Consider the following 57,671-nt stretch of genomic DNA (forward strand, 5'->3'; position numbering starts at 1 on the left):
GGCGGGTCCTCGGCCGCGGCCGTCGCCGACCAGGTGCCGGCGCCCGCGAGGACGGCAAGCGCGGCGGCACCGGCGAGCAGGCGGTCGCGGCGGCGCCGGGGCAGTCGGAGCTTCATACGGGAACCCTACGGCGACGGACCCGGGACCCCCAGCAACCGCAGACGGAACTCCCGCACCTCCTCCAGGCGTACACCGGCCCGCCCCGCGTACCGCAGCTGCGGTACGCGCCCGGTCACGCCGTTCGCGGCCCGCACCGCGGGAGGCGCCCGGTCCCGCCGCGCGCCTCCGGTCGGCCGCGGGCGCCCGTTCTGCGTCCGCGGCGTCATGGCGGGACGATGGCGGCATGCTGCTGGCCGAGGTCGCCCGCGTGTCCCGGGCGGTCGCCGAAACCCCCGCCCGGTCGCGCAAGGTCGCCCTCCTCGCGCAGCTGTTCGCGGCCGCCCCCGCCGAGGAGGCCGCCCTGGTGGTCTCCTACCTCGCCGGCCGGCTCCCGCAGGGCCGGCCCGGCATCGGCTGGCGGGCCCTGGCCGGGGACGTGCCGCCGGCCGGCGGGCCGGCCCTGACCGTGTCCGAGGTCGACGCGGCCGTCACCGCCCTCACCGGGGTGGCCGGGCCGGGCGCGCAGGCCGAACGGCAGCGGATCGTGGACGCCCTGCTCGGCGCGGCCACCGCCGAGGAGCAGCGGTTCCTGCGCGGCCTGCTCTCCGGGGAGGTCAGGCAGGGCGCCCTGGACGCCGTCGCCCTCGAAGGCGCGGCCCGGGCGGCCGGGGTGCCGGCTGCCGACCTGCGGCGGGCGGTGATGCTGGAGGGCTCGCTGCCCCGGGTGGCCGCGGCCGTGCTGGCCGACGGCGCACGGGCCCTCACCCGGATCGGCCTCCACGTGGGCCGCCCGGTGCAGCCGATGCTGGCGAGCACCGCCGGGTCCGTGGCGGAGGCCGTCGCCGCGCTGGGGCCGTGCAGCGTGGAGGAGAAGCTCGACGGGATCCGGGTCCAGGTCCACCGCGACGGTGACACGGTCCGGGTGTACACGCGGTCCCTGGACGAGATCACCGACCGGCTGCCGGAGGTGACCGACCTGGCCCGGGAGTTCCCGGGGGCGTGCTTCGTCCTCGACGGGGAGGTGATCGCGCTCGGCGCGGACGGCCGCCCGGTGCCCTTCCAGGCGGTGGCGAGCCGGGTCGGCTCGCGCGTGGACGTGCCGGCCGCGCGGGCCGCGCTGCCCGTGCGGCCGTTCTTCTTCGACGTCCTGGCCACCGAGGACCGGGTGCTGCTGGACCTGCCGGTGCGGGAGCGGTACGCGGCCCTGGTCCGCCTGGTGCCGCCGGGGGCGCTGGTCCGCCGCCTGGTCGTCGAGGACCCGGTGGCCGGGCTGGCGAAGGCGGAGGCGTTCTGGGCCGAGACGCTGCGCCGGGGCCACGAGGGGGTGATGGTCAAGTCGCTGGACTCGGTGTACGCGGCGGGCCGGCGCGGCAGGCTCTGGCTCAAGGTGAAGCCGGTGCACACCCTGGACCTGGTGGTGCTGGCCGCCGAATGGGGACACGGGCGGCGCACCGGACTGCTGTCCAACCTGCACCTGGGCGCGCGGGCGGCGGACGGGACCTTCGTGATGCTCGGCAAGACCTTCAAGGGCCTGACCGACGCCATGCTGCGCTGGCAGACCGACCGGCTGCGCGAACTGGCCACCGGGGACGACGGGTTCACCGTGCGGGTGCGGCCCGAGCTGGTCGTGGAGATCGCCTACGACGGCCTGCAGCGCTCCCCGCGCTACCCGGCCGGGGTCGCGCTGCGGTTCGCCCGGGTGCTCCGGCACCGCCCGGACAAGCGGGCCGCCGAGGCGGACACCGTCGACACGGTGCTCGGCACGGGCCAGGCCTGACCCCGGGAGGCGCTCACCCCGAGCCGTTTTGCCTCAGAGGCAAAGTGAATTGCCTCAGGGGTAATTCTCTGGCTCAATCGGGTCATGAGCACCGCCCCCGGAGCCGACCGGCTGCCCGACGCGGCCCCGCTGCCCGACGTCGCCCCGCACCTGCGCGACCTGCGCCGCCGCGCCGGTCTGACCCTGGAGGCCGCGGCCTCCCGGGCCGGGCTCTCCCCGGCCCACCTGTCCCGCCTGGAGACCGGTCGGCGGCAGCCGTCGCTGCCGCTGCTGCTGGCACTCGCCCGCACCTACGGCACCACCGTGTCGGAGCTGCTGGGCGAGACCACCGCGGTCGCCGATCCCATCGTACGGGCCGGCGGTCCGGGCGCCCGGGAGGCCGACGGCTGGACGTACTGGCAGGCCGGCGGATCGGGCCGGGGCATGCAGGCGCTGCGGGTGCACGTCCCGCACACCCGCGGCCAGGGCGAGCTGGTCCGCGTACATCCGGGGGAGGAGTGGCTCCACGTGCTCAAGGGGCGGCTGCGGCTGCACCTGGGGGAGGCGGAGTACCTGCTGGAGCCGGGGGACAGCGCGCACTTCGACTCGCTCACCCCGCACCGGATCGCGGCCGCCACGGGCGGCGGCGCCGACCTGCTGTTCGTCCACACCTTGCTGCAGAGCAGCCTCGCCGGGCTCTGCCTCGGCGGCACCGGCGGCCACACCCGGTCCTGACACCCGTTCCCGTGAAGGAGTTCCTTTTGTCCGAGCACAGCGAGTCGAAGTTCCCGCGCGGTCTGGTGATCCGGCTGATCGCCTACCTGTTCGCCGGCCACCTCTTCGCGTTCTTCGTCTACCTGCTCTTCGTCCTCGGCGGCCAGAACCAGTAGGCCGTCAGTCGATCGGCTCCACGAGCGCCGCCCGCGAAGGCTCCGGCGGGAACGGCTGCCCGTAGTACCGGGTGTCCCGCACGATCCGCCCCTCCTGGTCGAGCTCCAGGACGACGGCCGCGTGCCAGATCTCGCCCGCGTAGTCGTTGACGGTCTCCAGCACCCACACCCGGCCGGAGCCCGTCAGCCGGCGGACGGTGACCGAGGGCGGTACCGGATAGGCCTCCTGCATGCGCCGCATCGCCTCGCGCCCGCGGATCCGCTCGTTCGACTGCGGCATCTCCATCACGTAGTCCGGGTGGCGGAGCTCGTACTCCGCCTCCGCCGAAAGCCCCTCCGGCGCGTGCCCGTAGAGCCGGTCCACGGCCTCCCGCATGGCGGCCGTGTCATTGCGGGTCACCGCCCGGCGCATCAGTTCACGGACCTCGACGGTCCCCCGGTCGGTCATGGCCACCTCCGCGGACAGCGCCTCCGTAGGGCCCCTTCCCACCGTACGGGCATGATCAGCGTTCCGCCTGCGGCGGCTCCAGGGAGGGCGCGCCCACCCCGCACTGGGTGTGGCACTGGGGATGGACCGCCCCCGGATCGGGCCGCCGTACGGTCGTCCAGGCCAGCACCGCACCCAGCACCATCAGCCCGGCGCACCAGACCATGGCCCGCGCGAAGGCGGCGTTGAACTCGACGGGGGAGAGGTACGCCTCCGGGCCCATCCCGGACAGCAGGGGCAGCGCCGCGACCGCCAGCAGGCCGGCGGCCCGGGCGGCCGCGTTGTTGATGCCGCTGGCCAGCCCGGCCCGCCCGGGGTCCACCGAGGCCAGCACGGCGGAGGTCAGCGGAGCCACCAGGGCCGCCAGGCCCAGGCCCAGCACCGTCATCGCCGGCAGTACGTCGGAGACGTACGAGGCCTCCGGCCCGGCGCGGATCATCAGCAGGACGCCCACGGCGCACAGCAGCGGCCCCACGGTGAGCGGGATCCGCGGACCGATCCGCTCCCCGAGCTCGCCGGACCGGGCCGACAGCAGCAGCATGATCACGGTGACCGGCAGCAGGGCCGCCCCGGAGGCCAGCGCCGAGTACCCGGAGACCACCTGCAGCTGGAGCACCGACAGGAAGAAGAACCCGCCCAGGGCCGCGTAGACGGCCAGCGTGACCAGGTTCACGGCGGTGAACTGCCGGGAACGGAAGACCGCCGGCGGGAGCATGGGCTCCGCCCGCCGCCGCTCGACGACCACGAACAGCACGCCGAGCAGCACCCCGGCCACCGCCGCGGCGATCACCGGGGCGGACGCCGCGTTCGCCTCGATCAGCGCGTACGTCACCAGACCGAGGGAGGCCGCCCCGAGCACCGCCCCGGTCACGTCGAACCGCCCGGTGGCCCGCGGATCGCGGGTCTCCGGCACGGACCGCAACGCGACCGGCACGCACACCGCGGCCAGCGGCACGTTCAGCAGGAACACCCAGCGCCAGCCCGGACCGTCCACCAGCCACCCGCCCAGGAACGGGCCCACGGCCGCGCCCACCCCGCCGAGACCGGACCACAGGCCCACCGCGCGGGCCCGGTCGTCCGGGTGCAACGAGGCCTGGATGATCGCCAGTGAGCCCGGGGTCAGCAGCGCCCCGCCGATGCCCTGCAGTGCCCGGGCGGCGATCAGCACGCCGGTGTTCGGGGCGAGTCCGCACAGCAGGGATCCGGCCGCGAACCACACCACCCCGAGCACGAAGATCCGTCGCCGCCCGTACCGGTCGCCCAGCGCCCCGCCGACGAGGATCAGTGCGGCCAGGGTGAGCAGGTAGGCGTTGACGGTCCACTGCAGGGCGGCCATGTCCGCGCCCAGGTCCTCGCCGATGCGGGGCAGAGCCACGTTGACCACGGTCGAGTCGAGCAGGGCCATGGTCGAGCCGAGCACGGTGGTGAGCAGGATCCACCGCCCGCGCGCGGTGGCCAGCCGGACACCGGGCCCGGGCAGACCCGCCGCGTGGGCGGCGTCTCCCGGGTCCGCCGGCGGCGGCGGGGGCCGGTCCGGGGTGCCGGGAGCAGCCGGGGTACCGGGAGGTTCCGGGGCGCCTGGAGGGTCCGGGGTGCCCGGAGCGGATGGGGCCATGCCTCCAGGCTCCCCGTCCCGCCCCGGGCGGGCCACCCGGTGGCCGGAAAGCGGCTGTGTCCGGCCGTTCGCACCGGGGGCGGTCTTGTCCCGGCCTCGGCCCATGGCTGAGCATGGCGCGCACACGTCACCCACGTGTCATGCACATGCCGCTCACATCCCGGCACAGCCGCCCCTGTGCCCGCGACCGCACCCGCCCCCGAGCTCTCGACTTCGCTCGAGCAGGGGGGACCCCCATCCGCCACCCGGCTCCGCACCTCCCAGAGGAGACCACGTGACCCAACGGAACGGACCGTTACGCACGGCGCTCACCCTCATCGCCTCCCTGCTGCTGATCCCCGCGGGCACGGTCGCGGCCACCGCCGCACCGCCGCCCGATCCCGCCGCGGCCGCCGAACGCAAGATCGAACCGGAACTCCGGGAGCAACTCGACGACTCCGGCAAGGCCGTGTTCTGGGTCTACCTCGACAGCGCCGCCGACCTCGGCGCCGCCGCCCGCCAGACCACCCGGGCCGCCAAGGCCGAGACCGTGTACAAGGCGAAGAAGGCCCACGCCGACCGCACCCAGGCCGGACTGGTCAAGGCCCTGGACGGAGCCCGCGCCGAGTACACCTCGTACTGGATCGTCAACGCCGTCCGGGTGGTCGGCGACCGCAAGCTCGCCGGAAGCCTGGCCGAGCGGCCCGAGGTGGCCCGCATCGACGCCGACGACAAGGTCAGCCTGCCCAAGCCCGTGGAGGGGAAGCGGGAACCGGCCGCCGACGCGGTGGAATGGAACATCGACCGGATCAACGCCCCCAAGGTGTGGGAGGAGCTCGGCGTCCGCGGCGAGGGCATCGTCGTCGCCAACATCGACAGCGGCGTCGACTACCAGCACCCGGCGGTGGCCGGTTCGTACCGGGGCCGGGCCGCCGACGGCTCGGTGAACCACGCCTACAACTGGTTCGACCCGGCCGGCATCTGCGCCGGCGGCGCCCCCTGCGACAACAACGACCACGGCACCCACACCATGGGCACCATGGTCGGCGACGACGGCGGAGCCAACAAGATCGGCGTGGCCCCCGGAGCCAAGTGGATCGCCGCCAAGGGCTGCGAGACCAACTCCTGCTCCGAGGCCTCCCTGCTCGCCTCCGGCCAGTGGATCGTCGCCCCGACCGACGCAGCCGGCCAGAACCCGCGGCCCGACCTCGCCCCGCACATCGTCAACAACTCCTGGGGCGGACCCGGCGGCGACAGCTGGTACCAGCAGGTCGTCGACACCTGGCGGGCGGCCGGCATCTTCCCGGCCTTCTCCAACGGCAACTCCGGCCCCGGCTGCGCCACCAGCGGCTCGCCCGGCGACTACGCCTCCTCCTACAGCTCCGGCGCCTTCGACATCAACAACGCCATCGCCCCGTTCTCCTCGCGCGGCGCACCCCAGGGCGGCGGCGTCAAACCGAACATCGCCGCCCCCGGCGTCAACGTGCGCTCCTCCGTGCCCGGCGGCTACGAGGCCTTCTCCGGCACCTCCATGGCCTCCCCGCACACCGCCGCCACCGTGGCCCTGATCTGGTCCGCCGCGCCCGCCCTCGAAGGCGACGTCGCGCAGACCGAGGCGCTGCTCGACGGCACCGCGGTGGACACCGACAACACCAGCTGCGGAGGCACCGCCGCCGACAACAACGTCTTCGGCGAAGGCCGCCTCGACGCCCTCGCGGCCGTCCGCGCCGCCCCGCGCGGCGCCATCGGCTCCCTCGCCGGCACCGTCCGCTCCGGCGGCGAGCCGGTGGCCGGCGCCAAGGTCACCGCCGACGGGCCCATCGACCGTACGACGACCACCGCGGCCGACGGCAGCTACCGCTTCCCGTCCCTGTCGACCGGGGAGTACGCCCTGACCGCCGGCAAGTTCGGCTACGCCCAGCAGGGTGCCACCGCCACCGTCACCGAGGGAGCCACCGCCACCACGGACTTCACCCTCACCCAGGCGCCCTCCGGGAAGCTCACCGGCACCGTCACCTCGGCCGCCGGCCCCGCCCCCGGAGCCACCGTCACCATCGCCGACACCCCGGTCACCGCCACCGCGGACGCACAGGGCCGCTTCGAGGTCACCCTCCCGCACGGCACCTACGAGGTACGGGCCGGCCACACCTCCCGCTGTCTGACCGGCGGCAGCAGCCGGGTCACCGTGGCCGGGGACACCGCCGTCGAGGTCACCCTCCCCGAGCGCACCGACGGCTACGGCCACGCCTGCGCCACCGCGGGCGACCGCCCGTACCAGGCCGGCGACCGCAGGCTCGCCCTCACCGGCGACAACAACACCGAACGCGTCGACCTGCCCTTCCCGCTGCCGCTGTACGGCAAGACGTACGGCCAGGCGTGGATCAGCACCAACGGCACCGTCAGCTTCGGCGGCGCCCACGGCGGCGACTTCAACGGCGCCATCCCCAGCACGGCCACGCCCAACGCGGCCCTGTACCCGTTCTGGGACGACCTCGTCGTCGGCACCGCCGACAGCGGCTCGGGCGTCTTCACCTCCGTCACCGGAACCGCCCCGCACCGCGCGTACGTCGTCGAATGGCGGAACGTCGCCCACTACTCCGCGCAGGCCGACCTGTTCTCCTTCTCCGCCGTGATCGGCGAGGACGGCCGGGTCACGTACCACTACCGCGGCACCACCGGCAGCGGCACCAAGGGCGGCTCCACGGCCACCGTCGGCGTGGAGAACCAGACCGGCACCGATGCCTTCGCGTACTCCTACAACGCCCCGGCGATCACCGACGGCCTGTCCGTCGCCTTCCGCACCACCCGCAGCGGTGTGGTCTCCGGCCGGGTCCTGGACGCCAACGACGGCGGCGGCATCGCCGGCGCCACCGTCACCCTCGGCAGTGGCGACTCCGCCGTCTCCGCCACCACCGCGGCCGACGGCGGCTACGTGGTCCAGGCGCCCTCCGGCGCCGTGACCGCCTCCGTCACCGCGCCCTCCTACGAAACCGCCCAGCTGCCCGTCGAGGTCAAGGCGGCCGACGTCACCACGCTCAGCCGGTCGCTGCGCACCGCCAAGGTGACCGCCTCCAGGACGTCGGTCGAACTGGTCGTCACCCCGGACCAGAAGCGCACCCGCACCCTCGACCTCACCAACCCGGGCCTCGGCACCGCCTTCACGGTCTCCGAGGACGCGCCCTGGCTGACCGCCACCCCGGCCTCCGGCGACCTGCCGACGAACGGGAAGGCCACCGTCGGCCTCGCCGTGGACACCGCGGGCGTGGCCCCCGGCACCGTCCTGACCGCCGACCTGAAGATCACCTCGGCGAGCGGACGGACCCCCGTCCTCACCGTTCCCGTCAAGGTCGTCGTCCCCCGCTACCAGGCCGCCCTGGACGCGGGCGCCGACCACAGCGGCACCGACGCCCTCGGTGACACCTGGAACCCGGACCGCAAGTACACCCCCGGCTCCTACGGCTACCAGGGCAGCTCCACCGTGAAGTCCACCGGGCGCACCATCGCCGGCACGGACGACCAGCGGCTGTTCCGCACCGCCCGCGAGGGCATGTACGAGTACCGCTTCGACAACGTGCCGAACGGCACCTACACGGTGGAACTCGGCTTCGCCGAACTCTCCTCCACCCGGCCGAACAAGCGGGTGTTCGACGTCCTCGCCGAGGGCACCCAGGTGCTCCCGTCGCTGGACATCGCGCTGGAGGCCGGCAGCTACACGGCCCTCACCCGCGGCTACACGGTCACCGTGACGGACGGGACGCTCAACCTCCGCTTCGTCACCCACACCGGTTTCGGCAAGCCGCTGCTCAACACGCTGCGGGTCACCGAACGCCCCGACCGGGGCTGACGGAGCCGGCCCGCACGGCGGGCGGTGCGGGACGGGCCCGCGCCGGTGGCCGCTCGGACATCCGGGTGGTCACCGGCCCCGCCCCCGGGCGGTGCGCGCGCGGACCCGGTGCCGCCGTGCTGAGCTGGTGGCGATGACCAGTGACGCAGTGACGACCCCTCGGACCCCGCTGCCGCCCGGCGCGGCCTGGGCCACCGGCGACGCCGACGGACTCCGCGCGAGCGGGACCCACGACGGCGGGGCCGCGGCCCCGGCCGCCGCCGGGCTCGGCGGGGCCCTCGCGCTCTGGCCCGTCCTCGGCACCCTCGTCGAGGAGGGCGCCCTGCGGCTGCACACCCCGATCGCCGCCTACGGACTCCCCGGCCGGGCCACCGCCCACCAGCTGCTGACCTCGGGGCGCGGCCCGGACCGCACGCCGGACGGACCGCCCGGTGGCCCGCGCGGTGGCGCGTCCGCCGGATCGTTCGGCGGACCGTCCGGCCGGGACGAGATGCTCACCCGGCTCGCCGAGGAGGTCACCGGCACCCCGCTGGAGGAACTCGCCGCCACCCGGATCTGGGCACCCCTCGGCATGGCGCGCACGACGCTCGCACCCGAGCTGCGGACCACCCTCGACGACGCCGCGGTCTTCCTCCGGAACGTGCTGGCACCCGGTCAGGGCCCGCTCACCGCGGCCTGGATCGCGGACTCGCTCCGCATCCGCACCGGTGAGCTCTTCCCGGCCCGCGGCCTGATGTGGCGCCCCGCCCCGGGCAGCCACCCCCGCCAGGACCTGTGGGTCCACCACGCCGAACGGGGCCCGTCCGCGCTCTGGGCCTCCCCGCGGCACCGCCGCTGGGCGGTCCTGCTGGCCCCACCGACGGCGCCGCAGGCGCTCCGGGACGACGTACGGGACCTGGTGCTGGCCTGATCCCCCTCCGGGGCGGGCCGGGCTACGACCCGCGGCGGACCCGGGCCGCGCGGCGGGCCTCCGCCACCTTCCGGGCCTCGGACGTACGGCGGTTCTCCTTCGGCGCCGGACGGGTGCCCCGGCCGCGGAAGCCCAGCTCCGACTGGCCCTTGGCGCCGCCTCCGCTGCCGCCCTTGCCACCCGCGGCGGTGGCCGGGGCCGGCCGGGCGCCGGTCAGCCGCGCCAGCTCCGGGTCCCCCGGCGCGACCTGGGCCGTCCGGGCCCGGATCCCGGCCTCGGACAGCATCCTGGACAGGTCGCGGCGCTGCTTGGGGGCGGCCAGGGTGACCACCGTGCCCGAGCCGCCGGCGCGGGCGGTCCGCCCGGCCCGGTGCACATAGTCCTTGGCGTCCGCCGGGGGGTCCAGGTTGACGACCAGGTCCAGGTCCTCGATGTGGATGCCCCGGGCGGCCACGTCGGTGGCCACCAGCGCCGTGACCTCGCCGTTCCTGAACTGCTCCAGGGTGTGGGTGCGCTGCGGCTGCGATTTGCCGCCGTGCAGGGCGGCGGCCCGGATCCCGCTGTCCTTCAGGTGCCGGGTGAACCGGTCCACCGACACCTTGGTGTCGAGGAACAGCAGCACCCGCCCGTCCCGTGCGGCGATCTCCGTCGCCGTCGCGAACCGGTCGGCCGGCTGCACGTGGAGCACCAGGTGCTCCATCGTGGTGACCGCGCCCGCCGACTCGTCGACCCGGTGCACGGCCGGGTCGTCGAGGAACCGGTGCACCAGCCCGTCGACGTCGCCGTCCAGGGTCGCGGAGAACAGCAGCCGCTGGCCGTCCGGCCGCACCCGCTCCAGCGCGTCGGTGACCTGCGGGAGGAACCCCAGGTCGCACATCCGGTCGGCCTCGTCCAGCACGGTGACGGCCACCCGGTCCAGCCGGCAGTACTTCCGCTCCAGCAGGTCCGTCAGCCGGCCCGGCGTCGCCACCAGCACCTCGGCGCCCGCCTTCAGCGCGGCCGCCTGCTGGTTGATCGCCAGCCCGCCGACCGCCGTGGCGATCCGCAGCCCCACCGCGCGGGCCAGCGGCTCGAGCGCGTCGGTGACCTGCTGCGCCAGCTCGCGGGTCGGGACCAGCACCAGGGCCAGTGGCTGCTTGGGCTCGGACCGCCGGCCCGCCGTACGGGCCAGCAGGGCCAGACCGAAGGCGAGCGTCTTGCCGGACCCGGTGCGGGCCCGGGCCAGGACGTCGCGTCCGGCGAGGGCGTTGGGCAGGGTGGCCGCCTGCACCGGGAACGGATCGGTCACGCCCAGCGCCGCCAGGGTCCGCCGCAGCGGTTCCGGCAGGTCCAGCCCGTCGAAGGAGGACACCGCCGGGAGGACCGGGGCCACCGGTTCCGGCAGGTCGGAGGCGTTCGCAGGGGAATCGTCGGGGGACTGGGTCACGCGGACAGCCTACCCGCCGTGCGGTCCGCACCGGCCGGGGCCACCATGCACCTATGGCCGGTGACGTGGCGGATCGGAACCCAGCGGCCCCCGAGCTGAAGCATGACGCGATCGGGTTCCTCGACGCGCTCGTGATCGGGCTGAACTCCACCTCGCCCGCGTACTCGCTCGCCGCGGCCATCGGCCCGATCGTCGCCCTCGCCGGGATCTACGCGCCGGGCATCATGCTGGCCTCGTTCGTGCCGATGCTGCTCATCGCGACCGCCTTCTACTACCTGAACCGGGTGGACCAGGACTGCGGCACCACCTTCTCCTGGGTCACCCGGGCCATGGGCCCCTGGGCGGGCTGGCTCGGCGGCTGGGCCATCTTCATGACCGGCGTCCTGGTCATCGGATCGCTCGCGGACGTCGCCGTACGCTTCGGATTCCTCACCGTCGGGCTGGACGGCTGGGCCAACAGCGAACCGATCCGTCAGACCTTCACCGTGCTGGTGATCCTGGTGATGACGGCCATCTGCGTGCTCGGCACCGAGATGTCCGCGCACCTCCAGAACGTGCTGATCCTCGCCCAGGTGTTCTTCCTGCTGCTGTTCGCCGGGGTGGCCCTCTACCGCATCTACACCGGCACCAGCTCGCTGAACGAGATCGAACCCCAGTTGGCCTGGCTCAACCCCTTCGGTGCGGGCGGCGCCGCGCTCACCGGCGGCCTGCTGCTCGGCGTGTTCATCTACTGGGGCTGGGAGTCCGCGGTGAACCTCACCGAGGAGGTCAAGGACTCCGCGTCGGCCCCCGGCAAGGCCGGACTCTGGTCCACCGTCATCCTGCTCGTCACCTACCTGTCGGTGGGCATCGCGGTCGTCGGCTACGCGGGCACCCAGTTCCTGGCCGACAACGCGGACGAGGAGGAGGCGGTGTTCGCCACCCTCGCCCACGAGGTGATGGGCGGCTGGGACTGGGTGGTGCTGCTCGCGGTGTCGACCTCCGCCCTCGCCTCCACCCAGACCACCATCATCCCGGCCTCCCGGACCGCCCTGTCGATGGGCCGCCGGCACGCCTTCCCGGAGCGGCTGGCCCATATCCACCCGCGGTTCCTCACCCCGGACGTCAGCACCTGGCTGGTCGCGGCCATCGCCATCGCCTGGTACCTGGTGGTCAACTGGATCAGCGAGAACGCGCTGTTCGACTCGATCACCGCGCTCTCCCTGCTGATCGCGTTCTACTACGCGCTGACCGGCCTGGCCTGCGCGGTCTACTACCGCCGCCACCTGCTGGAGAGCGTGCACAACTTCCTGTTCATCGGGCTGGGCCCGGTGGTCGGGGCGGTCCTGCTGATCTGGCTGCTCGCGGAGTCCATCGTGGACATGTCCGACCCGGCGAACTCCTACAGCGGCGTCTCCTGGTTCGGCATCGGACCGCCGCTGGTGATCGGCATCGGCATCGCCCTGCTCGGCGTGATCGTGATGGTCTTCTGGCGGATCCGGCACGGCCTCTTCTGGCAGGAGCGCCGCGGCGTCGCCGACCCCACCCTGGTGCACGGGAAGCCGAGGAAGTCCGGCCGGAGCCCGGAGAGCGGGGAGTCCTGAGATGTCGGTGGTCCTCGGCTACGACGAATCACCCGGCGCGGAACGGGCCCTGCGGGTCGCGCTCGAGGTCGCGGCGGCCTTCGGGGAGCCGCTGGTCGTGGTGTTCGGGGCGGCCGCGCCCGGCACGGTCGGTGAGGAGTACCGCGCCCACCAGGAGGCGATCCGCCAGGCCGGGCGCACCGCCCTGGCCCACGCGGTCCGGGCGGCGGACGAGGCCGGCGTCCCCTCCGCCGTCGAGATCGTCGACGAGAAACCGGCCCAGGCCCTGCTGGACGCCGCGGAACGGCACAACGGGCGGGTGATCGTGGTCGGCAGCTGGGGAGAGAGCCCCATGCGCGGCGCCCTGCTGGGCTCCACCCCGCACAAACTGCTGCACCTCTCGCGCCTCCCGGTGCTCTGCGTCCCGACCGACTAGGTGTAATAACCACCAGTATTGTCGAACAGGGCGGGACGGTACGCCGGACTCCGCGGCGCGGGCGGGGCGGTCACCAGTGGGTGACGGTCTTCGCCGCCGGGTCGTAGGTGAGCAAGGCGGGCAACTCGTGGTGTCCGGTGACGGTTTCGGCGGTGAGTACGGCGGCGCGGCCGCACGCGGTGCCCAGTTCGGTCAGGAAGCGCACCACGTCGTCGACGTCCGAACCGTCGGTGATGTCGTCGGGCCAGAGCGAGAACTCGATGCCGTCCACGGGCAGGTGGGCCGTGAACCACGTCCGGCCGCACCGGACGGAGAAGCTCGCGGTATGACGGCCGTCCGACAGCCCGGCGAACAGGGACTCGGCATCGCGTCCGGCGGTTGCCCCGCCCGCGGTGCCGTGGTGCCAGACGAGTTCGTCCGCCGCCCCGTCCAGGTGACGGTAGGCCCGTGGCCAGTCCACTTCCTCGCTGCCGAAGACGGTGATGTCACGGAGGCTGCCGTCCACGAGGAACGCCGCGCACATCCACGTCTCGGGAAAGCGGCACGTTCCCGCACGGCACGCGCACGCGTGCCCGTCCTCCCCGTCCACCCGCCCCGCCTCCACGGCCCTGTCCGCTCGTTCCTCCGGTCCCCGCCGGATTCGGTCCAGGAATATCACGTACGGGTTCCCGGCTCGCGGGCGCGCTCGGGTCGGCGGTCGCCCGCCGGGCGGACACGGCCGCCGCCCCGGGGCCTCCGGCGGCCGGACGCGCCGGCGGGATCGGATCAGAAGCCGATCGGATGAAATCACCGCAGCTGTGGACAGTCGAAGTCCCCGGGAACCGGCGATCGCGCACAGTGATCGCACGGTGACACCCGAGGAGGAGAACGGTCCATGCGTACACACCGGAAGATCACGGCGGCGGCCTGCGCCCAGGCCCTGGCCGCCGCGGCCCTGCTGGGGCTCGGCGCGACCGCAGCCGCCGCCCAGGTCCCGACCTGCTTCGGCTCGCCGGCCACGACCACGACGACCACCGGCACGCCGGGCAACGACGTCATCATCGGGACGGCGGGCCGCGACGTCATCGACGGCGGTGGCGGCGACGACATGATCTGCGGTCTCGGCGGGGCCGACGTCATCACCGGCGGGGCCGGGAACGACCGGCTCGCCGGGGGCGCCGGAGACGACCGGGTCGACGGCGGCGCCGGTCACGACGGCCTCGTCGGGGACGACTTCGCGTTCACGGGGGACGCCACCGGGCCGGTCGGAGTGGACCGGCTCTCCGGCGGGGCGGGGTTCGACGCGCTGGTCGGCGACCACTACGCGGTCCAGGGCGTGGCCACCGGCGGGGCGACCGACGTGCTGTCCGGCGGGGACGACGACGACCACCTGACCGGGGACAGCCGGGGCGACCGGGCCACCGGAGGCGCCGTCGACCAGCTGGACGGCGGGAACGGCAGCGACGGCCTCATCGGGGACTCGCTCGGCTTCTACGAGGCCACCGGCGCGGGCGACGACGTGCTGCTGGAGGGCCCCGGGGACAACGGCGACGTGGTCGGCGACAGCGTCTCGGTCCTGGGCGACGCCTCCGGCGCCGGCGGGGACGACGTCATCGACCTGGGACCGGACGGTGGTTACGGCGCCTGGGGAGACCACCTGGCCTCGGGCGGGCGGGCGACCGGCTCCGGCAACGACACCATCACCGGCGGCAGCACCGGCGAGCTCGTCCTCGCCGGGGACAGCGGGGTGGCCGACCCGCAGGGCCTGACCGCGGGACGGGACGTGATCGACGGCCGCGGCGGAGCCGACCGCGTCTTCGGCGACAACGTCGGCCCGCTGGACGCCACGGTCGGCACCGCGGGCGGCCGGGACCTCCTCACCGGCGGGGCCGGCGCCGACTTCCTGCGCGGCGGCCCCGCGGACGACTACCTCAACGGCAGCAGCGGCACGGACGACTGCGACGGGGAAGGGGGGAACGACACCGAGGTCAGCTGCGAGGCGTGACCCGGACCGTCTCGACCCACGCGGGCGGTCCGGGGGCGTCCTCGCCGATCAGGGCGGCGATCAGCCGGCAGGAGGGCACCTCGGCCGGCCACGGGGTGTGCCCGTCGGTGAGCACGATGACGATGCCCGGCCGGTCCGGCACGGCCAGCGCGGCGGCGATGCCCACCCGCATGTCCGTGCCGCCGCCCCCGGCGAGGGTCACCTGCTCCGCGCCGGTCACCCGGGACACGGCGTGCACCTCGGCGTCGCAGGCGAGGACGGCGACCCGGTTGCCCTGGATGCCCACCTGCCGGAGCACGCCGGTGACTTCGGCCAGCGCGGCGGCCAGGTCGTCCTCGCCCATCGACCCCGAGGTGTCGATGACCACCGCCACCCGCGGCAGCGGCCTGCGCAGGCTCGGCAGGACCACACCGCGCAGCGCGGGTGTGCGGCGCGAGGGCCGGCGGTAGGTGTAGTCGACCGCGCCGGCGGCCCAGGCGGCGGCCTCCCGGACCGCGCCGGAGAGGGCCTGACGCCAGTCGACGGTGGGTTCGAGGAGCTCCTTCGCCCAGCGCTGCCAGCCGGCCGGCAGGCGCCCGCGGCTGCGCTGGTGGGCGCGCATGGCCTGGGCGGTCGTACGGCGCAGTGCGTCCGCCTCGACCGGTCCCAGCCGGGCCGGCCCCGAGTCCTCGGGCAGCTCCCACGGCATGGGCGCGCCGTGGGCGCCGGAGCCGCAGTCCAGGGGGCAGCCGGCCGGGGTGGGCGGGATCGAGGGCAGATAGCCCTCGAACAGCCCGCCCGTGGGCAGGCCGTACGTCTTCGGCTCGACCCGTCCGGCCGGCAGCGCGATCCCGTCCGCGAGCAGGTCGTCGTTGATCTCGCAGTCCTGGGCGATGTTGACCCGGACGGCGTCCCGCTGGTCGGCGGCCGGGAGCCGGTCGGCGCGGCCGTGATGGTCGCGGAGCAGGTGCGCCACCTCGTGCACCCATACGCCCGCCAGTTCCGCCACCGGGGTGGCGTCCACGAAACGGGGGGAGACGTAGCAGCGCCAGTGCCGGTCGACGCCCATGGTCGGGACCCGGGTCGAGGGCACCACGGTCAGGGCGTACAGGGCGGAGGCGAGGTACGGCCGGTCCTCGGCCGCCCGGTACCGGGCGGCCAGCAGCTTCGCGGTGTCAAGGAGCCGCGCGGCCTCCTCGGCCTGCCCCGCACCCGGCGACGGTGTCCCGTCGGGTACAGCGGTGTCCACGGCCGGTTCAGCCGCGGCCCGGCAGGGAGCCGGCCAGCTGGAGCAGTTCCACGAAGGCGTCGATCCCCTCCGGCACGGGCCAGTTCAGGTCCCGCATGGCGGCGAGGTCGGCCGCCGCCCGCGCGGCCACGTCGGGGACCCCGGCGTCCACGGCCTTGGCCAGTACCGCCCAGGCCGCTTCCCAGCGCTCCCGGGTCAGTTCGGCCTGCACCGCCGCCACCACGGCGATCAGGAAGGCGAGTTGCCGGTCCCCGCGGGCCGGCAGGGCGAAGGCGTCCGGGTTGGCCAGCACCCGGTCCGGGTCGGGCAGGTCGAGGTGCTCCATGTACGCGAGCAGCTCCAGCCCCGCCCCCTCGCCCACCGCGCCGGTGAGCGCGGCGGAGAGGGCTTCCCGCCCGGCCCCGGCCGCGTAGCCGGTGGCCAGCAGCCGCAGCGCCATCTCCCAGGTGCGCGGGGACGGCCAGGCCCGTCCCCGGCCCTCCGCCTCGGCGGGCAGGTGGTGGACCAGGCCGGGCCGGGCGGTCAGGAAGCCGGAGATCACACCGCGGGCGCGGGCCACCGCACCCGGGGCCCGGGCCGCGTCCACGGCGGGCACGGCCGTCTCCGGCCAGATGCCCGCCATGCCGCGGGCCACGGTGCGCGGCTGGTGCGTCCAGTCGAGGTGCACGAAGCGGTTGGCCAGCGGCGGGCTGAGGTGCCAGCCGTCGGCGGCGCTGGAGGGCGGATTGGCGGCCGCGACGATGCGCACCGAGGACGGCAGCAGCAGGCTGCCGACCCGGCGTTCCAGGACCACGCGCAGCAGCGCGGCCTGCACGGCGGGCGGGGCCGAGGACAGCTCGTCGAAGAACAGCAGCCCCTGCCCGGTGCGGGCCAGGCGGACCGCCCAGTCCGGCGGCGCCATCGGCACACCGGTGGTGGCCGGGTCGTCGCCGACGATCGGCAGTCCGGCGAAATCGGACGGTTCGTGGACGCTGGCGATGACCGTCTCCAGCGGGACGCCGAGTCCGGTGGCCAGCTGCTCCATGCCCGCGGACTTGCCGATGCCGGGCTCGCCCCACAGCAGCACGGGCTGGTTGGCCGTCACGGCCAGGGCCAGCGCCTCCAGCTGGGGGTGCGTGGCGGGCTCGGTGCGGGTCGCGCCCAGCCGGGCGTTGAGGGCGTCGGCGGCGGCCAGCGGGCCCGGGGCGGGGACGCCGTCGGCGGAGGGGGGAGTGCCGGGGCTGCCGCTCATTCGCCTTCCTCGCCCTCGTCCTCGTCTTCGTCCTCGTCGTCTTCGTCTTCGTCGTCCTGGTATTCCTCCTGGTCGTCCATCCAGTCGTCCCACCACTCGTTCCCGATGCCGGGGAACTCTTCCTTCACCCGGTCTCCGAGGAAGTCGAGGTCGGCGCGGTGGTAGCGGCGGATGATCTGAGCCAGAGACATCTCCATGGCGTCGACGATGTCGATGCGGGCCCCGGCCTCCAGGAGCGCCCGCACCAGCTCCGCCGAGCCGCCGTAGGTCACCGCCATCATCAGCGGAGTGCGCTCGGTCTTGTCCTCCGCCTCCAGGTCGAGTCCGGCCGCGAGCAGCCGTGGCAGCAGCTCCTCGTGGTCGATGAGGTGGAGCAGGTGGAGCAGGGTGCGGTCGTTCGGCAGCAGCATCCGCGGGTCGACACCCGCGTCGAGCAGGGCGAACACACCGGGGGTGTCGCCGTGCTGGGCGCGCAGCACCAGCTCACGCCGCTGCTCCCGCAGGGCGCGTGGCAGCGTGCCGTCGCCCGTGGTCACGGTCCGCCGGACGGCGAAGCAGCCGGCGACCGCGCCGCCGAAGGCGCGGAGCGCCTCCTCGCGCTGCCGTTCCTGCGGGGTGTGCGGCATGTCGAGTTCGCCGTCGCGGAAGCGGACCTCGTGCCACTCGCCGCGGCAGCGCACCCGTACGGGCGCCGGAGCCGCCGGGGCGGGCGGACCGTAGGCGGGGCCGGCCTCGGGGAACAGGGAGGCGGCGACCAGCGGGTGCAGTTCGGCCGGGGTGATCAGGCCGGCGTGCAGCAAGTGGAGGTCGGGCAGGGGCTGCCAGGCGTGCTCCGGCAGTGGTGTCACGCCACGGACGCCGCTTCCGTCGACGACGTGGGCCCGCAGCGGGTCCTCGGCGCGGGGGCCGGTCACCTCCAGCAGCAGGTGGCCGCGCCAGCCGCCCAGGACCCGGAACAGGTCCGCCACGCCGGCCGCCGCCAGGCGGCGCGCCTCGGCGGCGATACGGCTGAGGTCGACCCGGGCCTCCTCGATCAGCCGTGGCGGGTTGAGCCGGCCGTACCCGGGTTGCGTCTCGGGCACGCTCAGGTCGAGTTCGATGCCGACGGTGCGGAACGCCTCGGTCAGCTCGCCGCGGCCCATCAGGACCGCGGCCCATTCGGCCCGCGCCGCGGGGTCGGCGGTGCCGGGGTCCCCGGCGGGGTGCTCGTCCGGGGTGAGCGCAGTGCCGTCGGCGCGGAAGAAGGGCAGCCGGTCGGCGCCCCCGGTGAGCCGCGCGCGCAACTCGCCCGCGTGCCGGGCGTCCCAGAGGTGGCGGGCCTGCGTCCAGTCCGTGCCCGCCTCGGAGAAACGGGTGCCCAGCGGTGCGCACACCAGCCTCAGCCGCTGCGGTCCGTCCACCATCGGGGCGGTGGTCACGTAGAGGCCCAGCACCTCCGGCGACCCGGCTTCGGAGCCGTAGCGCGCCAGCAGGATCCCCTGGTCCGTGGCCAGCGTCGTACGACCGCCGAGCACCCGGGGAAGGTGCCAGCGCACCAGGTCCGGCGCGAGGTGGCGCAGGTCCTCGGACACCACCGCGGCGGCGGTTTCACCGAACCGGGCGGCGAGGCGGTCGAGGTCGATGTCGTGGTCGACGGCGGCGGCCGCGCACGCGGCCCGCCAGTCCCCGGCCAGCCGGTGCCCGGTGGCCTGCTCGATCATCCAGCGGGGTACGGCGTAGCGGCGGACGCGCCGCCACACCGACACGTCTTCGGGGGCGAGCCCGCCGGGCAGGGGTGCCCGCTTCACCGGTACACGCTGCCGATCGCACGCAGGTCGGGGTGGGCGGCGCGGGCCGGTCGCAGCCGCTCCGCGAACGACCGCTTGACGCGGCGCGGCAGCCCCGGACCCAGCCCCACGTACTCCAGGGGCGAGCCATCCGGTACGGCGGCGAGCAGCGACTTGGCGCCGCGCCCGGTGAGCCCGGTGTGGCGCAGCTCCAGGCGGCGCAGCGGGCTGTCCGGCAGGGCGGCGGCCAGGGCCTGCACACCGGCGTCCCCGGTGGCGTTCGGGGGCGAGCCGAGGCTGCGCTCCGACATGGGCCGGCCGAGGTCGAGGGCTTCGATGCCGCCGAGGGCACCGGCCAGCGCGCGGGCCCCGTCGGGGCCGATGCCGTTGCCGCCCAGTCCCAGGCGGACCGGGCGGTCCGGGTCCGCGGCGGCCGCGGCGGCCAGCACGGCGGCGCCCTCGTCGCCGAGGTGGTTGGCGGGCAGGTACAGCTCGCGTACGCCGGCCTCCCGGATCAGGGCGGCGAGCAGCGGTGCGGCGTCGGGGCCGAGGCCGTTGCCGCCCAGGAACAGGCGTTCCAGGGGAGCCTCACGCCCGGTCAGGGCATCCAGGAGGAGCCGGACCCCGTCGGTGCCGAGGCCGGTGTTCACCAGGTCGAGGGTGCGCAGGGCGGAGTTGTGGCGCAGCAGACCGGCCAGGGCGCGCGCGCCCTCGGCGGTCACCGGGTTCCGCTTGAGCCACAGGGCCCGCACGGAGTCGTCGCCGGCCAGTGCGCCGGCGAGCGCGGCGACCCCGGCGGGGCCGATCCGGTTGCAGCCGAGGTAGAGGGTGTGCAGGCCGTGGCCGGGTTCGGCGGACAGGGCCCCGGCGAGCGCCGTGGCGCCCTCGTCGCCGATGGAGTTGGTGCCGAGCAGCAGGTGGGCGGCGTGGGCCGAGGCCGCGGCCACCGGCAGCAGGCGGGCGGCACCCTCCGGGCCGAGCCCCTGTTTGCACAGGTCGACGCGGCCGTCGGCGCGCAGGGTGCCCAGCGGGTACGTCTCGTCCTCCGTCACCGGCCGCTCGTCCGCCAGTCGAGCGAGCAGCGGGTCCAGCGCGGCCGGGTCGGCCAGGGGCAGGTCCGGGTGCTCGATCGCGGGGCACCGTACGGGTATCGGCTGGTTCATCACCGCTCCACCGGTCCTTCGCCGGTGACCGGCGTCCACAACGAAACGTTCGACATACAGGGGAAATCCAGATGGCAAGACCGGTCGGATTCGAACCGACGTCCTCCAGCTTGATGCGTGGGCGCGACGACCTCTGCGCTACGGCCTTGCCGCGGCCGATCATACTGGTCCCGCGGCCGAATATCGATCACGGGTTCGCGTGCCCGGATCCGGCCCGCGCGCGGAGCTTCCGGAAGGCGGTCGGAAGCGGCCGGACAGGGAGGAACTCCTTGATGCGGAGGGCGCAGTCGGCGGGGGAGGAGGAGCCGGTGTCCACTTCGAGGTAGTAGACGCCGTGGGCGTGCACCCGGCCGAGCTGCCCGGCCGCCAGTCCCTCCGGCCGGTCCCCGCGCTCCCGTTCGCGGCGGGCCAGTTCCTCCGGCGGGCAGTGCACCCCGACGAGCAGCACCTCCTCGGGATCGAACAGGTCCAGGCAGTCCCGCAGCCGCCACGGTTCGCTCAGCACGTGGTCGACGACCACGTGGTTCCCGGCCGCGGCCATCCCGGCGACCGCCCGGTGGTAGCCCTCCCAGGTCCGCCGGAGCAGTGCGGGCACCTCCTCCGGCGGCAGGTCCTTCCGGGCGCGCATGGCGTGGAAGGCGTCCACCGGCAGGTGGAACCAGACCTCGTCCAGTACCCGGAGGAGCTCCCGGGCGATGCTCGACTTCCCGGAACTCGACGTCCCGTTCAGGAATATGATCACCCGTCGATCATGCCTCGTGCGTGAGGCGGGCGGCGCAGGGCGGTCAGCGCGTGCCGCGATCTCCTCGGGCGTGCCCGTGACCTCCACGGTCACCCCGCGCTCGTCCGCCTCCAGCGGTTCCAGCGCGGCGAACTGCGAGTCCAGCAGTGAGACCGGCATGAAGTGCCCGGTGCGGGCGGCCATCCGGTGCGCGATCAGCTCCCGGTCCCCGGCGAGGTGGACGAAGACGGCCCCGGGCGCGGCGGCCCGCAGCCGGTCCCGGTAGCTGCGCTTCAGGGCCGACGCGGACACCACCCCGCCGTCCTCCCCGGGACGCCCGCGGGCTCCCGCCCACGCGCCGACGGCATCGAGCCACGGCCACCGGTCGGCGTCGCCCAGGGGCACCCCGGCGGTCATCTTCGCGACGTTGGCCGCCGGGTGGAACGCGTCGCCCTCGGCGTACGGGACCCCCAGGGCGGCCGCCAGCAGCCGTCCCACCGTCGTCTTCCCGCACCCCGCGACACCCATCACGACGACGACCGGTCCGGTACGCACGCCCCTGCTCATGTCCTCACTCACCCCACCCCATCGGCCCGGCGGCACCGCCGGCCGGCTCAGCCGCCGGCGCCACGCGGCACCTTCTGCTGTACCGACCAGCGGTTCCCGTCCGGGTCGGTGAAGTACACGAAGGACCCCCACGGCTGGTCGTCGATCGCGCTGACCTCGATGCCGCGGGCGGTGAGCCCGGCATGGGCCTCCTCGATGTCCTCCACCACCACCTGCATGTTGTCCAGCGAGCCCGGAGCCATCCGGGTGAGCCCCTTGCCGAGGGCGATGGAGCAGGCCGAGCCGGGCGGGGTGAGCTGGACGAACCGGACCTCCTCGCTCACCGTCACGTCGTGGTCGGCGCGGAAGCCCGCCCGCTCGTAGAAGGACTTCGCCCGGTCGACGTCCGTGACGGGCACCATCACGAGTTCCAGTTTGATGTCCATCGCCCCATCATGCGCCCGCCGGGAGGGGGCCGCCCGCCGCGCCGGCCGTGTGCGTGCCCGTCGCCCGCGTGCCGTCCGCAGTGCCGTTCGCCGCGCCGTCCGCAGTGCCGTCCGCAGTGCCGTTCGCCGTGCCGCCCGGCTCGAACTGGGTCCGGTACAGCTCCTCGTACCGGCCGCCGGCGGCCAGCAGTTCCGGATGCGTACCCCGCTCCACGATCCGTCCGCCCTCCACCACGAGGATCTGGTCGGCCGCCTGTACGGTCGACAGCCGGTGCGCGATCACCACCGCCGTCCGGCCCGCCAGGGCCTCGCCCAGTGCCTCCTGCACCGCCGCCTCCGAGGTCGAGTCCAGGTGCGCCGTGGCCTCGTCCAGCACCACCACCCGCTGACGGGCCAGCAGCAGCCGGGCGATGGTCAGCCGCTGCCGCTCCCCGCCGGACAGCCGGTAGCCGCGCTCGCCCACCACCGTGTCCAGCCCGTCCGGCAGCGAGGCGACCAGCCCGTCCAGCCGGGCCCGGCGCAGCGCCTCCCAGATCTCCTCCTCCGCCGCGTCAGGGCGGGCCAGCAGCAGGTTCGCCCGTACCGACTCGTGGAACAGGTGCCCGTCCTGGGTCACCATGCCGAGGGTGTCCCGGATCGAGTCGGCCGTCAGCTCCCGTACGTCGATCCCGTTCAGCCGGACCGCCCCGGCATCGGCGTCGTACAGCCGGGGCAGCAGCTGGGCGATGGTGGACTTGCCGGCACCCGAAGACCCGACCAGGGCGATCATCTGCCCGGGCTCGGCCCGGAAGGACACCTCGTGCAGGACCTGCGTGCCGCCGCGCGCGTCCAGGTTCGCGACCTCCTCCAGGGAGGCCAGCGAGACCTTGTCGGGGGAGGGGTAGCCGAAGGACACCGCGTCGAACTCCACCGACACCGGACCGTCAGGCACCCGGCGGGCGTCCGGCCCCTCCGCGATCAGCGGCTTCAGGTCGAGGATCTCGAAGACCCGCTCGAAGCTGACCAGGGCGCTCATCACCTCGACCCGGGCTCCGGCCAGCGAGGTCAGCGGTGCGTACAGCCGGGTCAGCAGCAGGGACAGCGCGACCACCGAGCCGGCGTCCAGGCTGCCGCGCAGCGCGTAGTACCCGCCGAGCCCGTAGACCAGGGCCAGCGCCAGCGCCGACACCAGGGTCAGCGCGGTGATGAACACCGACTGGGCCATCGCCGTGCGGATCCCGATGTCCCGCACCCGGGCCGCCCGGGCCGCGAACTCCGCCGACTCGTCGGCCGGCCGTCCGAACAGCTTCACCAGGGTGGCGCCCGGCGCCGAGAAACGCTCCGTCATCTGGGTGCCCATGGCCGCGTTGAGCTGCGCGGCCTCCCGCTGCATCCGGGCCATCCGGGCCCCCATCCGGCGGGCCGGCAGGACGAACACCGGCAGCAGCACGAGCGCCAGCAGGGTGATCCGCCAGGAGATGCCCATCATCACGGTCAGGGTCAGCAGCAGGGTCACCGAGTTGGCGACCACACCGGAGAGGGTGTTGCTGAACGCCCGCTGCGCGCCGATGACGTCGTTGTTGAGCCGGCTCACCAGCGCACCCGTGCGGGTCCGGGTGAAGAAGGCCACCGGCATCCGCTGCACGTGGTCGAAGACCGCCGTCCGCAGGTCCAGGATCAGTCCCTCGCCGAGGGTCGCCGACAACTTGCGGGTGAGCAGGCCGAGTCCCGCCTCGGCCACCGCGATCACCGCGATCAGCAGGGCGAGCTGGGTGACGGTGCCGGTGTCCCGGCCGTCGACGATCGCGTCCACCACCCGGGCCGCGAGCACCGGAGTGGCCACCGCCAGCAGCGCGGTGACCACGCTCAACAGGAGGAAGAGGGTCAGGCCGCGCCGGTGCGGGCGGGCGAAGGAGGCGACGCGGCGCAGACCGGCCCTGGAGAACGGGCGGCGGTCGGTCTGCGCGTTGATCGCGCTGTGCAGGGACGTCCAGGCGGTGACTTCCATATCCATGCCGTCGACGGTAGAACCTCAACCTCCCTTGAGGTCAATGGTTTCCGGCCACCCGTGCAACAGAGTTGTCCCCGTCCCAACACCCTTGTGTACCAAGCCCGTCCGCTGTCGGCGGCCGGTGGCATCATCGGGCCATGAAGCAGGAACCCGAGTCGAAGCACTCCGGTACGGGGCCTTCCGTTCCGGACCCCGCCGACAGCGTCCTCCACCGCTTCGAGCAGTGGGCCCGCGACACCCCTGCCGAGCCCGCCGTCGTCACCGGACGGACGGTCCTCACCTACGGGGAACTCGACCGCGCGGCGGCGCGGTTGGCCGGCCGACTGCGGGCCGTGCACCCGCCGTCCGGCGCGGTCGTCGCCGTCGGCGTGCCCGGCCTCGCCGACGCGCTGACCGCGGTGATCGCCGTTCTCAAGGCCGGAGCGGCCTACGCCCTGGTCGACCCCGAGGCGGCCGTGACGGCCGTCCGGCAGCTCGACGCCCTCAGGCCGTACGCGCTCGTCACGGACTCCCGCCACTGGGCCAGGCTGGACTCCGGGCGGGTCAGCCGCGTCTTCCGGGTGGACGAGGAGCCGGACGCCGAAGCCTCCGCCGACACCTCCGCGGGCGCGGCGGCCGAGCCCCGCCCCGCTGCCGGAACGGCCGCCGCGCGCCTGCCGGACCCGCGCCGGTACCCCTGGACCGTGGGCTGGGAGGCCGACGCCGTGCTGTTCACCGGACAGTCCGAGCCGCGGCCCGTACGGATTCCCCGGGCCCGGCTGGTCGCCGCTCTCGACGCGTGGATCCGCACGGCCGGTTTCGGCCCCGGCGACCGGCACCTGTTCACCGCCCGCCCGGACGTCACCGCCTTCGCCGCCGGCTGGACCCGGGCGCTGTGCACCGGCGGCACCCTGGTCGCGCCCGGCCCGCGGCTCCCGGCACCCGTCGCCGACGGCCTGCGCCGCCTGGTCGAGGACGAGGGGGTGACCGTCCTGCACACCGACCCGGGCCGCCTGACCGCCCTGCCGGGTGCCACCGCGGCCCCGCCCCCGGAACTCCGCACGCTCCGCCTGGTCACCGTCAGCGGGGACCGCCTCCATCTCGACGAACAGACGGCCGTGCAGGCCGCGCTGCCCGACGGCGCCCGCCTGCTCAACGTCTACGGGACCGCCGAGACGGCCGGCACCGCAACCTGGTTCGAGCTGCCGCAGCTCGACGGCCCCGTGGCCGACCCCGCCCGCCACAGCCTGCTCGGCAGGCCCTTCCCCGGCTGCGGCGTGGACGTCCGCGAGGGCGAGATCCACCTCAGGCCGCCCGGCGGCGGTGACTTCGTCCCCACCGGCGACTTCGGCCGGCACCGCCCCGACGGCCTGCTGGAGTTCACCGGCCGGGCCAGGGACCGCTTCGCCTTCGGCACCCGTGAGGTGGACCCGTACCGGATCGAGGCCGTGCTCCGGGAGCACCCGGCCATCGGCGGCGCCCTCGTCGGAGCCGTCACCGACGACGAGCGCGCGCAGCGGCTCATCGCATACGTCGTACCGGACACGTCCGGCCCGGGACGCTCCGACCCCCCGCCCCCCATGCCCGACGACGCCGAACTGCGCGCCCACCTGACGGACCGGCAGCTCTTCCGGGGGGACATACCGGCGACGGTCGTCCGGCTGCCCGAACTGCCCCGCGACCGCGCCGGCCGGGAGGACCGTACGGCCCTCCCGCTGCCGCCCGGCCCCGCCGACGACAGCAGCGGCAAGTACGGCCGGGCCTTCGCCGGAGGGTCGAACCCGTCCTGCGCGATCGGCTGCGCGGGGCTCTTCTTCGGCTTCATGGCCCTCGCCCTGACCAACTTCATCTGGCCCGGCTCCACCGACCTCAGTGGTGTGCCCGGACCGTGGGCCTTCCTCTTCTTCGTCCTTTACCTCTTCGAATGCGTGGCCTTCGGCGTGGGGGTGGCCTTCCTGTTCTCCGCCCGATCCCGGATGCTGCGGTCCGGCCGTCCGGAACGCCTCTCCAGGGCAGCGCACCTGGCCGTCGCCTACCTGCTCATGGCCTGGTGGCCACAGGACAACTTCTACCGGCTGGCCGCCAAAACGGACTGGCCCCGCCAGGCCGCCCTGGTCTACACCTTCAACATCCCCCTCATGATCGCCGCGGCCGTCGTGGCCGTCTGGGCCGTCCACAAACCGGACAAGGCCCGGAACGGGTGAGCCGTCCGCTTGCCGACCCGCGGAACGGAGAGGTCCGGAGAGTCCCTACGATGTGCAGCCATGGATACGAGTGAGGGCGGCAGACGCCTCGTCGACGGCCGCTTCGAGTTGATCTCCCGGCTGGGCAGCGGGGGCATGGGCACCGTGTGGCGGGCCCGGGACACGGCATTGCAGCGGGACGTCGCGCTGAAGGAAGTGCGGCCCGCCGATCCGGCGCTGATCGAGGCCCGGCCGGACCTCGCGCTGCAACTGCGGCAGCGGGCCATCCGCGAGGCCCAGGCCCTGGCGCGGCTCGCCCACCCCAACGTCGTGTCCATCCACCACATCGTCGAACCGCCGGACGGGTCGCACCCGTGGATCGTCATGGAGCTGGTCCAGGGCGGCTCGCTGCACGACCGGCTGGCGCAGGGACCCCTGCCCGTCGACGAGGTGGTGCGGATCGGCCTGGACGTGCTGTCCGCGCTGCGGGCCGCGCACGCGGCCGGTGTCCACCACCGCGACGTCAAGCCCGCCAACGTGCTGCTGCGTCCCGACGGGAGCGCCGTCCTCACCGACTTCGGCATCGCCGTCCTGCCCGAATCCTCCGGGCTCACCGCCACCGGCGACCTGGTCGGGTCCCCCGAGTACATCGCCCCCGAGCGGGTGCGCGGGGAGGAGGGGAACCCGTCCTCCGACCTGTGGTCGCTCGGCATGACCATGTACGTGGCCGCGGAGGGCGTGCACCCGCTGCGGCGGGCCACCGCCATGGCGACCGTGGTCGCCGTGCTGGACGAGCCCCTTCCCTACCCCTCGCGTTCGGGCGGGCTCGCGCCGGTGCTCTCCGAACTCCTGGTCCGCGACACCAAGGCCCGGCCCGACGCCGCGCGCCTGGAGACGCTGCTGCGCGCCGTCCCGGCCTCCGGCGCGCCCGCCGCCCCCGCTCCGCCCGCGTCTCCGGCCGGCACCCCGGCCACGGCTCCCGGCTACTCCACGGGCGGGCAGCCGACCGTGCCGACGGGCTACGGCCCGATGGCCGGCTACAACTCCCCCTCGCACGGCTTCGGCCCGCCGGCCGGCGGTGTGACCACCACCCCGGTCGGCCTGGGAGTGCCGGCCGCTCCGCCGGTTCCGCCCGCCCGGCGCGGAGTGCCGGTGATGGTGTTCCTGGTGGTGATCGGGGTGCTGCTGGCCGGTGCGGTCGGCACCGTCAAATGGCTGCTGCCGGAGGACGGCGACGACAACGCCGGGAAGGGCGGGGCGACCTCGGCCGGCCCCACCGGCGGCAGCGGACCGGGCAGCAACCCGAGCACCTCCAGGAGCGGGCCGACGAGCAGCCCCGGCGCGACCAAGAAGGGCACCGGCACCACCACGGACGACCCGGACAACCTGCTCACCGCTGCCGGCGGCCGGGCCCTGACGGCGGCCGTGCGCGACGAGACGGGGAGCGCGAACGTCCAGCGCCTCTCCATCTACGGCGAGTACGCGATGGTGGACGTACCGGTGAAGTCCCCGGCGAACGCCTACGACAGCTACCGCTACCAGGGCGGGCTGTCCCGCTTCGGCGCCGGCGGCACCGTACGGGACGGGTCCAAGCCCATCGATCTGGACAAGGTCAACTGGGACGTGCTGCCCGGCCTCATGCAGCAGGCCGAGGCCAAGCTCAAGGTGGAGAAGCCGACGATGCGTTACGTGCTCGTCGAATCCGACCTCTTCGCCAAGGACGAGCCGCGCCTGAAGATCTACCTCATCAACGAGTACAGCTCCACCGGCTACCTCACCGCCGACCTGGACGGCAAGGTGAAGCAGGTCGTGCCCGCCTCCTGAGGGGCCGGAGCGGCGCCGCCCCGGACGGCGCCGCTCCCACGGGCGGCGTACCCCCGGGTGCGGCGGCCGGTGCCGGCCGCGATGCTGGCCAGACCGCCGCCCCCGCCCGGGGCGGGCACGGCAGGCAGCGGAGGAGGCTTCATGGCACCTCTGGCGCGGATTCCGCTCGACCAGGAGGGCGGAGCCGCCGTACTGGTCGAGCAGCAGACCGACCTCGAAGGGCCGGTGAAGGCCGGCCGCATCGGCGAGGCCATCCAGGACCTGCCGCTCACCCTGCGCGAGGCCCTGGAGCCGGTCACGGAGGCCGCCCGGGTCGCCCTCGACCAGCTGCGGAAGGCACGGCCGGACGAGATCACGGTCGAGTTCGGCCTCGACCTGGCCGTCGAAGCCGGCGTCGTGATCACCAAGAGCCGCACCGACTGCCACCTGACGGTGAGCATGCGCTGGGAGCGCGACGCGTCCGACCCGCACCCTCCGGGTGCAGGCCAGGACTGATCCGGTGGACGGCGAAAGCACCTCCGCACTCGCGTCGTCCGTGGCGCAGATCCTGGATCCGGACGGGAGGGTGGCCGGGGCGGGTTTCGTGGTGGCCGAGGGGCTGCTGGTCACCTGCGCGCACGTGGTACGGGCGGCCGGCGGCGGGCCGGGCCGGCCCGTACGACTGTCCTTCCCCCGTGCTGCGGATGCGGCCGCAGCCGAGGGGCAGGTCCTCGAAGGGCCGTGGCGCGCCCCCGAGAACGAGGACGTCGCCGTCGTCCGGCTGAGCCGCGATCCGGCCGGGCCGGCCCCGGCCCCGCTGCCCTTGGGCTCCGCGGCGGGCCGCCGCAGCCACCCGGTGCGCTCCTTCGGTTTCCCGGCCCAGGGTGCCGAGGGGGGCCACTGGGGGTTCGGCGAGGCCGGCGACCTGCTGCCGGCCGCCGGGAACAGGGGCACCTACCTCCAGCTGACCGGAGCCAACGACCTCACCACCGGCTTCAGCGGCGGCCCGGTCCTCGACGAGGTGACCGGCCTGGTCATCGGGATGCTCACCGAGATCACCGCCCCCGACGCGTTCCGGCGGGGCCAGGGCATCGCCTATGTCACTCCCACGGAGGTGCTCCGGGAGATCCTGCCGGAGCTGGCCGTACAGGACGTGTCCCCGTACCGGGGGCTGGAGCCGTTCACCGCCGAGCACGCACGGTGGTTCCGGGGCCGGAACGAGGCCGTACGGCAGGTCGTGGCGAACCTGGGCCGGCAGCGGCGGTTGACCCTGCTGCTCGGTCCCTCCGGATCGGGCAAGTCATCGCTGGTCCAGGCCGGTGTCCTGCGCGCGCTGGCCGAGGGCGGGCTGCCGGGCAGCGACCGGTGGCTGCCGGTGGTCGCGAGGCCGCGGCAGGACCTCCTGGCCGAGCTGGAGCGGGCCGGACTGCCCGGTGCCGCCACCGAGGGCATCGGCGAGGCCGTCGCGCGCAGACTGGCGGCCGACCCTGCGTGGCAGCGGGTCCTCCTGGTGATCGACCAGTTCGAGGAGCTGTTCACCCAGCCGTCGGCCGATGGTTCGCCGGACCGCAGGGCCGTCGCGGACCGGATCACCGCGGCCGTCGAATCGGACGCCCGGATCGGCGTGGTCCTGGTGATGCGGGACGACTTCTACCCGCAACTGGCGGCCCAGGCGCCCGGGCTGCTGGAGGCCGCGACGCCGGGACTGCTCAACGTGCCGGGCACGTTGAGCAGGCAGGACCTGCACGACATCATCGTGGGGCCGGCCCGGGACGCGGGTGCCCGCCTCCAGCCCGGGCTGCCCGAGCAGATCATCACCGACGTCCTGGCCATCACCCCGGAGGCGGCCGAGCACGGGCAGGCGCCGGCCACCGTGCTGCCCCTGCTGGAGCTCACGCTCAGCCAGCTGTGGCAGCGGCGGCAGGACGGCCACCTGACGCACGACGCGTACCGGCGCATCGGTGCGGTCAGCGGCAGCCTGACCAACTGGTGCGACACCGTGCTCGGCCGGCTGCCCGCCGAGCGGCGGCCGATCGCCCGGCGGATCCTGACCTCCCTGGTCCGACCGGCCGATCCCGCCCGCCGGATCCCTCCCGTCCGCGCTCAGGTCCCCCTCGACGAGCTGCGCGAGATGGCCGCGGGCCCCGGCGAAGAGGAAGCGGCCGACGAGGTCATCGCGGTCCTCACGCGCCACCGCATCATCACCACGCAGACGCTCCCCGTCACCGGGCACTCCGTCACCGAGGGCTCGGCCGCAGGAGACTCCGTCACCGGAGACTCGGCCGCCGGGGACTCGGCCGCCGCACCCGGGCGGGCAGTGGCCGAACTCATCCATGACGCCCTCATCCGCGACTGGGGCACCCTGCGGGACTGGGTCGGCCAGGACCGCCATTTCCACCAGTGGCTCGACCGCACCCGTGAACGGCGGACCCGCTGGGCAGCCAAGGCCGACCCCGGAGACCTGCTCGGGGGCACGGCGCTCGCCGAGGGCCTCGAGTGGGCACGGCATCACCGTCTCCCGGGCGACATCACGGCTTTCCTCTCCGCGAGCAAGGACCGCCAGCAGGCCGTCATCCGGCGCAGCAGGCGTCTCATCACGCTCTTGGGCGTCTTCCTCGTCCTCGCCCTCCTCGCCGCGGGCGGCGCGATCTGGCAGTGGCGAGCGGCCGTGGACTCCCGGGACGCAGCCCTGTCGCGGCAGCTTTCCTCCGAGGCCAATCAGCTCCTCGCGGCGAATCCCGAACTGGCTTCGCTGCTCGCGGTCCAGGCATACCGGACCAGTCCCACGGCCGAAGCGTTCGAAAGTCTGGAAGCAGCCGCAGCGCTGCCGCAGCACCGGCGTCTGTCCGGTCACACCTACGCGGTGAGCACGGTGGCGTTCAGCCCTGACGGCCGGACGCTCGCCAGCGGCAGCTCCGACGCCACGGTGCGGCTGTGGGACGTCGCCACCGGCAGACCTCGTGCCACGCTGTCGGGGCACAAGGACACCGTCTTCTCGGTGGCCTTCAGTCCTGACGGCCGTACGCTGGCCACCGGCAGCCACGACCACACCGTGAGGTTGTGGGACCTGGCCACCGAGCAGACCCGCCGGACCTTGTCGGGACACAAGGCCGCTGTGCACTCGGTGGCCTTCAGCCCTGACGGCCGGACCCTTGCCACCGGTGGTGCCGACCGCACCGTCCTGCTGTGGGACACGGCCACCGGTACCCTCCGTGACACGCTGACAGGACACGGCGACCAGGTGTACGCGGTGGCGTTCAGTCCCGACGGCCGCACCCTGGCCACCGGCAGCTACGACCGCACCGCGCGGTTGTGGGACGTGGCCGCCCGCAAGCTCCGGACCACGCTCTCGGGCCACGCGGACAGGGTGCTCGCGGTGGCGTTCAGCCGTGACGGCCGCACGCTGGCCACCGGCAGCGCCGACGCCACCGCGCGCCTGTGGGATCCGGATACCGGGGCCCCGCGGGCCGCTTTGGCCGGTCATGCCGGCGAGGTGTACTCGGTGGCGTTCAGCCCTGACGGCCGTAGCGTCGCCACCGGAAGTACGGACCGCAGCGTGCGGCTGTGGGACATGGCAACGGGAGCCACCCGTACGGCCCTGGCCGGACACTCCAACTTCGTGTTCTCGGTGGCGTTCAGTCCCGACGGCCGTACGCTGGCCAGCGCGGGCCAGGACTGGACGGTCCGGCTGTGGGACATCGCAGCCGTCACCCGCCCCGCGCTGACGGGGCACACCGGCATGGTGCTCGCCGTGGGGTTCAGCCCGGACGGGCGCTCTCTCGCCACGGGGAGTGCCGACACCGGCGTGCGGTTGTGGGACGTGACGGCACGCGTTCCGCGCATGACTCTGGCCGGCCACCGCGACCAGGTGGAATCGGTTGCATTCAGCCCCGACGGTCGCACTCTCGCCACCGGCGGTTCAGACCGCAGCGTGCGGCTGTGGGACGCGGCCACGGGCAAGCCCCGCACCGTACTGGACGGGCACGTCGGCGCCGTCTACGCGGTGGCGTTCAGCCCCGACGGCCGCACCCTCGCCACGGGGAGCGCCGACCACACCGTGCGGTTGTGGGACGTGGCCACCGGTGCTCCGCGCAGAACCCTGACCGGTCACAGGGACCAGGTGTACGCGGTGGCGTTCAGTCCCGACGGCCGCACCCTCGCCTCGGGGAGCGCCGACCGCAGCGTGCGGTTGTGGGACGTGGCCACCGGTGCTCCGCGCAGGACGCTGACCGGTCACAGCGACCAGGTGCATGCGGTGGCGTTCAGTCCCGACGGCCGCACCCTCGCCACCGGCAGTGCCGACCCGAGCGTGCGCCTGTGGGACGCGGCCACGGGCAAACCCCGCCGCACCCTGATCGCGCACAGGGCCACGGTGAGTTCGCTGGCGTTCGCTCCCGACGGCCGGACCCTTGCCAGCGGCAGCCACGACTGGAACGTGGAACTGTGGGACGTGGCGGATGGTGCGGCGCGCGCGTTCCTGGTCGGTCACACCGGCCCGGTGCATGCGGTGGCGTTCAGCCCCGATGGCCGTACGCTCGCCACGGGCAGTGGGGACATGACCGTGCGTCTGTGGAACGTCGTGCTTCCCCCGCCTTCCATAGCGATCGAGCAGATCTGTCGGTCCGTCAACCGCGACCTCACCCCGGAGGAAAGGGCGGCCCATCTGCCGGGTGAGTCGACGGGCCCGGTGTGCCGCACCAGGTGAGCCCTACGGCCGGGGGTCCTCGAACATCCGGCCGAGCCCCCGGGCCTCCTCCCGGACCCACGTCTCCGCCGCGTCCACCGCCGCCGCCGTGTGGGCGGCGATCAGCACCCCCAGGTACGGGGTGGGGGCGAAGGCGGCCGTGGCGATCACCGGGAGGAAGACCGCGCTGAGGTCCGCGCAGCCGCGGGACAGGGAGTGCAGGAAGGGGGCGAGCTGGGGGTCGGGCAGACGGGCGCCCAGTTCCACCCGGTCCAGGACGCGGACGACGTGGCGGCCGCCGCGGACCTCGTCCAGGCGGGCCGCGGCCATGAAGGCGATCGAGGGGCCGGTCAGGCGGAGGTTGGTCTCGGTGGGGGCCAGCCGGCCCCGTCCGTCGGCCACGAAGTCCACGTCGAACCAGCCCCGGTAGCCGGTGGCCGCCAGTTCCGCGCCCACCGCCCGGCCGAAGGCGAGGAGGGGGCCGGAGAGCGGCTCGGGGACGACGCCCGGCCCCACCGTGGCCCCGCGGTAGCCGGTGCCGACCACGTGCATCACCGCCGCGCCCACCTCGTGCACCGCGCCCTCCGCGTCCACGAAGCCGTCGTACGTCAGGTCGCGCAGTGCGGCGTCCCTGCCGTCCGCCACGTACTCCTCGACCAGCAGCGGGCCGCGCGGGAGCCGCCGCAGCACCGCCCGGGCCCCGCCCGCCTCCCGGACCCGCTCCGCCCTGACCACGGTGGTTCCCGAGCCGCCGACGCCGTGCTCGGACTTCAGCACGGTGTCCAGCCCGGCCCGCGCGCGTCGCGCCAGCAGCCGGGCCGCCGCCCGCCGGGTCCGGGCCGGCCACTGGGCGGGGACCACGATCCCGGGATGCGGGCCGCCCTCGGCCAGCCGCCGGAACAGCTCGTGCGAGGCCGCCTTCGACTCGTGGCGCAGCGCACCGGCCGGCAGCGGAGCGCCCGACAGCCGTCCGAACTCCTCGGTCCGGCCCCACGGTACGAGCGGCAGCCCGAGCGCGCGCAGCCGCCCGGCCAGCGCCGGGCGGGCCGACACGGCCGCGCAGAGGCCGGGGCCGGCCTCGTCCGCCAGCCCCTCGTAGAGCTCCACCGGATCCCAGGCCAGTTCCCGGGAGAGCAGGTCCAGCCAGCCCTGCGGCACGGGGAGGGGCAGTGCCAGGGCGGCCGGGTGGGGGCTGTAGAGGGCGGCCAGGGAGGCGTAGTGGTGCGCGGCGTACTGCCACCGGTCCAGGGAGGGGTCGCGGAACTGCGCGTTGAACTCGGCGACGTTGCCCAGGTGCACGGCCCGCCGCCCGCCGGTCCAGGCCGCCACCCAGCCGGCGGCCGGCGGCAACTCCACCACGAACCGGACCAGTCCGCCCGCCGCGGCCGGCCCCGGCCCGTTCGCCACCGTCCCAGGCCCGGTCTGCACCGTCCCAGGCCCGTTCAGCACCAGCCCCGGCCCGTTGCCCACCGCCACCGCGCCCATCGCGCGGTAGAACCCCGCCGCGTGCGGGTCGGCGTCGACGAGCAGCCGACGGACGCCCAGTTCCCGGGCCCGCCGCAGGACGAACCGGTACAACTCCCGCCCCACCCCCTGCCCGATCGCCTCCGGTTCCACGAACAGCAGGCCCAGCACCGCCTCCTCGGCCCCGGCCGGGCCCTCCAGCGAGGCCACGCCCCGTACCCCGTCCGGGTCCTCCGCGACCACGACCCGGCGCCGGCCCACGTCCGCCGCGTCGATGCGCAGATCGGCCTCCCAGGACGCCAACTGCTCCTCGCCGTACCCCCAGTGCGCCTTGGAGCGGCGGACCAGCGCGCTCAGCGCCTCCGCCTCCTCCGCCCGCGCGGCCCGCACCCGCACCTGTACCCGCATGATGCACCCCTCCCCGGCCATCGGCTTTCCGCCACCCGTGCGATAGATTCACCTTCCCATCCACCCCGTCCCATCACTCCCGGAGACAGGCTTCTCAATGAGCGACATCATCAACGGACTTGGCCGCACCTCTGCCTACGGTGCCCTCGGCCTGGTGCTGCTGATCCTCGGCATCGTCCTGGTGGACGTGCTGACGCCCGGGAAGCTCGGCCGGCAGATCTGGGAGGACCGCAACCGGAACGCCGCGATCCTGCTGAGCTCGGCGCTGCTCGGCATCGGCGGCATCGTCTTCACGTCGATCTTCACGACCTACCACGACTTCGGCAAGGGCCTGATCTCGACGGCGGCCTTCGGTGTTCTCGGCCTGGTGCTGATGGCGGTGGCGTTCCTGGTGCTGGACCTGGTCACGCCCGGCAAGCTCGGCGCCATAGTGGTCGACCCCGAGCCGCACCCGGCGGTCTGGGTGACGGCCTCCTGCAACCTGGCGGTCGCCGCGGTGGTCGCGGCCTCCATCGCCTGACCCCGCACGCGCGACGGGCCGGGCTCCTCGGGGCCCGGCTCACGCATATCGGCCCGGTCCGCGCCGGTTGGTCCGGCCGCTGGCCCGGTCCGCCGGCGCGGCCGAGTGCCGCCGCCACACCGGGGACATCCCCGGATCCGCTCCTTCGGATCCGGGGATGTCCTTTTTCCGGGCCGGCCGGCCCTGGGGAATGAGCCGGCCGGAGACCAGGGCGCGACCCTCAGGCGCGGGCCGAGGGGCGCGCGAGGGCCTCGCTGACCAGGCGGATGCCGCGGGCCAGGCGGTTCAGCTGCTCCAGCTCCACGGCGTACATCCGGATGGCGTTCTCTATGACGCCCTCGGCCACCCCCAGCGCGGGGAGCTCCTGTCGGCTGGTGTGCAGGGCCACGCGCACCGCGCGGATCTCGTGCTGGACCTGGAGCTGCGCGTGGCGGGCGAGCAGGGCCGGATGGCGGGTGAGCGTCGAGTAGCCGGCGTAGCGGGCCGGCAGCAGGTCCCGCAGCCAGCGGGCGGCGGTGCGCTCCCAGTCATGGGTGCCGGGGGCCTTCACCTGACAGGGCCAGTCCGGGCTGAGTGCGGTGGGTACCCGCTGAGCGGTCTGAGGCATTCTCGTCGCTTCCGAGGGGTCGAACGGTGGTCGAGAGAGGGGAGGCGGCCTCGGTCCAGGGGGTGACCGAGGCCGCCTGTGCGCCGTGCGGGATGTGGGGCCCGTCCGGCGCATCGACTGGCCGACGTGAGGAGGAGGTCGCCGGCCGCAGTGGTCCGTGTGGCCTGAAGTAAACATATATACCGTCGAGTAAGCAAGGGAATGAAAAATTTCATGTGCACGGCGGGTGTGAAAATCCACCCGGGCCTGACGAACCGCCCTGACATGGGAAAAGGCCCCCAGAAGGGGGCTTAGGGGGATCGAACCCTCCGGGCGGCGACACGGAAGCCGGGGCCTGGAAGGGCTAGAGGAAGAAGCCGTGCTGCTCGGCGACCTGCTCGTAGTTCTCCAGCCGGGCCTGCGTCCGCTCCGGATCGGCATCGGCCATGGCCTGGAGCACGGCCGCGGACAGGATGTTCGGCGACGCGTAGGAGTCGAAGACCAGGCGAGAGCCGGTGGCGGCGGTCAGTGCCACGTCCGCCTCCTCCACCAGCGGGCCCAGCGTCAGGTCCGTGATCAGCGCGACCCTGAGCCCGGCCCTGCGGGCGAACTGCAGGGCCGCCAGGGTCTCCTTGGCGTGCCGGGGCATGGCGAAGGCCAGCACCCAGGTGCCGCCGGCCGCCCGGGCCTGCATCAGCGTGTCGTAGGCGACACTGCCGCCCTCCGTGATCAGGCGGACGTCGGGGTGGATGCGCCGGGCCGCGTACGCGAAGTAGTGCGCCAGCGAGACCGAGATCCGCAGGCCGAGCACGGTCACCGGGACCGACCTCGCCAGCTCCCGTCCGAGGTCCAGGACCTGGTCGGTGTCGGCGAGCAGCCGGCGGACGTTCTCCAGGTTCGCGATCTCGGCGTCCACGGCCGCCTGGAGCTCGTTGCGGCGGATCTCCTCGCTGCCCTCCGGCGTCCCGGCCACCGCGCTCAGTGCGATGGGCTGCAGCACCTCGCGCAACGCCGGGTAGCCGCTGAACCCGAGGGCGACCGCGAAGCGGGTCACCGAGGGCTGGCTCACCCCGACCCGCTCGGCGAGTTCGGTGATGGACAGGAAGGCGGCTTCGGTGAGGTGGTCGATCAGGTACTGGGCGATCCGCCGCTGGCCGGGGGAGAGCCGGTGCCCGTTGAACAGGGCACGGACCCGGTCCGCCGGCGCGCGTTCGTGCGCCGGCGCCTGGCCGCTGGGTGTGATCGCGGCCGCCGTCGCGCGTGCCCGCTGCCCCGATGGCACCGTCGCGCCTCCTTTTCCCGACACTCGTGTCCAACATATCCCACCCGCCGCCGTCGGCCGGGCAAACGACGGCCGCTGTCCACGGTGCGAGACGGCCCGTCCGGTCCGGCCGCGCCCCGGCCCGCGCGGCGCCCCAACCACCCGGGTCCCGGCTCGTGCTGACGCCCCGTCGAGACCCCTCCCCGGGTGCCGGTACGGCCCGTGATCGCGGCGGGCGTAGTCTCCAGGGCGCACCCACAGGTGCATCGGTTACGGGGCCCGTACGCCACCACGCGTGCGGCCGGGGGACGGAACGGAAACGGGGTACGGCACGTGGGAACGGCGGCGGCACTGGAGAAACTGATACCGGTCGTCCTGGCCTTCGGCGGGGGAGTCCTGCTGGCCCGGCGCAAGGTGGTCCCGGCCGAGACCTCCAAGGTGTTCGCCGACTACGCCTTCCTCTTCGCCGTCCCCTGCTACCTCTTCGGCAACATCTACGCCAGCGACCTCGGCGCCCTCTTCCACTGGCGCGGGATCCTCGGCTACGCGACCGCGGCCGCCCTGGCCGTGCTCGGCGTCGGACTGGCCGCCCGGCTGTACGGCGGCGCGGGCGCCCGCGGGGCGGCCCTGCGGATCATGGCGTCGGTGCAGGTCAACACGGCCTACTTCGCCGTCCCCGTGTTCATCACCGTGTTCGGGACGGCCGCGCCGGTCTTTCCCGTCCTGCTGTTCCAGGTCTGCGTGCTGTCCCTGGTGGTGATCACGGTGATGGAGTTCGGCCGGCCCGGCACCGGCGGCCGGCCCCTCCGTGCGGTCGCCGCCTCCCTGGCCACCCCGCTGGTGCTCTCCTGCAACGCGGGCATCGTGCTCAACCTGCTCTCGGTTCCGCTCCCGCGCCCGCTGCTGGACGGCTTCGCCTTCGTCGGCGACAGCGCCTCCCCGGTCGCGCTGTTCGCACTCGGCCTGCACCTGGGCGGCCTCGGGCTGAACCTGCGGGGCACCACCGCCGAGGAGGCCGCGATCGTCGCCTTCAAGTGCCTGGGCTTCCCGCTGCTCACCTGGGCGGTGTGCGGCGGGCTGTTCGGAGTGTCCGGAGACTGGCTGGTGTACCTGGTGCTGCTGGCCGCGATGCCCACCCCGCAGAACCTGTTCATCTTCGCCCAGCGCTACGAGGTCGACGTCGACCTGTCGGCCGCGCTGGTCATCAAGAGCTCGGTGGCCGCCCTGCTCCTGCTGCCGCTGTGGCTGCAGTGGGCGGCCATGGTCTGACCGTGCCCGCGCGGGGGCGCCCGTACGACGCCGCCCGCGCGGCCGGGGTACGGCCGGCCTGCCGGAGCGGCTGCGTCCGACCGCCCGCTGCCCACCCGTCCGCCCCGGCCCTCAGTCCTCCCCCCGCTCGGCCGGTACGGCCGCCCGGGCCGCCGGCCAGCGCTCCCGCATCCGCACCCGCATCGCCTCGCACAGCCGGGCGGTCGCGGACAGCTCCGGCCTTCCCTCCGCCAGCCGTGCCACCACCCCCAGCCGGTGCCCGAGGCGCTGCCGGGCGGTGGCCGTGCCCCAGGTCCAGTCGCGGGCGGCCGCCCGCTCCAGGTGGTCCCGGCCGTCCCGGCGGGCCCGGGGCACCAGCGCGTCCCCCCGGATCAGCCAGCCCGCACACGCGTCCACCAGTCCGTCCAGGGCGGGCTCCGCACCGGTCTCCGCCCGCCAGACGTCCCGGTAGGCGGCCTCCGCCCGCTCCACGAGCGGCTCCGCCGCCGCCGTCACGCACCAGCAGGTCGGGAAGCCGATCCGCAGGTACGCCAGTTCCGTCAGCCCGCTTCCCAGCGAGGCCTGCTCGAAGTCGACGAAGCGGATCCCCTCCGGGGTGTGCAGGTCGTTGCCCGGACAGGGGTCCCCGTGCAGCAGCGCGTGCCCGGGAGCCCGGCCGAGCCGCTCCACCAGGCCGGACAGCTCCGCCCGGGCCCCGGCCGGAGCCGTCGCGCCCAGCCGGTCCGCCAGCGCGAGGAAGGCCTCCGCGTCCCGCTCGCCCGGCCCGGCCCACCGGGGCAGCGCCGCCGCGTCCTCCGCCCGCCCGGTGGCGTGCAGCCGGGCGAGCGCCGCCGCGTAGCCCACGGTCCAATCGGGGGCGGGCCGCCGGTGCTCCAGGTGCTCCAGCACCAGCACGCGGGCCCGCGGGTCCACGGCCAGCACGGCCGGCACCACCGCCGGCCGCTCCGGCCCGCCCGGTGCGCGCCGGCCGGCCAGCCGCAGGGCCGTGACCTCCCGGTCGAACCGCTCCCCGGCGTCGGGCCCGCCCGCGGCCTGCTTCACCACCACCGGCCCGCGGTCCAGTTCCACCCGCCACACGCGCGAGCGCGGGCTGCTGCCCACCCTCCGTGCCCGGCGCGGCGTCCCCAGCCCCGCCCACAGTTCCGGTGTGCCCGGCACCCGGCGTCCCGGCACCATGCCACTGATCCCCTTGATGGCCATGGCAGGGATCCTCACACGATGACGCCCGCGCGTGCCCGTCGTTTACCGGGCATGGAGCTGTTGCCGAGCACTGCCGCGCCAGGGGTGGGGGAGCGGGCCGATGCCGTCGCGGAGGCCGCCTGCCACCTGTGTGACGCCGCCGGGCCGGGCCGGTGGAGCCGGGCCGCCGCCGAAGACGCCGTGGAGGCCATCGAGACCACCGCGAACGCCTTGGCCACCGCCCGCCCCGGGGCCGAGCTGATCCTCGCCGCGCTGCACTCGACGGTCGCCGACCTGCGGCGTCACCTCGCCCTGCCGCCCGCCGAGCCGCTCGACGCGCCGGGCCTCCCGATCGCCCCGCGGACGCTCGGGAACCCCCGCCGGACCCGCCGCGCGGCCCGGTCGATGGCGGAGGTGCCGATTCCGGGCCCGTCGGGGGAGAACGGAACCTCCAAACCGATCAGTCACTTGCCGTCGGGGCATTGCGGATCCGCGTTCGGCGTCTAGGGTCAGCTGTGCAGAAGATTCCCGCCCAGCAAACCTGTGTTGGGGAACCGAGCCGCGCTTACGGAGGAAGACCGCTCCATGTCAGAAGCTCCCGCCGTTGTCCCTGCACCGCCCACGAAGCTCGACGATGTAAAGGGCTGGTTCTGGGCCGTCGACCAGCTGATGTTCGACTGGTTCCTCTCGCGGCAGAACGAGGACGAGGGGCAGCGGGGCGACCTGCTCGAACTCGGTGCCTACATGGGCAAGAGCGCCATCTTCCTGGGGAGCTACCTCCAGGAGGGCGAGCGGTTCACCGTGTGCGACCTCTTCGACTCGCCCGCGCCGGACGCGTCGAACGAGAAGGAGATGGAGGGCTCCTACTCCACCCTCACCCGCAAGGCCTTCGAGGCGAACTACCTCGCCTTCCACGACGAGCTGCCGACCGTGATCATGGCGACGACCTCGGTGGTCGCCGACCGGGTGCGCGCCGACAGCTGCCGCTTCGTGCACATCGACGCCTCCCACCTCTACGAGCACGTGCACGGTGACATCGCCGCGTCCCGCGCCGTGACCACCCCCGGCGCCGTGGTCGTCTTCGACGACTACCGCTCCGAGCACTGTCCCGGAGTCGCCGCCGCCGTCTGGGGCGCCGTCGACCGCGGGGACCTCCACGCGATCTGCATCACAGGCACCAAGCTCTACGCGACCTGGGACGACGCCGAGCCGGTCCGCAAGGAGCTGCTGGCCTGGCTGGAGACCCGCAAGGACCTGTGGCACGGAGTGGAGGAGGTCGCCGGCGCCCCCCTGATCCGCATCGGCGGAGAGCACGCCAAGTCCCCGGCCCTGCCGGAGTCCCGCTACCAGCCCGAACCGGCTCCCGCGCCCAAGCCCGCCCCGGCCGCAGCCCCCAAGCCGGCTCCGGCGCCGGTGCGCCGCCCGCAGTCCAAGGTGAAGAAGCTGGCCAAGGACCTCCTGCCGCCGATCGTCACCCGCGCGATCGTCGCCCAGCGCAAGCGCTGACCCGGGCGCAAGCGCCGGCCCGGGCGCCCGGCATCCGGTGTCCGGCCCCCCGCCCGGGGGCCGGACACCGGCGCGTTCAGGCCAGCGGATTCGGCACCGTCGTCCACTGGTCGCCCGGTGTGCCCGGGCTGAGCCGCATCAGCGTCAGCGCCTTCGTCGGCAGCGGCCCGGTCCGCAGCGCCAGGGCGTCCCCGGTGTCCGGCAGCTCCGCCGCGGCGGCCGCCAGGGCCTCCCCGAACGCGTCCGCCGATCCCGCCGCACCGCCCAGCGCACCCGTCAGCAGCGACCCGAACAGCTTCCGCCGGAGCGTCCTCACCTCGTCCGTGACCAGCCGCCCGGACAGCGGCGGCACCGCCAGCCCGTGCCGCGCCAGCCGCGCCGGACTGATCCGTACGTCGGCCAGGTCACGGTAGACCAGCCGCACCGGGGCGCCGTCGGGCGAGAGCACCACCAGCAGGTTCTGGCCGTGCGCCTCCAGGGCCACGCCCAGCTCCAGCACCCGCAGACAGGCCCCCACGGCCAGCCGCGCGAACCGCGCGGTCCAGCCCGGCGACCGGGTCAGCCCGGTCGCCGCCAGCGCCCCCACCGGCACCACCCGCTCGCCCGGCCCCGCGTACACCTCGGGCGCCTCCCGCAGCACCGCCGCCAGGTCCGGGGTGCGCGCGGTGGCCGCCGCCAGCGTCCGGGTGAACCGCAGCCGCCCGTCCAGCCGCTCCGTCAGGGCCTGCGCGAACTCCGAGACCGCCGCGGCCGTTTCCACCGAGTACACCGAGATGTCCCGGACGGAAGAGGTCAGCCGGCTGCTCAGCGCGGTCTTGACGTGCGGGGCGGGCAGCCCGGTACCGGCCCCCGGCCACGCCCCGGCGGCCGGCGCGAGGGTCCGCAGGGACATCAGCGGATGCGCCGCGATCCCGGCCCCCGCCTCCGGCGCCGACTTCAGCACGTGTTCGGCCTGCCACGGGTGCACCGGCACCAGGATCCGCCCCGCGTCCCGCAGCGCCTCCGGCCAGTCCCCCGTCACCAGGCTCTCCTCCGCCGGCACGGCCGCCAGGCCCAGCCCCACCACCGCACCGTGCTCCGGCCCGTACGCCAGCTGCTCCGCCACCGAGAAACCTGGCCGGGAACGGCAGTTGGGGTGGTACGGGTGCCCGTCGACCACCCGCTGCTCCCACTCCCAGCCCGCCGCCGGCTCCTCGGACGCACCGGAACGCCCCTCCCGGGCCGCCGCCGACGCCAGCGAGAGCGCCAAGGAGGCGGTGCTGTGGTCGAGTTCGGCCGCGAACCCGGACCCCGCGGGCAGCCCCAGCGCCCGCACCAGCTCCGCCGCCCGCCGGAACTCCCGCCCGTCCAGCCCGATCACGGTCACGTACGGCGCCGTCGCGTACGGATCGGGCCGCGGGCCCCGCAGCCGCCCGCCCCCGGACAGGAGCAGCTCCGTGCCGTCCGCGCCGTCCTCCCGCCGCACCACCCACGGCACTGGGTCGATGGTCAGCCCCCGCCACAACCGGGTCAGGACCGCCGCCCGCGCCGCCGGCAGGGCCGCCTCGTACCCCGGCAGCAGGGCCGGCCGTACGGCGGCCAGCTCGCCGGCGATCGCGTCCTCGGCCGGCGATGCCGCGCCGTCCCGGTCGCGCCCGTCGTACCGGTGGTCCATGTACGTACCCACTTCCGCTTCGATGGTTCCCACCACGGATACTAGGAATCCGTGAACCACATCTCTGACGCCGCCGATGCGTACGCCTCCGCACCTCTCCTGAACTGTCTGCTCCAGGAGGTGGCCGACCATGTCGGCGGCGGCGCGTACCGGCTGCGCGCCACCGGCCGGCTGCTCCGCACCTCCGGCGGCCGCCGTCCGGTCCGGCCGGAACTGCGCACGGCCGCCGGCTGGCAGCCGGTCGGCCACGCCGAACTGATCAAGATCACCTCTGCGGAGCTGTACTGCCTGACCGGGGTGGCGAACGGCGAACTCCCGGTGGAGATGGCCGACAGCCGCCACGCGGTGGCCGCGCTGCTCGCCGCCCGGGCCGGGGCCGCCGCGCCGGAGGATCCGTATCTGCGTTCGGAACAGGCCCTGGTGATGGGACACCCCTGCCATCCGGCGCCCAAGACCCGCGGCGGCGGCCCGGCCGCCCGCTGGCTGCCCTACGCACCGGAGGCGCACGCGAGCTTCCCGCTGGAGTTCCTCGCCGTGCGCGAGGACCAGACGGCCGAGGAGGGCGGCCCGCGGGCCGCGGACGCCATCGACGGCCTGTCCGAGCTGCTCAACGGGCCCTCCGCGCCGCGCGGCTACCGGCTGTTGCCCGCCCACCCCTGGCAGCTCGCCCTGGTCTCCCGGGCCCCTGCCGTCCGGGAGGCCCTCGCCGACGGGCGGCTCATCCGGCTCGGCACGACCGGCCGGCACGTCCACCCCACCGCCTCGGTCCGCACCGTCCACGTCCCGGGCCGGTCCGGCGCCTCCGACCTGTTCGTCAAGTTCAGCCTGGACGTGCGGATCACCAACGACGTGCGCCGGCTGTGGCGGCACGACCTGCTGGCCCTGCGCGACACCGATGCCGCCGTCGCCGCCGCCTTCGCCGCCCGGCGGCCGTCCGCCGCACGGCCCGCCGGCCCGGCCGCCGCACGGCCCGCCGACCGGGACGGCACGGCGGCCTGGCTGAGCGACCGCGGCTACCGGACCGCGGCCTTCGCCTTCGAGGAACTCGCCGTCCTGGTCCGCGACGGCCTGCGGGAGCACCTGCTGCCCGGTACCACCCCGCTGCTGGCCGCCTCCCTCGCCGAGGGCTTCTCCGGCGGCCCCCTCGACGCCCTGCCCGACCCGGTCGCCTGGTGGGTGGCCTACCTGCGCCGGGTGCTGCCACCGGTGCTCGACGTGTACGCACGGAACGGCGTCGTGGTGGAGGCGCACCTGCAGAACACCCTGATCGCCCTCGACCCGGCCGGCCTCCCCGCGCAAGCCCTCTTCCGGGACGCCGAAGGCGTCAAGCGGCTGCCCGCCGTGAGCCGGGCGGCGGGCTGGGAGCGCCTGGTCTACTGCCTCTTCGTCAACCACCTCACCGAGATCGCGGCCGCCCTCGCCGCCCGGCACCCGCGCTCCGCCGCTTCGCTCTGGCCCGCCGTACGCCGCGAACTCCTGCGGTACCGGGCCGCGCACCCGCTCCCCGAGATCGACGCCCTGCTGGCCGCGCCCACCCTGCCGGGCAAGACCAACCTGCTGCTCCGGTGGACCGGCGCGGACGGGGCGGACGCCCGCTACCTGCCGCTGCCCAACCCGCTGTCGGCGGCGACGATGCGGTAGTGCGTGGTCAGCCGCCCCGCTCCGTCGACCACGTGGAAGGCCACGGCGGGCGGCAGGTCCAGGTGCACGTGCGGCGAGGATCCGGACGGCTGCTCCCAGGGCAGCCGCAGCGCGGAGACCACGCCGGGCGCGACCAGCAGCGGACGCCCGGCGAACACGGTGGCCGTCGCGGTGTGGGTGTGGCCGCACAGGAAGGCGGCGAGGTCCGGGTACCGCCGGGTGAGCGCGGCCAGGCGCTCCTCCCCGAACTGGCGCCACTGGTCCACGTACGGGGTGTGCAGTTCCACCGGCTGGTGGTGGAAGCCGACGAGCACCGGGGTCCCGGCCGGGGTTCCGGCCAGCACCTCCTCCAGCCAGGCCAGGGTCGAGTCCGCCAGGAAGCCCTCGTCCTTCCCCGGCACCGAGGAGTCGCACAGCGCGATGACGCAACCGGCGGTACGGAGCACCTGGTTGACGGGTTCCGCGGAGCCCGGCAGACCGAGCAGACCCTCCCGGAAGGCCGCACGCTCGTCGTGGTTGCCGGGGCAGACCAGCACCGGATGCCGGGAGCCGAGGAGGAGTTCACGGGCCGAGGCGTACTCGGCGGCCCGGCCGTGGTCGGCGATGTCCCCCGTCACCAGCACGGCGTCGAGGTCCACGGGCAGGCCCTCCAGATAGTCCATCACCGCCCGGGTGCGGGCGGCGCTGCGGCCGCCGTCCTCGGTGTCGAGGTGGATGTCGCTGAGGTGGGCGATGAGGGAGCGCGGGATGGTCACGGAGCCGAAGTCCTTCCGGGAGGCGGTCTGTTGCGGGGCGCACGCCGGTACGCCGGTTGCACCGGTGCACCGGGGCACCGGTGCGCGCACGGGCCGAACGTATGCCGTCACCGGACCGGCCGTAAGATCCACTTGCATGTCGGAAAACCGGTCCGGTCCGGTGCGCTCCGGACTCGACCTGCACCTCGATCCCGCCGCCCCGGGCGGACGCCGCCTCGCCCTGGAATCGGCGCTCCGCGAGGCCGTGCGGACCGGCCGGCTGGCCCCCGGCACCCTGCTGCCCTCCACCCGGGTCCTCGCCGCGGAGCTCGTCCTCTCCCGGGGCACGGTCACCGCCGCCTACGACCAGCTCGCCGAGGAGGGATACCTGACGGTCCGTCCCGGCTCCGGAACCCGGGTCGCGGACGTGCCGGCCGCCGCCCTGGCCGCCGCCGCCCCCGCGCCCGGGCCGGCCCGGCCCCGGCACGACCTCCGCCCCGGCCTCCCCGACACGAGCGCCTTCCCGGCCCGCGCCTGGCTCGCCGCCACCCGCCGGGTCCTGGCCTCCGCCGGCCCCGAAGTCCTCGGCCCCGGAGACCCGCAGGGCCGGCTCGAACTCCGCACCGCCCTCGCCGGGTACCTGGGCCGTACCCGGGGCGTCCTCACCGGGCCGGAGCAGGTGGTGGTCACCTCCGGCTTCCACCAGTCGATCCGGCTGCTCGCGGAGGTCCTGCGGGAGCGCGGCGCCGGCGCGGTGGCCGTGGAGGACCCCGGCCACCAGCACTACCGCGAGGCCGTCCGCCGGGCCGGACTCGCCACGCCCGCCCTTCCCGTCGACGCCGGCGGCGCCCGCGTGGACGCCCTGCCGCCGGAAGCCGCGGCCGTGCTGCTGACGCCCTCCCACCACTACCCGACCGGGGTGCCGCTGGCCCCGGACCGCCGCCGCCGGCTGGGCGCGTGGGCGCGCTCCACCGGCGGCCTGGTCCTGGAGGACGACTACGACGGCGAGTTCCGCTACGACCGCCGCCCGGTCGGCGCCGTCCAGGGCATCGCTCCCGGCCACACCGTGTACTGCGGCACCGCCTCCAAGACGCTCGGCCCCGGCCTGCGGCTGGCCTGGATGGTGCTGCCGCCCGGCCTGGTGGCCCCGGTGGTGGCGGCCAAGCAGGAGGCCGACCTGTACACAGGCACCCTCGACCAGCTCGTCCTCGCCGACCTCATCCGGACCCACGCCTACGACCGCCATGTCCGGGCCGCCCGCACCGCCTACGCGCACCGCCGCGCGCTGCTCCTCACCCGCCTGTCCGCCTTCCCGGCCCTGACCCCGCACGGGGTCCCGGCCGGCCTCCACACCCTCGTCACCCTCCCCGACGGCGGACCCGGCGAGGCGGCACTGCTGGACGGGTGCGCCCGCCGGGGCGTCGCGCTGCGCGGCCTCCGTGAACTCCACCACCGGCCGGACGCCGGGCCGGGCGGCCTGCTGATCGGATTCGGCGCCGCCTCCCGGCACGGCTACCCCCGCGCCCTGGACGCGCTCTGCTCCCTGCTGGCCGACCACCACGGGTGAACGGGCCCGCGGCTGCCGAAGGCCGACAGGGGCGCGGACGTACGTCGACGGGCCCGCGGACGTACGTCAACGGGCCCGCGGCTGCCGGAGGCCGACAGGCGCGCGGACGTACGTCGACGGGCCCGCGGACGTACGTCAACGGGCCCGCGGGCCGCCGGAGGTGAACGCGTCCGCCTACCCGTGCGGGTGAGCGGCCCCGCGGACCGGCACGGGTGAACGGGCCCCCGGACACTGCGGGAGCGCGGCCCCCGGACACTGCGGGAGCGCCCCCGGACACTGCGGGAGCGCGCCCCCGGACCGCTGCCCGTGTCCCGCCCGCAGCATCCGGGATATCCCGATCCGTGCCGATAACCTGCGCTCCGCATGAGCCCGTTGCCCCTGCGGCGTCCCCGGACGCCGCCCGAGCACCACGGAGAACACAGATGGACGTGCTGTCGAGGCGTGCCCTGCTCGGTGCGGCCGGAGCGGTGGGCCTGTCCGCGGGCCTGCCCGGACTCACACCCCTCTCGGCCGCCCTCCCCGGCCCGGCACCGGAACCCGCCCCGGCAACGGAACCGGGCGCGCCGCGCCCGGCGGCCGGGACCGCGGCCACGCCCGTCGCCGCGTACGAGGCCCTCCACCGTCTGCTGCCCGGCCACGCCACCCAGTTCGTCCTGCGGTTCGAACCCGCCGTGGCGGGCGGCCGAGACCGCTTCCGGGTCGAGGGCACCGAAGGCCGGATCGAGGTCACCGGCACCGGCCCGGCCACCCTCCTCACCGGCATCCACTGGTACCTCAAGTACGTCTGCCGCGCCCATCTGTCCCGGACGGGCGGCCGCCCCGGCCTGCCCGCCCTGCTGCCCGCACCGGAGCAGCCGCTGGAGCGGTCCGCCACCGTCCCGAACCGCTTCGCCCTCAACGACACCCACGACGGCTACACCGGTCCCTACGCCGACTGGGCGCACTGGGAGCGGCTGATCGACGACCTGGCCCTGCACGGTTTCAACCAGGTCCTGGTCACCGTCGGTCAGGAAGCCGTCTACCACCGCCTCCTGCTGGACTGCGGCTACACCGACGCCGAGGCCCGCGCCTGGCTGCCCGCCCCCTCCCACCAGCCCTGGTGGCTGCTGCAGAACCTCAGCGGCTACGGCGGCCCGCTCTCCGCCGCGCTCATCGCCCGCCGGGCCGAACTCGGCCGCAGGATCACCGACCGGCTCCGCGCGTACGGCATGCGGCCCGTGCTGCCCGGCTGGTTCGGCACCGTCCCGGACGGTTTCACCGACCGCAACCCCATGGCCCGGGTGGTCCCGCAGGGCACCTGGTGCGGGCTTCGCCGCCCCGACTGGCTCGACCCCCGCACCCCGCCGTTCGCCGAGGCCGCCTCCTCCTTCTACCGGCACCAGCGGGAACTCCTCGGCGACGCAACCCACTTCAAGATGGACCTGCTGCACGAGGGCGGCACCCCCGGCGACGTCCCGGTCGCGGACGCCGCCCGCGCCGTGGAACGCGCCCTGCACACCGCCCACCCGGGGGCGACCTGGGTGCTGCTCGGCTGGCAGCACAACCCGCTGCCCGCCCTCCTCGACGCCGTCGACACCAGCCGCCTGCTCATCGTGGACGGACTGTCCGACCTGGACACGGTCACCGACCGGGACCGGGACTGGGGCGGCACCCCGTACGCCTTCGGCACGATCCCCAACTTCGGCGGCCGCACCACCATCGGCGCCAACACCGACCGCTGGACCGCCAAGTTCCCCGCCTGGCGCGACAAGCCGGGCAGCGCCTGCGCGGGGACCGCCTACATGCCGGAGGCCACCGGCCGTGACGCCGCCGCCTTCGAGCTGTTCGGCGAGCTCGCCTGGCGGGAGGAAACCGTCGACCGGGACGCCTGGTTCGAGTGGTACGCGGAGTTCCGCTACGGCGCCCCGGACCCGGGCGCCCGTACCGCCTTCACCGAACTGGCGGCCACCGCCTACCGGCTGACCAGCCGCGACGGACGGCCCCACGACTCCCTCTTCACCCGCCGCCCCCGGCTCCACTCCTCCTCCGCCACCGCCTTCGACCAGGCGGGCTTCGACCGGGCCTTCACCGCCCTCCTCGCCGTGGCGCCCGCCCTGCGCGATTCCGACGCCTACCGCCACGACCTGACCGACCTGGCCCGGCAGGCCCTGGCCAACCGCTCCCGCACCCTCCACCGGGTGCTCCGCACCGCCTGGCTGAGCGGGGACGCCGCCACCTTCCGCTCGGTGTCGGCCCTCTGGCTCAAGCTGATGCGGCTGGCCGACACCACGGCCGGCTGCCACCGGGACTTCCTGCTCGGACCCTGGCTGGAGGCCGCCAAACGCTTCGCCACCAGCCCGGGGGAGGCCGTCGCACTCGAACGCACCGCCCGCGCCCTGATCACCACCTGGGCCGGCCGGTCCGCCGCCACCACCCTCAACAACTACGCGGGCCGCGACTGGCACGGCCTGATCGCGGACCTGCACCTCCCGCAGTGGGAGGAGTACCTGCGGGAGCACGCCGAAGCCCTCGACGGGGACCGGGCCCCGGCCGCCTTCGACTTCTTCCCCCGCGAGGAGGCGTGGACGGTGGAACGCGGCCGCCACCCGGTCCGCCCCACCGGCGCCCCGTACCGCACCGCCCGCACCGTGCACGACGCGCTGGCCGACGCCCCGTACCAGGGGTTCACCACCCTCGCCCTGGAGCCGCGGACCCTCCCGCCGGGCGGCACCGCCACCCTCACCGCCACCTTCCGCAACCACAACGGGCTGCGCGCCGCCGGCCCGGTCGGCCTGGCACTGGAGGGGCCCGAGGGCATCGCGGCGGTCATCCCGCTGGGCAGCCCCCCGGCCGGGCCCGTCGCCCCGGGCGGCGCCGTGCGCGCCTCCTGGCGGGTCAGCGCACCGCTCGGCCCGCCCGCCGAACCCCTCCAACCGCTCCCGTACGCCCTCCGGGTGACGGCCCGCTACGGGCCCGAGGGCGGGGAGCCGGTCACCGTCACCCAGCGGGGCAGTCTGCTGCTGGCCGCACCGCTGGACCCCGCTGGCGGACCCGTACGAGCAACTCGGCGGTGTTCGGCCAGACCGGGGACCGGTTCGCGATCAGCGGCGCGGGGGAGGACCTGTGGCGGCACCTGGAGCAGTTCGGCACCGCCTACCTGCCGTCCGCCCTCATCACCGGCACGAGCATCCGGCTGCGCGTGGACGCCCAGGACCCCACGGGCGGCTGGGCCCGCGCGGGCATCGTCGTACGCAACCGGCTGGACCGCCCCGGCTCGCCCGGCTTCCTCAACTTGGCCGCCACTCCCGCCCAGGGCATCGTCCTCTCCTGGGACAGCACGGGCGACGGCACCCTGGACGCGCTGCGCCGGATCACCGGACTCGCGGCCCCCGTGCTGCTCAGGCTGACCAGGCACGCCGGGACGGAGTTCACCGCAGAGTGCTCGGCCGACGGCGGAAGCGCCTGGCGGACCGTGGCCACGGTGAGCGTCCCGGACGCGGCGGCGGCCCAGGACGCGGGGCTGTTCATGACCGCGGCCAACGCCGGCACCGGGGCCCGCGGCACCGCCCGGTTCAGCGGCTGGGCCCTGGGCCCGGCGGCGCGGGTCAGGCAGGATCCGGAGGGGGCGGCCTCGGACAGGCCTTAGCTGCCGACCACGCTGAAGCTCCGCCAGGGCAGGCTTTCGGGCGCCGTGACGTTGGACAGCGAGGTCGCGACGTAGATCCCGGGGGCCTTTTCCGCCTTCTGGCACTCCGGGGTCCGGTACAGGACGATGTCGACGAGCGTGTTGTTCTCCACGTGCGCGGCGCCGTGCGGCAGGGCGATCCGGTGGCAGCCGGCGACCGGGGTGTTCGAGTAGGTGAGCTCGATCGGCGAGTCGTGGGCACGGAAGGTGAGGGTGCCCACGGTGGTCTTGCCGGCCGAGCAGGCGGTGGCGGTGAGCAGCAGCAGTGCCGCTCCGGTGATGACCCCGAAACGCCGGAGGTGGGACATGGCTGAAGTCCTCGTCTGTGCGGTGGTGCCGTTGACCGCAGCCTGTCCCGGCGGACGCGGCCCGGCATCCGCTGCGCGGCCGGGCGGATGACGGCCGGGCGGATGACGGCGGGGGAGCGACGCCCCGGCCCGAGGGCCCGTCAGCCGCCGGTCTCCCGAAGCCGGCGGGTGACCTCGCCCAGGCCGTCGGCGACCGCCGTGAGCTGCTCCGGGGTGAGCACGTCGATCAGCAGCTCCCGGACCGTCCCGACGTGGCCGGGCGCTGCCGTCACCAGGCGCTGCCGGCCGGCCTCGGTGAGCACCGCGAAGACCCCGCGCACATCGCTCGGACAGCTGCGGCGGCGCACCAGGCCGGCCTTCTCCAGCTGGGTCACCTGGTACGTCAGCCCGCTCTTGGTGTTGATCAGGGCGTCCGCGAGCTCGGTCATCCGCAGTTCCTGCTCGGGCGCAGCGGACAGCCGCACCAGGATCTCGTACTGCGCGTGCGAGAGCCCGGAGTCGGTCCGCAGCTGCTGGTCCAGCCGCCTGCCCAGCAGCGCGGAGGCCGCCAGGAACGCCTTCCAGGCCCGCATCTCCTCGTCGCCGAGCCATCTGGGCTCCGCACCGGTGGCCGACTCCCTGCCCGCGGGCGTTTCCGTGCCCGACTCCGTGCCCGTCTCCGCGCCCGTCTCCGTGTCCGTCATGGATCCAGGGTAAGGGAAGTTGTTCAAATTCGAATCTCGGGCTAGCCTGAAGTAGTCGTTTGAATTTGAACAACACCGGACGAGGGAGCGCCGCCATGAACACGCCCGATTCCGGCCGCATGCCGGCCCTGTACCTCAGCCACGGCGCGCCCCCGCTCGCCGACGACCCGGTCTGGCCGGGCCAGCTGGCCGCCTGGTCCGCCGGACTCCCCCGCCCCCGCGCCGTACTCATCGTCTCCGCCCACTGGGAGGAGGCCCCGCTGGCGCTGGGCGCCACCGAGCGGGTGCCGCTGGTCCACGACTTCTGGGGCTTCCCGGAGCACTACTACCGGGTCCGGTACGACGCCCCGGGCGCCCCCGGGCTCGCCGAGGACGTACGCAAACTGCTGCGCGCCCCCGGCACCCCCGTGCAGGACGTCCCGGACCGCGGCCTCGACCACGGCGCGTACGTCCCGCTCGTGGAGATGTTCCCCGCGGCCGACGTCCCGGTGCTGCAGATCTCCATGCCCACCCTGGACCCGCGCCGGCTGATGGACATCGGCCGCAGGCTGGCCCCGCTGCGCGACGAGGGCGTCCTGATCGTCGGCAGCGGGTTCTTCACCCACAACCTCGCGGCCCTGCGGCACCAGGGCCCCGGGGTGCCCGGCTGGTCCGCCGAGTTCGACGCCTGGGGCCGCGAGGCGCTCGCCGCCGGCGACGTGGACGCCCTGCTCGACTTCGAGCACGCGTCCCCGTCCGGCCGACTCGCACACCCGCGTACCGAGCATTTCGCCCCGCTTTTCGTCACGCTGGGCGCGGCCGAGGCCGCAGGCGACCTCGGCGCCCACCGCACCCCGGTGGACGGCTTCTGGATGGGCCTGGCCAAGCGGTCCCTCCAGTACGGCTGACCGCCGGCGCCCCTCCTGCGCACCTCCACCCCTCACCTGACACTCCTCACCTCCCCTTCCCCCTCACCTCCCACAGAAAGAACGCGATGACCTACAGCGACCTCGCCCGCGTCCCCCGGACCGTCGGGACCGACACCACGCCGTACGACGTCGGCCTGCTGCTCATCCGCCTGGCGGTCGGGCTGATCATGTTCGTCCACGGGGCGCAGAAGCTGTTCGGATGGTTCGACGGCGGCGGCCTCGCGGGCACCGGCGTGTTCTTCACCAAGGCCGGCTACCCGGCGGGCGAGACCATGGCGCTGGTCGCCGGCCTCACCGAGACCCTGGGCGGCCTGGGACTGCTCGTCGGGCTGCTCACCCCGCTGGCCGCGGCGGGGATCTTCGGCGTGATGATCAACGCGATGGGCGTCAAGTGGTCCGGCGCCGTCTTCGGCCAGCAGGGCATCGAGTTCGAGGCGCTGCTCGCGGTGTCGGCGGCCGCCCTGGCCATCTCCGGGGCCGGCCGCTTCGCCGCGGACCGGCACCTCCCCATCCCGGTGCTGCGTGACCACCGGGCGGTGTACGGGGTGGCGCTCCTGGCGGTCGCCACCGCCCTGGCCATCGTGGTCGTGCTCGTCCGCGACTGACCCGCTCCAGGCCCCGACGGGTTGGTCCAGACAAAAGTTACCAATCGGTATCTATCGACTTACCTCGCGGGCGGCAGTAGAACTCGTTCCTCTTCCGCCAAGAGTGAGGAAGCTCACATGGGCAACAACACCCCACGCGACAAGGGATCGGGCGGTATATCCCGCCGTGGATTCCTATCTGGAACAGGTTCTCTCCTCGGAGCCGTGGCCCTCGCCGGCCACGGCTCCGCCGCGTACGCCCGCCCGACGGCCGTCCCCACCGTCGCGCAGGGCCTCGACAACGGAGCCCGTCTCCCCGTACTGATCGTCGGCACCGGCTACGGCGGCTCCGTCGCCGCGCTCCGGCTCGCCCAGGCGGGCATCGACGTCCACATGGCCGAGATGGGCATGGCCTGGGACACCCCGGGCCCGGACGGCAAGATCTTCGCCAACACCACCAAGCCGGACTACCGCTCCTTCTGGCTCCGCACCCGGACCAAGCAGCCGCTGAGCAACTTCCTCGGCTTCCCGCTCGACAAGGACGTCCCCCGCTACACGGGGATCCTGGACGCCGAGGAGTTCAGCGGCATCACCGTCTACCAGGGCCGCGGCGTCGGGGGAGGCTCCCTCGTCAACGGCGGCATGGCCGTCACCCCCAAACGGGAGCGGTTCGGCTCCGTGCTGCCCACCGTCGACCCCGGCGAGATGTACGAGGTCTACTACCCGCGCGCCAACGCCGGACTGGGCGTCAGCCACGTCGACCCCGCCTGGTGGGAGTCCGCCGCCTGCTACCAGTACGCCCGGGTGGGCCGCAAGCACGCCCAGCGGTCCGGCTTCCCCTTCGTGTTCGTCCCCAACGTCTACGACTGGGACTACATGAAGCAGGAGGCCGCCGGGACCGTGCCCAAGTCGGCGCTGGACGGCGAGGTCATCTACGGCAACAACGCCGGCAAGAAGCACATGCAGCAGACCTACCTCGCCCAGGCCAAGGCCACCGGCCGGGTGACGATCTCGCCCCTGCACCGGGTCACCTCGGTGGCCCCGGCCGCCGCCGGCGGCGGGTACGCCGTCGTCCTGGAGCAGCTCGACACCACCGGAAGCGTCACCGCCACCAAGACCGTCACCGCCGACCGCGTCTTCTTCGCGGCCGGTAGCGTCGGCACCAGTAAGCTCCTGGTCCGGCTGAAGGCCACCGGATCCCTCCCGGACCTCAGCGATGAGGTCGGCAAGGGCTGGGGCGACAACGGCAACGTCATGTGCGGCCGGGCCAACCACATGTGGGACGCCACCGGCAAGCTTCAGTCCGCCATGCCCACCGCCGGGATCGACAACTGGGACGCGGGCGGCGCCTTTGCCGAGGTGGCCCCCCTGCCCACCGGCATCGAGACCTACGCCTCCTTCTACCTCTCCATCACCAGGAACCCGCACCGCGCCCAGTTCACCTGGAACGCGGCCACCGGGCAGGTCGACCTCAGCTGGCAGCGGGCCTGGAAGCAGGACTCCATCGACATGGCCAAGACCATCTTCGACAAGATCAACGCCAAGGAGGGGACGATCTACCGCACCGACCTCTTCGGCACCAACAAGATCTGGGGCGACCACCTGACGTACCACCCCCTCGGTGGCGCGGTCCTGGACCGGGCCACCGACAACCACGGCCGCCTGCACGGCTACCCGGGCCTGTACGTCATCGACGGCGCGCTGATCCCGGGCAACGCCACCGTCAACCCGTTCGTCACCATCACGGCACTCGCCGAACGCAACATCGAGCACGTCATCGCCACCGACCTGTGACGGGCCGGACAGCGGGGGCCGGATCGTGGGGGCCGCAGCGTGAGGTCCGCGTCATGACGGCCTCGGTGTGACGAGGGGGCCGACCGGTCGCACCGGCCGGCCCCCTTGCACGCCCTCATCCCGCCGGCAGCACGCACACGCTGTCGATACCCAGGACCTGGTTCAGCCGGCCGAAGGCCAGCCACGAGCCGATGCTCATGCTCAGCTCCACGATCTCGGCCTGGCCGTACGCCGCGGTCATCCGCGCCCAGAACTCCTCGTCCAGGCCGCGGTGGTCGAGGGCGTACCGCTCCGCGTACTCCGCGGCCAGCCGGGTGCGTTCGTCGAACCGGTCGGTGGTGCGCCACTGCTCCACGGCCTCCGCGAACTCCTCCTCGACCTTCTCGCCGTCCCGCTCCGTTCTCCAGTCCTTGCAGAGCGCGCACCCGTTGATCTGCGCGATCCGCAGCCGTGCCGCCTCGAACTCGCGCAGACCCAGGGTGGTATGGGCGTACACCGAGAGAGAGAAGTTCGACGCGGCCGTCCCGATCTCCGGGACCATGTCGCCCCACACGTACTCGATCGGATGCTTCCCCTCGGGAATGTCGATCCGCAACACCGTCATCCGCTCCTTCCGAGCTTCCCCACTGCGGGCCGCAACGGCACGTCCAGCGCGTCGTACAGCCCCGGCTCCGCCTCCACCAGCCAGTCGATGGCCCCCACCAGTCGGCCCACCGCCGTGGCGTTCCCGCCCGCCGACCGGTTCTCGCCCTCGTCGGTGGCCTCCACCGTCACCTCGATCCGCGGCCGGCCCTCGATGACCACCCGATGCGCCCCGGCCCCGTCCGGCGGCACCGGCCAGTCGGGCGCGCAGGACGGGTGGATCCGCGTCACGTGCTCGATCACGATGCGCGGCTCGCCGCCGACGATCCCCTGCACCTCGAACCGCACCGCGCCCTGGGTGCCCGCGGCGAACTCGCCCATGGTCCGGGTGGTCACGGTCGATTCCAGCGCCCGCCGCTCCAGCGTCTCCTCGATCCCGTCCAGTTCGACGCCCAGGGCCCGCGCCATCAGGCGGATCTGCCCGCCCCACACCATCGTCGGCACCGACTCCAGCAGCATCGGCGGGACGTAGTCCATGGGCTGCCCCATCCCGACCAGGTAGCGGACCGAGTCCTCCTGCTCGTAGGTGGAGTAGTCGAAGATCTCCTGGCAGCGGATCCCGTCCACCACACTGCCCAGCCCGCTCATCAGCAGCGGCAGCACGTCGTTCCCCCAGCCGGGGTCCACCCCGGAGACGAACAGCGAACCCCCGCCCTCGGCCACCGCGGCCAGCACCGGATCCCGGAACTCCGGCGGTGCGTTGCGCTGGTCGTACAGCGGGTACAGCGCGGGCGTCACCACCACCGCGCCGGAGCGCACCGCGCGGGCGATGTCGGCCAGCGCCTCGTCCGGCCGCATGTCCCCGGACCCCGCGTAGACCACCGCCCGCGGGCCGGCCGCCAGCACCGCGGCGACGTCGTCGGTCGCCACCACCCCCAGATCCCGGTCCAGCCCGCCCAGGCCGCCCGCGTCGCGGCCGACCTTGGCGGGATTGCTGACGAGCACTGCGGAGAGTTCCAGCCCCGGGTGGGCCGTGACGGCACGGATGGCCGCCCGTCCGACATTGCCGGTACCCCAGACAACCGTGGAAATCATGCGGCGGAGAGTAGCGCGCGGCCCCCGCGGTTCCCATAGCCGTACGCCAAGCTTTCTGACGTCACATCAGATATCGGCGGACCTCAGCGGAACACCGCCAGCGCCGTGGCGGCGGCCAGCACCAGCCCGGTCAGGGCGAGGATCCCGCCGAGCGGCTTCCCCAGCAGCTTGAGCACCGCGTGCCCGTTCTCCCGCCGTACATGGCTGTCCAGCCGCCTCTCCACCCGGCGGCTCAGTGCGTGCAGCGGGCCCAACGCCCGCAGCGCATCCGTACCGAGCAGCGAGGTCACCACCAGCAGCGGCCGACCGCCGACCAGCGGCCGCCCGCCACCGCCCAGCAGGTGCGCCCGCCCCGGATCGAACAAGCCCTGCCGTTCCTGCTCCGCGAGCTCCAGCAGGATCGCCGCCGCCCGCCGCCGGGTGTCCGGCGTGTCCCGGTCCACCCGGATCAGGTCCGGGCCGTACGCAGCCGCCGGCCCGGGAGGCCCCGCCGGCAGCTCGGCCCGGGTCCGTTCCAGCAGCGCCGCCCAGCCGTCCGCGTCCACCGCGAAGCCCGGGCTGCCGGCCGGCGGCCCGTAACCGACCGGCAGCGGCCCGTCCAGCCGCCCGAGCAGGAACGCGTGGGCGACCGCGAGGAGTTCCGGGGGCGGCAGCCGGCCGGCGCCGGTCCCCAGGACCGAACAGCGGATGTCCCGGCCCATGTGGTCGCCCCTGCCCGGGTCCGCCCCGCGCAGCCCGGTGACCAGCAGCACCCACAGCGGCTCCGCGCCGGGTCCGCCGTCGCCCGCGCAGTACAGCAGCAGCGAGGAGGCGACGTCGTCGATCAGGTCGTAGACCGCGCGCCCCCGGCAGCCCCGCGCCAGCAGCTCCGCGGCCCCGGGTCCGCCGGTGCCCCCGGCACCGGCCGACCGCCAGGTGTAGTCCTGCTCCGGCCGGAGCCCGCGGGACTCCACGAACCACCGGCCGGCCACCCCGCTCACCGCCCCGCGGCGGCCGGCGCGGCCGCCAGATGGGCATGGTCCTGGAGCACCTGGATCCCCGGCCCGGCCGCCGTGCCGTCGGCGAAACTGCTGATCGCCGCCTGCAACGCATCGTCCGTGCTCGACAGCCCCTCCACCATCCCCCGCCACACCCCGCGCCGGTCGCGGTACGTGTTCAGCACGAACCGCAGCAGGTACCGCAGCGGCTGGTCGGTGTGGACCGGTTCGTACGGTGCCCCCGGCCGCCGGCTCCGGTAGTGGAAGCGCACCCCGCCCTCCGCGTCCTCGGTCACCGAGGAGAACACGATCGACCCGGTGGTCTGCACCGGCACCACCACACAGCCGACCCGCGGCCGCACCTGGGGGTGCGCCACATGGTCCAGCAGCGGCTTGTACCCGGCCCGGACCCGCTCCAGCAGCAGCCGCGCCCCCTCCGCCGTGCTCACGTACCTCTCGCACTTCAGCGGCACGATGATCAGCAGCCGGTGCCGGAGGTCCCCCTGCAGCAGCCTCTTGATCTGCTCGTACATCAGGTGCGGTTCGTTGATCCGCTCGT

Annotated in this window: 45 protein-coding genes and 2 pseudogenes (2 of these 47 only partly in view); 22 read left to right on the forward strand and 25 right to left on the reverse strand. The window is 74.5% G+C overall.

Translation table 11 applies throughout. The features are described 5' to 3' along the window. A protein-coding gene (locus AC067U_RS16775) for an alpha/beta fold hydrolase (protein ID WP_478830432.1) crosses the window boundary here: on the reverse strand, positions 1-116 show its beginning. 2,647 nt of this gene lie to the left of the window's left edge; only the first 116 of its 2,763 coding nucleotides appear in the window; the start codon lies at positions 114-116; its stop codon lies off the left edge, out of view. A gap of 227 nt (positions 117-343) precedes the next feature. Here AC067U_RS16775 and AC067U_RS16780 point away from each other — a divergent pair, with 227 nt between their 5' ends. The 3 genes from AC067U_RS16780 to AC067U_RS16790 all read left to right on the forward strand — a co-directional run bounded on the left by AC067U_RS16780 (position 344) and on the right by AC067U_RS16790 (position 2,745). Beyond that, positions 344-1,876 (forward strand): ATP-dependent DNA ligase, encoded by a 1,533-nt coding sequence (locus tag AC067U_RS16780; RefSeq protein WP_478830433.1) that lies wholly within the window; start codon positions 344-346, stop codon positions 1,874-1,876. An 84-nt stretch (positions 1,877-1,960) separates the two neighbouring features. Further along, positions 1,961-2,590 carry a helix-turn-helix domain-containing protein gene (locus tag AC067U_RS16785; RefSeq protein WP_478830434.1) on the forward strand — a complete coding sequence of 210 codons (630 nt, stop codon included), beginning with the start codon at positions 1,961-1,963 and terminating at the stop codon, positions 2,588-2,590. A gap of 26 nt (positions 2,591-2,616) precedes the next feature. After that, positions 2,617-2,745 carry a DUF6126 family protein gene (locus AC067U_RS16790; protein WP_478830435.1) on the forward strand — a complete coding sequence of 43 codons (129 nt, stop codon included), beginning with the start codon at positions 2,617-2,619 and terminating at the stop codon, positions 2,743-2,745. Positions 2,746-2,749: 4 nt separating this feature from the next. Here AC067U_RS16790 and AC067U_RS16795 read toward each other — a convergent pair whose 3' ends face one another. Both AC067U_RS16795 and AC067U_RS16800 read right to left on the reverse strand, forming a co-directional pair. Beyond that, the gene (locus AC067U_RS16795) at positions 2,750-3,193 is read right to left on the reverse strand and encodes a nuclear transport factor 2 family protein (protein ID WP_478830436.1); all 444 of its coding nucleotides are present in this window, start codon (positions 3,191-3,193) and stop codon (positions 2,750-2,752) included. Positions 3,194-3,248: 55 nt separating this feature from the next. Continuing rightward, entirely contained in the window at positions 3,249-4,847 is a 1,599-nt protein-coding gene (locus tag AC067U_RS16800) for an MFS transporter (protein WP_478830437.1), read from the reverse strand. Between the two features lie 274 nt (positions 4,848-5,121). Between AC067U_RS16800 and AC067U_RS16805 the strand changes: the two genes are divergently transcribed. Together AC067U_RS16805 and AC067U_RS16810 are read left to right on the forward strand one after the other, a co-directional pair. Then, the gene (locus tag AC067U_RS16805; protein ID WP_478830438.1) at positions 5,122-8,670 is read left to right on the forward strand and encodes a S8 family serine peptidase; all 3,549 of its coding nucleotides are present in this window, start codon (positions 5,122-5,124) and stop codon (positions 8,668-8,670) included. A gap of 133 nt (positions 8,671-8,803) precedes the next feature. Then, positions 8,804-9,580 carry a serine hydrolase domain-containing protein gene (locus AC067U_RS16810; RefSeq protein WP_478830439.1) on the forward strand — a complete coding sequence of 259 codons (777 nt, stop codon included), beginning with the start codon at positions 8,804-8,806 and terminating at the stop codon, positions 9,578-9,580. Between the two features lie 22 nt (positions 9,581-9,602). Here the strand turns inward: AC067U_RS16810 and AC067U_RS16815 are convergent, their stop codons facing one another. Then, entirely contained in the window at positions 9,603-11,006 is a 1,404-nt protein-coding gene (locus AC067U_RS16815; RefSeq protein WP_478830440.1) for a DEAD/DEAH box helicase, read from the reverse strand. A gap of 53 nt (positions 11,007-11,059) precedes the next feature. Here AC067U_RS16815 and AC067U_RS16820 point away from each other — a divergent pair, with 53 nt between their 5' ends. Next, positions 11,060-12,589: an APC family permease gene (locus AC067U_RS16820; protein ID WP_478830441.1), complete on the forward strand. Its 1,530-nt coding sequence runs from the start codon at positions 11,060-11,062 to the stop codon at positions 12,587-12,589. Between the two features lies 1 nt (position 12,590). Then, complete coding sequence (locus AC067U_RS16825; protein ID WP_478830442.1) at positions 12,591-13,004, forward strand: universal stress protein; 414 nt, start codon at positions 12,591-12,593, stop codon at positions 13,002-13,004. A 70-nt stretch (positions 13,005-13,074) separates the two neighbouring features. Here AC067U_RS16825 and AC067U_RS16830 read toward each other — a convergent pair whose 3' ends face one another. Beyond that, positions 13,075-13,509, reverse strand: coding sequence for a hypothetical protein (locus AC067U_RS16830; RefSeq protein WP_478830443.1), 435 nt, complete (start codon positions 13,507-13,509; stop codon positions 13,075-13,077). Positions 13,510-13,878: 369 nt separating this feature from the next. On the opposite strand from AC067U_RS16830, the gene AC067U_RS16835 reads away from it, so the two are divergent. Then, entirely contained in the window at positions 13,879-14,988 is a 1,110-nt protein-coding gene (locus tag AC067U_RS16835; protein ID WP_478830444.1) for a calcium-binding protein, read from the forward strand. Here the strand turns inward: AC067U_RS16835 and AC067U_RS16840 are convergent. From AC067U_RS16840 to AC067U_RS16875, 8 genes and pseudogenes are all read right to left on the reverse strand, one after another. Beyond that, entirely contained in the window at positions 14,972-16,132 is a 1,161-nt protein-coding gene (locus AC067U_RS16840; protein WP_478830604.1) for a vWA domain-containing protein, read from the reverse strand. The two genes, AC067U_RS16835 and AC067U_RS16840, sit on opposite strands and share 17 nt — an antisense overlap. A gap of 91 nt (positions 16,133-16,223) precedes the next feature. Next, positions 16,224-17,447, reverse strand: a complete 1,224-nt coding sequence (locus AC067U_RS16845) for an AAA family ATPase (protein WP_478830445.1) — start codon at positions 17,445-17,447, stop codon at positions 16,224-16,226. Continuing rightward, on the reverse strand, positions 17,444-19,234 hold the full coding sequence (locus tag AC067U_RS16850; protein WP_478830446.1) for an ankyrin repeat domain-containing protein: 1,791 nt from the start codon (positions 19,232-19,234) through the stop codon (positions 17,444-17,446). The genes AC067U_RS16845 and AC067U_RS16850 overlap by 4 nt, the downstream gene beginning before the upstream one ends. Next, on the reverse strand, positions 19,231-20,376 hold the full coding sequence (locus tag AC067U_RS16855; RefSeq protein WP_478830447.1) for a leucine-rich repeat domain-containing protein: 1,146 nt from the start codon (positions 20,374-20,376) through the stop codon (positions 19,231-19,233). Before AC067U_RS16855 ends, AC067U_RS16850 begins: the two co-directional genes overlap by 4 nt. A 72-nt stretch (positions 20,377-20,448) precedes the next feature. Continuing rightward, a pseudogene (locus tag AC067U_RS16860) lies at positions 20,449-20,524 on the reverse strand. Positions 20,525-20,563: 39 nt separating this feature from the next. After that, complete coding sequence (locus AC067U_RS16865; RefSeq protein WP_478830448.1) at positions 20,564-21,664, reverse strand: gluconokinase, GntK/IdnK-type; 1,101 nt, start codon at positions 21,662-21,664, stop codon at positions 20,564-20,566. Positions 21,665-21,711: 47 nt separating this feature from the next. Continuing rightward, positions 21,712-22,089: a VOC family protein gene (locus tag AC067U_RS16870; protein ID WP_478830449.1), complete on the reverse strand. Its 378-nt coding sequence runs from the start codon at positions 22,087-22,089 to the stop codon at positions 21,712-21,714. Positions 22,090-22,096: 7 nt separating this feature from the next. After that, positions 22,097-24,082, reverse strand: a complete 1,986-nt coding sequence (locus AC067U_RS16875; RefSeq protein ID WP_478830450.1) for an ABC transporter ATP-binding protein — start codon at positions 24,080-24,082, stop codon at positions 22,097-22,099. A gap of 134 nt (positions 24,083-24,216) precedes the next feature. On the opposite strand from AC067U_RS16875, the gene AC067U_RS16880 reads away from it, so the two are divergent. The 4 genes from AC067U_RS16880 to AC067U_RS16895 all read left to right on the forward strand — a co-directional run bounded on the left by AC067U_RS16880 (position 24,217) and on the right by AC067U_RS16895 (position 32,749). Continuing rightward, positions 24,217-26,262: an AMP-binding protein gene (locus AC067U_RS16880; RefSeq protein ID WP_478830451.1), complete on the forward strand. Its 2,046-nt coding sequence runs from the start codon at positions 24,217-24,219 to the stop codon at positions 26,260-26,262. A 60-nt stretch (positions 26,263-26,322) separates the two neighbouring features. Then, positions 26,323-28,065 carry a serine/threonine-protein kinase gene (locus AC067U_RS16885; RefSeq protein ID WP_478830452.1) on the forward strand — a complete coding sequence of 581 codons (1,743 nt, stop codon included), beginning with the start codon at positions 26,323-26,325 and terminating at the stop codon, positions 28,063-28,065. A gap of 141 nt (positions 28,066-28,206) precedes the next feature. Then, positions 28,207-28,560 carry a CU044_2847 family protein gene (locus AC067U_RS16890; RefSeq protein WP_478830453.1) on the forward strand — a complete coding sequence of 118 codons (354 nt, stop codon included), beginning with the start codon at positions 28,207-28,209 and terminating at the stop codon, positions 28,558-28,560. Positions 28,561-28,564: 4 nt separating this feature from the next. Further along, positions 28,565-32,749 (forward strand): nSTAND1 domain-containing NTPase, encoded by a 4,185-nt coding sequence (locus tag AC067U_RS16895; protein WP_478830454.1) that lies wholly within the window; start codon positions 28,565-28,567, stop codon positions 32,747-32,749. Between the two features lie 3 nt (positions 32,750-32,752). Here the strand turns inward: AC067U_RS16895 and AC067U_RS16900 are convergent, their stop codons facing one another. After that, positions 32,753-34,600 carry a GNAT family N-acetyltransferase gene (locus AC067U_RS16900; RefSeq protein WP_478830455.1) on the reverse strand — a complete coding sequence of 616 codons (1,848 nt, stop codon included), beginning with the start codon at positions 34,598-34,600 and terminating at the stop codon, positions 32,753-32,755. Positions 34,601-34,697: 97 nt separating this feature from the next. On the opposite strand from AC067U_RS16900, the gene AC067U_RS16905 reads away from it, so the two are divergent. Continuing rightward, positions 34,698-35,120 (forward strand): DUF350 domain-containing protein, encoded by a 423-nt coding sequence (locus AC067U_RS16905; RefSeq protein ID WP_478830456.1) that lies wholly within the window; start codon positions 34,698-34,700, stop codon positions 35,118-35,120. Between the two features lie 220 nt (positions 35,121-35,340). Here the strand turns inward: AC067U_RS16905 and AC067U_RS16910 are convergent, their stop codons facing one another. Next, positions 35,341-35,727, reverse strand: a complete 387-nt coding sequence (locus AC067U_RS16910) for a hypothetical protein (protein ID WP_478830457.1) — start codon at positions 35,725-35,727, stop codon at positions 35,341-35,343. Positions 35,728-36,070: 343 nt separating this feature from the next. After that, positions 36,071-36,988, reverse strand: coding sequence for a MurR/RpiR family transcriptional regulator (locus AC067U_RS16915; RefSeq protein ID WP_478830458.1), 918 nt, complete (start codon positions 36,986-36,988; stop codon positions 36,071-36,073). Between the two features lie 312 nt (positions 36,989-37,300). On the opposite strand from AC067U_RS16915, the gene AC067U_RS16920 reads away from it, so the two are divergent. Then, positions 37,301-38,236 carry an AEC family transporter gene (locus AC067U_RS16920; protein WP_478830459.1) on the forward strand — a complete coding sequence of 312 codons (936 nt, stop codon included), beginning with the start codon at positions 37,301-37,303 and terminating at the stop codon, positions 38,234-38,236. A 111-nt stretch (positions 38,237-38,347) separates the two neighbouring features. On the opposite strand, the gene AC067U_RS16925 is transcribed toward AC067U_RS16920, so the two are convergent. After that, positions 38,348-39,436 carry an aminoglycoside phosphotransferase family protein gene (locus tag AC067U_RS16925; protein ID WP_478830460.1) on the reverse strand — a complete coding sequence of 363 codons (1,089 nt, stop codon included), beginning with the start codon at positions 39,434-39,436 and terminating at the stop codon, positions 38,348-38,350. A 51-nt stretch (positions 39,437-39,487) separates the two neighbouring features. Between AC067U_RS16925 and AC067U_RS16930 the strand changes: the two genes are divergently transcribed. Both AC067U_RS16930 and AC067U_RS16935 read left to right on the forward strand, forming a co-directional pair. Then, positions 39,488-39,922, forward strand: a complete 435-nt coding sequence (locus AC067U_RS16930) for a hypothetical protein (RefSeq protein ID WP_478830461.1) — start codon at positions 39,488-39,490, stop codon at positions 39,920-39,922. A gap of 78 nt (positions 39,923-40,000) precedes the next feature. Next, positions 40,001-40,921, forward strand: coding sequence for a class I SAM-dependent methyltransferase (locus AC067U_RS16935; RefSeq protein WP_478830462.1), 921 nt, complete (start codon positions 40,001-40,003; stop codon positions 40,919-40,921). Positions 40,922-40,997: 76 nt separating this feature from the next. Here AC067U_RS16935 and AC067U_RS16940 read toward each other — a convergent pair whose 3' ends face one another. Beyond that, positions 40,998-42,575, reverse strand: coding sequence for an IucA/IucC family protein (locus tag AC067U_RS16940; RefSeq protein WP_478830605.1), 1,578 nt, complete (start codon positions 42,573-42,575; stop codon positions 40,998-41,000). A gap of 51 nt (positions 42,576-42,626) precedes the next feature. Here AC067U_RS16940 and AC067U_RS16945 point away from each other — a divergent pair, with 51 nt between their 5' ends. After that, on the forward strand, positions 42,627-44,216 hold the full coding sequence (locus AC067U_RS16945; RefSeq protein WP_478830463.1) for an IucA/IucC family protein: 1,590 nt from the start codon (positions 42,627-42,629) through the stop codon (positions 44,214-44,216). Here AC067U_RS16945 and AC067U_RS16950 read toward each other — a convergent pair. Beyond that, a complete protein-coding gene (locus AC067U_RS16950; protein WP_478830464.1) occupies positions 44,171-44,971 on the reverse strand; it encodes a metallophosphoesterase in 801 nt (266 codons plus the stop codon). The two genes, AC067U_RS16945 and AC067U_RS16950, sit on opposite strands and share 46 nt — an antisense overlap. Positions 44,972-45,107: 136 nt before the next feature. Between AC067U_RS16950 and pdxR the strand changes: the two genes are divergently transcribed. Together pdxR and AC067U_RS16960 are read left to right on the forward strand one after the other, a co-directional pair. Further along, on the forward strand, positions 45,108-46,517 hold the full coding sequence (pdxR, locus tag AC067U_RS16955) for a MocR-like pyridoxine biosynthesis transcription factor PdxR (protein WP_478830465.1): 1,410 nt from the start codon (positions 45,108-45,110) through the stop codon (positions 46,515-46,517). Between the two features lie 422 nt (positions 46,518-46,939). After that, positions 46,940-50,142: pseudogene (locus tag AC067U_RS16960) on the forward strand (alpha-N-acetylglucosaminidase). On the opposite strand, the gene AC067U_RS16965 reads toward AC067U_RS16960, so the two are convergent. Both AC067U_RS16965 and AC067U_RS16970 read right to left on the reverse strand, forming a co-directional pair. Then, a complete protein-coding gene (locus AC067U_RS16965; RefSeq protein ID WP_478830466.1) occupies positions 50,139-50,489 on the reverse strand; it encodes a hypothetical protein in 351 nt (116 codons plus the stop codon). The pseudogene AC067U_RS16960 and the gene AC067U_RS16965 overlap by 4 nt on opposite strands. 140 nt (positions 50,490-50,629) lie before the next feature. Continuing rightward, entirely contained in the window at positions 50,630-51,061 is a 432-nt protein-coding gene (locus AC067U_RS16970) for a MarR family winged helix-turn-helix transcriptional regulator (RefSeq protein ID WP_478830606.1), read from the reverse strand. Between the two features lie 206 nt (positions 51,062-51,267). Between AC067U_RS16970 and AC067U_RS16975 the strand changes: the two genes are divergently transcribed. The 3 genes from AC067U_RS16975 to AC067U_RS16985 all read left to right on the forward strand — a co-directional run bounded on the left by AC067U_RS16975 (position 51,268) and on the right by AC067U_RS16985 (position 54,458). Further along, on the forward strand, positions 51,268-52,059 hold the full coding sequence (locus AC067U_RS16975; RefSeq protein ID WP_478830467.1) for a dioxygenase family protein: 792 nt from the start codon (positions 51,268-51,270) through the stop codon (positions 52,057-52,059). A gap of 86 nt (positions 52,060-52,145) precedes the next feature. Then, positions 52,146-52,685 (forward strand): DoxX family protein, encoded by a 540-nt coding sequence (locus tag AC067U_RS16980; RefSeq protein ID WP_478830468.1) that lies wholly within the window; start codon positions 52,146-52,148, stop codon positions 52,683-52,685. A gap of 117 nt (positions 52,686-52,802) precedes the next feature. Further along, positions 52,803-54,458 (forward strand): GMC oxidoreductase, encoded by a 1,656-nt coding sequence (locus AC067U_RS16985; RefSeq protein WP_478830469.1) that lies wholly within the window; start codon positions 52,803-52,805, stop codon positions 54,456-54,458. Positions 54,459-54,573: 115 nt separating this feature from the next. Here AC067U_RS16985 and AC067U_RS16990 read toward each other — a convergent pair whose 3' ends face one another. From AC067U_RS16990 to AC067U_RS17005, 4 genes are all read right to left on the reverse strand, one after another. After that, positions 54,574-55,062 carry a carboxymuconolactone decarboxylase family protein gene (locus AC067U_RS16990; RefSeq protein WP_478830470.1) on the reverse strand — a complete coding sequence of 163 codons (489 nt, stop codon included), beginning with the start codon at positions 55,060-55,062 and terminating at the stop codon, positions 54,574-54,576. After that, positions 55,059-56,135 (reverse strand): NAD(P)H-dependent amine dehydrogenase family protein, encoded by a 1,077-nt coding sequence (locus AC067U_RS16995; protein WP_478830471.1) that lies wholly within the window; start codon positions 56,133-56,135, stop codon positions 55,059-55,061. The genes AC067U_RS16990 and AC067U_RS16995 overlap by 4 nt, the downstream gene beginning before the upstream one ends. 83 nt (positions 56,136-56,218) lie before the next feature. Continuing rightward, positions 56,219-57,115: a hypothetical protein gene (locus tag AC067U_RS17000; RefSeq protein ID WP_478830472.1), complete on the reverse strand. Its 897-nt coding sequence runs from the start codon at positions 57,113-57,115 to the stop codon at positions 56,219-56,221. Next, positions 57,112-57,671, reverse strand: the 3' portion of a protein-coding gene (locus AC067U_RS17005) for a hypothetical protein (protein ID WP_478830473.1). The gene runs 454 nt beyond the window's last position; 560 of the gene's 1,014 nt are visible here — the last part of the coding sequence; the start codon falls outside the window, past its right edge — the gene reads right to left on this strand; it ends in the stop codon at positions 57,112-57,114. Before AC067U_RS17005 ends, AC067U_RS17000 begins: the two co-directional genes overlap by 4 nt.

It is taken from the genome of Streptomyces sp. NPDC043853, assembly GCF_056436025.1.

Coding starts and splice junctions, on each gene's coding strand:
- AC067U_RS16780 (WP_478830433.1), top strand. CDS start 344: ATGCTGCTGGCCGAGGTCGCCCGCGTGTCCCGGGCGGTCGCCGAAACC.
- AC067U_RS16785 (WP_478830434.1), top strand. CDS start 1,961: ATGAGCACCGCCCCCGGAGCCGACCGGCTGCCCGACGCGGCCCCGCTG.
- AC067U_RS16795 (WP_478830436.1), bottom strand. CDS start 3,193: ATGACCGACCGGGGGACCGTCGAGGTCCGTGAACTGATGCGCCGGGCG.
- AC067U_RS16800 (WP_478830437.1), bottom strand. CDS start 4,847: ATGGCCCCATCCGCTCCGGGCACCCCGGACCCTCCAGGCGCCCCGGAA.
- AC067U_RS16810 (WP_478830439.1), top strand. CDS start 8,804: ATGACCAGTGACGCAGTGACGACCCCTCGGACCCCGCTGCCGCCCGGC.
- AC067U_RS16820 (WP_478830441.1), top strand. CDS start 11,060: ATGGCCGGTGACGTGGCGGATCGGAACCCAGCGGCCCCCGAGCTGAAG.
- AC067U_RS16825 (WP_478830442.1), top strand. CDS start 12,591: ATGTCGGTGGTCCTCGGCTACGACGAATCACCCGGCGCGGAACGGGCC.
- AC067U_RS16835 (WP_478830444.1), top strand. CDS start 13,879: ATGCGTACACACCGGAAGATCACGGCGGCGGCCTGCGCCCAGGCCCTG.
- AC067U_RS16845 (WP_478830445.1), bottom strand. CDS start 17,447: ATGAGCGGCAGCCCCGGCACTCCCCCCTCCGCCGACGGCGTCCCCGCC.
- AC067U_RS16855 (WP_478830447.1), bottom strand. CDS start 20,376: ATGAACCAGCCGATACCCGTACGGTGCCCCGCGATCGAGCACCCGGAC.
- AC067U_RS16865 (WP_478830448.1), bottom strand. CDS start 21,664: ATGAGCAGGGGCGTGCGTACCGGACCGGTCGTCGTCGTGATGGGTGTC.
- AC067U_RS16870 (WP_478830449.1), bottom strand. CDS start 22,089: ATGGACATCAAACTGGAACTCGTGATGGTGCCCGTCACGGACGTCGAC.
- AC067U_RS16875 (WP_478830450.1), bottom strand. CDS start 24,082: ATGGATATGGAAGTCACCGCCTGGACGTCCCTGCACAGCGCGATCAAC.
- AC067U_RS16880 (WP_478830451.1), top strand. CDS start 24,217: ATGAAGCAGGAACCCGAGTCGAAGCACTCCGGTACGGGGCCTTCCGTT.
- AC067U_RS16885 (WP_478830452.1), top strand. CDS start 26,323: ATGGATACGAGTGAGGGCGGCAGACGCCTCGTCGACGGCCGCTTCGAG.
- AC067U_RS16890 (WP_478830453.1), top strand. CDS start 28,207: ATGGCACCTCTGGCGCGGATTCCGCTCGACCAGGAGGGCGGAGCCGCC.
- AC067U_RS16900 (WP_478830455.1), bottom strand. CDS start 34,600: ATGCGGGTACAGGTGCGGGTGCGGGCCGCGCGGGCGGAGGAGGCGGAG.
- AC067U_RS16905 (WP_478830456.1), top strand. CDS start 34,698: ATGAGCGACATCATCAACGGACTTGGCCGCACCTCTGCCTACGGTGCC.
- AC067U_RS16910 (WP_478830457.1), bottom strand. CDS start 35,727: ATGCCTCAGACCGCTCAGCGGGTACCCACCGCACTCAGCCCGGACTGG.
- AC067U_RS16925 (WP_478830460.1), bottom strand. CDS start 39,436: ATGGCCATCAAGGGGATCAGTGGCATGGTGCCGGGACGCCGGGTGCCG.
- AC067U_RS16930 (WP_478830461.1), top strand. CDS start 39,488: ATGGAGCTGTTGCCGAGCACTGCCGCGCCAGGGGTGGGGGAGCGGGCC.
- AC067U_RS16935 (WP_478830462.1), top strand. CDS start 40,001: ATGTCAGAAGCTCCCGCCGTTGTCCCTGCACCGCCCACGAAGCTCGAC.
- AC067U_RS16940 (WP_478830605.1), bottom strand. CDS start 42,575: ATGGACCACCGGTACGACGGGCGCGACCGGGACGGCGCGGCATCGCCG.
- pdxR (WP_478830465.1), top strand. CDS start 45,108: ATGTCGGAAAACCGGTCCGGTCCGGTGCGCTCCGGACTCGACCTGCAC.
- AC067U_RS16965 (WP_478830466.1), bottom strand. CDS start 50,489: ATGTCCCACCTCCGGCGTTTCGGGGTCATCACCGGAGCGGCACTGCTG.
- AC067U_RS16970 (WP_478830606.1), bottom strand. CDS start 51,061: ATGCGGGCCTGGAAGGCGTTCCTGGCGGCCTCCGCGCTGCTGGGCAGG.
- AC067U_RS16975 (WP_478830467.1), top strand. CDS start 51,268: ATGAACACGCCCGATTCCGGCCGCATGCCGGCCCTGTACCTCAGCCAC.
- AC067U_RS16980 (WP_478830468.1), top strand. CDS start 52,146: ATGACCTACAGCGACCTCGCCCGCGTCCCCCGGACCGTCGGGACCGAC.
- AC067U_RS16985 (WP_478830469.1), top strand. CDS start 52,803: ATGGGCAACAACACCCCACGCGACAAGGGATCGGGCGGTATATCCCGC.
- AC067U_RS16990 (WP_478830470.1), bottom strand. CDS start 55,062: ATGACGGTGTTGCGGATCGACATTCCCGAGGGGAAGCATCCGATCGAG.
- AC067U_RS16995 (WP_478830471.1), bottom strand. CDS start 56,135: ATGATTTCCACGGTTGTCTGGGGTACCGGCAATGTCGGACGGGCGGCC.